This window comes from Alteromonas sp. S005, assembly GCF_036864475.1.
Taxonomy (GTDB): Bacteria; Pseudomonadota; Gammaproteobacteria; order Enterobacterales; family Alteromonadaceae; genus Alteromonas.
The window spans coordinates 115,344-173,014 of the sequence record NZ_JAZETN010000004.1; the positions used below are offsets into that span (position 1 = coordinate 115,344).

Annotated in this window: 50 protein-coding genes (2 of these 50 cut by a window edge); 27 read left to right on the forward strand and 23 right to left on the reverse strand. The window is 45.4% G+C overall.

Features of this window, described 5'->3' with window-relative positions; all coding sequences use genetic code 11:
- From V7R55_RS07200 to V7R55_RS07215, 4 genes are all read right to left on the reverse strand, one after another.
- Positions 1-1,089, reverse strand: the 5' portion of a protein-coding gene (locus V7R55_RS07200; RefSeq protein ID WP_334058633.1) for a sodium/sugar symporter. 474 nt of this gene lie to the left of the window's left edge; 1,089 of the gene's 1,563 nt are visible here — the first part of the coding sequence; the start codon lies at positions 1,087-1,089; its stop codon lies beyond the left edge, outside the window.
- A gap of 357 nt (positions 1,090-1,446) precedes the next feature.
- A complete protein-coding gene (galK, locus tag V7R55_RS07205; protein WP_334058634.1) occupies positions 1,447-2,586 on the reverse strand; it encodes a galactokinase in 1,140 nt (379 codons plus the stop codon).
- The gene (locus V7R55_RS07210) at positions 2,579-3,634 is read right to left on the reverse strand and encodes a UDP-glucose--hexose-1-phosphate uridylyltransferase (RefSeq protein WP_334058635.1); all 1,056 of its coding nucleotides are present in this window, start codon (positions 3,632-3,634) and stop codon (positions 2,579-2,581) included. Before V7R55_RS07210 ends, galK begins: the two co-directional genes overlap by 8 nt.
- A 192-nt stretch (positions 3,635-3,826) precedes the next feature.
- Positions 3,827-4,849 carry an aldose epimerase family protein gene (locus tag V7R55_RS07215; RefSeq protein WP_334058637.1) on the reverse strand — a complete coding sequence of 341 codons (1,023 nt, stop codon included), beginning with the start codon at positions 4,847-4,849 and terminating at the stop codon, positions 3,827-3,829.
- Between the two features lie 309 nt (positions 4,850-5,158).
- On the opposite strand from V7R55_RS07215, the gene V7R55_RS07220 reads away from it, so the two are divergent.
- Positions 5,159-6,160, forward strand: coding sequence for a LacI family DNA-binding transcriptional regulator (locus tag V7R55_RS07220; protein ID WP_334058638.1), 1,002 nt, complete (start codon positions 5,159-5,161; stop codon positions 6,158-6,160).
- A gap of 433 nt (positions 6,161-6,593) precedes the next feature.
- Here V7R55_RS07220 and V7R55_RS07225 read toward each other — a convergent pair whose 3' ends face one another.
- Positions 6,594-7,457: an alpha/beta hydrolase gene (locus V7R55_RS07225; RefSeq protein ID WP_334058640.1), complete on the reverse strand. Its 864-nt coding sequence runs from the start codon at positions 7,455-7,457 to the stop codon at positions 6,594-6,596.
- A gap of 211 nt (positions 7,458-7,668) precedes the next feature.
- Between V7R55_RS07225 and V7R55_RS07230 the strand changes: the two genes are divergently transcribed.
- Complete coding sequence (locus tag V7R55_RS07230; RefSeq protein WP_334058642.1) at positions 7,669-8,277, forward strand: hypothetical protein; 609 nt, start codon at positions 7,669-7,671, stop codon at positions 8,275-8,277.
- A 23-nt stretch (positions 8,278-8,300) separates the two neighbouring features.
- Here the strand turns inward: V7R55_RS07230 and V7R55_RS07235 are convergent, their stop codons facing one another.
- The gene (locus V7R55_RS07235) at positions 8,301-8,885 is read right to left on the reverse strand and encodes an HAD family hydrolase (RefSeq protein ID WP_334058644.1); all 585 of its coding nucleotides are present in this window, start codon (positions 8,883-8,885) and stop codon (positions 8,301-8,303) included.
- 66 nt (positions 8,886-8,951) lie between these two features.
- Positions 8,952-10,289, reverse strand: coding sequence for an MFS transporter (locus V7R55_RS07240; RefSeq protein WP_334058646.1), 1,338 nt, complete (start codon positions 10,287-10,289; stop codon positions 8,952-8,954).
- Positions 10,290-10,633: 344 nt separating this feature from the next.
- Here V7R55_RS07240 and uvrA point away from each other — a divergent pair, with 344 nt between their 5' ends.
- Positions 10,634-13,465: an excinuclease ABC subunit UvrA gene (gene uvrA, locus V7R55_RS07245; RefSeq protein WP_334058648.1), complete on the forward strand. Its 2,832-nt coding sequence runs from the start codon at positions 10,634-10,636 to the stop codon at positions 13,463-13,465.
- 202 nt (positions 13,466-13,667) lie between these two features.
- Positions 13,668-13,835 (forward strand): hypothetical protein, encoded by a 168-nt coding sequence (locus V7R55_RS07250; protein ID WP_025256952.1) that lies wholly within the window; start codon positions 13,668-13,670, stop codon positions 13,833-13,835.
- A 77-nt stretch (positions 13,836-13,912) separates the two neighbouring features.
- Here V7R55_RS07250 and V7R55_RS07255 read toward each other — a convergent pair whose 3' ends face one another.
- Positions 13,913-15,415, reverse strand: coding sequence for an Hsp70 family protein (locus tag V7R55_RS07255; RefSeq protein ID WP_334058650.1), 1,503 nt, complete (start codon positions 15,413-15,415; stop codon positions 13,913-13,915).
- Between the two features lie 186 nt (positions 15,416-15,601).
- On the opposite strand from V7R55_RS07255, the gene V7R55_RS07260 reads away from it, so the two are divergent.
- Together V7R55_RS07260 and V7R55_RS07265 are read left to right on the forward strand one after the other, a co-directional pair.
- Complete coding sequence (locus V7R55_RS07260) at positions 15,602-16,021, forward strand: acyl-CoA thioesterase (RefSeq protein ID WP_334058652.1); 420 nt, start codon at positions 15,602-15,604, stop codon at positions 16,019-16,021.
- 22 nt (positions 16,022-16,043) lie between these two features.
- Complete coding sequence (locus V7R55_RS07265) at positions 16,044-16,742, forward strand: 2OG-Fe(II) oxygenase (RefSeq protein WP_334058654.1); 699 nt, start codon at positions 16,044-16,046, stop codon at positions 16,740-16,742.
- An 18-nt stretch (positions 16,743-16,760) separates the two neighbouring features.
- Here the strand turns inward: V7R55_RS07265 and V7R55_RS07270 are convergent, their stop codons facing one another.
- The 3 genes from V7R55_RS07270 to V7R55_RS07280 form a co-directional block, all read right to left on the reverse strand.
- Positions 16,761-17,258, reverse strand: a complete 498-nt coding sequence (locus tag V7R55_RS07270) for a DUF3299 domain-containing protein (RefSeq protein ID WP_334058655.1) — start codon at positions 17,256-17,258, stop codon at positions 16,761-16,763.
- A 140-nt stretch (positions 17,259-17,398) separates the two neighbouring features.
- Complete coding sequence (gene ppa / locus V7R55_RS07275) at positions 17,399-17,929, reverse strand: inorganic diphosphatase (protein ID WP_071968025.1); 531 nt, start codon at positions 17,927-17,929, stop codon at positions 17,399-17,401.
- Positions 17,930-18,092: 163 nt separating this feature from the next.
- Complete coding sequence (locus V7R55_RS07280) at positions 18,093-19,067, reverse strand: class 1 fructose-bisphosphatase (protein ID WP_334058660.1); 975 nt, start codon at positions 19,065-19,067, stop codon at positions 18,093-18,095.
- A 309-nt stretch (positions 19,068-19,376) separates the two neighbouring features.
- Between V7R55_RS07280 and mpl the strand changes: the two genes are divergently transcribed.
- From mpl to V7R55_RS07295, 3 genes are all read left to right on the forward strand, one after another.
- Positions 19,377-20,735 (forward strand): UDP-N-acetylmuramate:L-alanyl-gamma-D-glutamyl-meso-diaminopimelate ligase, encoded by a 1,359-nt coding sequence (gene mpl / locus V7R55_RS07285; protein WP_334058662.1) that lies wholly within the window; start codon positions 19,377-19,379, stop codon positions 20,733-20,735.
- Between the two features lie 65 nt (positions 20,736-20,800).
- Positions 20,801-21,433: a flavin prenyltransferase UbiX gene (locus tag V7R55_RS07290; protein ID WP_014975357.1), complete on the forward strand. Its 633-nt coding sequence runs from the start codon at positions 20,801-20,803 to the stop codon at positions 21,431-21,433.
- A gap of 2 nt (positions 21,434-21,435) precedes the next feature.
- Positions 21,436-22,245: a S1/P1 nuclease gene (locus tag V7R55_RS07295; protein WP_334058664.1), complete on the forward strand. Its 810-nt coding sequence runs from the start codon at positions 21,436-21,438 to the stop codon at positions 22,243-22,245.
- 161 nt (positions 22,246-22,406) lie between these two features.
- On the opposite strand, the gene rraA is transcribed toward V7R55_RS07295, so the two are convergent.
- On the reverse strand, positions 22,407-22,892 hold the full coding sequence (rraA, locus tag V7R55_RS07300; RefSeq protein WP_179982013.1) for a ribonuclease E activity regulator RraA: 486 nt from the start codon (positions 22,890-22,892) through the stop codon (positions 22,407-22,409).
- A gap of 368 nt (positions 22,893-23,260) precedes the next feature.
- On the opposite strand from rraA, the gene V7R55_RS07305 reads away from it, so the two are divergent.
- The 8 genes from V7R55_RS07305 to V7R55_RS07340 are packed head-to-tail and all read left to right on the forward strand — an operon-like array spanning position 23,261 to position 29,586.
- Positions 23,261-23,773, forward strand: a complete 513-nt coding sequence (locus V7R55_RS07305) for a phosphatase PAP2 family protein (protein ID WP_179982012.1) — start codon at positions 23,261-23,263, stop codon at positions 23,771-23,773.
- Between the two features lies 1 nt (position 23,774).
- A complete protein-coding gene (locus V7R55_RS07310) occupies positions 23,775-24,842 on the forward strand; it encodes an MJ1255/VC2487 family glycosyltransferase (RefSeq protein WP_334058665.1) in 1,068 nt (355 codons plus the stop codon).
- Positions 24,843-24,893: 51 nt separating this feature from the next.
- Positions 24,894-25,091, forward strand: a complete 198-nt coding sequence (gene lptM, locus V7R55_RS07315; protein ID WP_334058666.1) for an LPS translocon maturation chaperone LptM — start codon at positions 24,894-24,896, stop codon at positions 25,089-25,091.
- Positions 25,091-26,341 carry a diaminopimelate decarboxylase gene (gene lysA / locus V7R55_RS07320; RefSeq protein ID WP_334058667.1) on the forward strand — a complete coding sequence of 417 codons (1,251 nt, stop codon included), beginning with the start codon at positions 25,091-25,093 and terminating at the stop codon, positions 26,339-26,341. Before lptM ends, lysA begins: the two co-directional genes overlap by 1 nt.
- A gap of 35 nt (positions 26,342-26,376) precedes the next feature.
- The gene (gene dapF, locus V7R55_RS07325) at positions 26,377-27,207 is read left to right on the forward strand and encodes a diaminopimelate epimerase (protein WP_334058668.1); all 831 of its coding nucleotides are present in this window, start codon (positions 26,377-26,379) and stop codon (positions 27,205-27,207) included.
- Complete coding sequence (locus tag V7R55_RS07330; protein WP_334058669.1) at positions 27,204-27,899, forward strand: DUF484 family protein; 696 nt, start codon at positions 27,204-27,206, stop codon at positions 27,897-27,899. Before dapF ends, V7R55_RS07330 begins: the two co-directional genes overlap by 4 nt.
- A 5-nt stretch (positions 27,900-27,904) precedes the next feature.
- Entirely contained in the window at positions 27,905-28,825 is a 921-nt protein-coding gene (gene xerC / locus V7R55_RS07335) for a tyrosine recombinase XerC (RefSeq protein WP_334058670.1), read from the forward strand.
- Between the two features lie 20 nt (positions 28,826-28,845).
- Positions 28,846-29,586, forward strand: a complete 741-nt coding sequence (locus V7R55_RS07340; protein ID WP_334058672.1) for an HAD-IA family hydrolase — start codon at positions 28,846-28,848, stop codon at positions 29,584-29,586.
- Between the two features lie 37 nt (positions 29,587-29,623).
- Here V7R55_RS07340 and cysE read toward each other — a convergent pair whose 3' ends face one another.
- Complete coding sequence (cysE, locus tag V7R55_RS07345) at positions 29,624-30,421, reverse strand: serine O-acetyltransferase (RefSeq protein WP_334058674.1); 798 nt, start codon at positions 30,419-30,421, stop codon at positions 29,624-29,626.
- Positions 30,422-30,919: 498 nt separating this feature from the next.
- Between cysE and uvrD the strand changes: the two genes are divergently transcribed.
- Both uvrD and V7R55_RS07355 read left to right on the forward strand, forming a co-directional pair.
- Entirely contained in the window at positions 30,920-33,091 is a 2,172-nt protein-coding gene (gene uvrD / locus V7R55_RS07350; protein WP_334058676.1) for a DNA helicase II, read from the forward strand.
- A gap of 42 nt (positions 33,092-33,133) precedes the next feature.
- Complete coding sequence (locus tag V7R55_RS07355) at positions 33,134-34,411, forward strand: GGDEF domain-containing response regulator (protein ID WP_334058677.1); 1,278 nt, start codon at positions 33,134-33,136, stop codon at positions 34,409-34,411.
- A gap of 65 nt (positions 34,412-34,476) precedes the next feature.
- Here the strand turns inward: V7R55_RS07355 and rarD are convergent, their stop codons facing one another.
- From rarD to V7R55_RS07370, 3 genes are all read right to left on the reverse strand, one after another.
- Positions 34,477-35,403: an EamA family transporter RarD gene (gene rarD / locus V7R55_RS07360; protein WP_334058679.1), complete on the reverse strand. Its 927-nt coding sequence runs from the start codon at positions 35,401-35,403 to the stop codon at positions 34,477-34,479.
- Positions 35,404-35,539: 136 nt separating this feature from the next.
- Complete coding sequence (locus V7R55_RS07365; RefSeq protein WP_334058680.1) at positions 35,540-36,877, reverse strand: magnesium transporter; 1,338 nt, start codon at positions 36,875-36,877, stop codon at positions 35,540-35,542.
- Positions 36,878-36,962: 85 nt separating this feature from the next.
- A complete protein-coding gene (locus V7R55_RS07370) occupies positions 36,963-37,463 on the reverse strand; it encodes a thioesterase family protein (protein ID WP_334058682.1) in 501 nt (166 codons plus the stop codon).
- Between the two features lie 268 nt (positions 37,464-37,731).
- Here V7R55_RS07370 and recQ point away from each other — a divergent pair, with 268 nt between their 5' ends.
- Complete coding sequence (gene recQ / locus V7R55_RS07375) at positions 37,732-39,573, forward strand: DNA helicase RecQ (RefSeq protein ID WP_334058684.1); 1,842 nt, start codon at positions 37,732-37,734, stop codon at positions 39,571-39,573.
- A gap of 75 nt (positions 39,574-39,648) precedes the next feature.
- Here the strand turns inward: recQ and V7R55_RS07380 are convergent, their stop codons facing one another.
- Positions 39,649-40,317: a glutathione S-transferase gene (locus tag V7R55_RS07380; RefSeq protein ID WP_334058686.1), complete on the reverse strand. Its 669-nt coding sequence runs from the start codon at positions 40,315-40,317 to the stop codon at positions 39,649-39,651.
- A 105-nt stretch (positions 40,318-40,422) separates the two neighbouring features.
- Between V7R55_RS07380 and V7R55_RS07385 the strand changes: the two genes are divergently transcribed.
- The 4 genes from V7R55_RS07385 to V7R55_RS07400 all read left to right on the forward strand — a co-directional run bounded on the left by V7R55_RS07385 (position 40,423) and on the right by V7R55_RS07400 (position 46,165).
- The gene (locus V7R55_RS07385; protein WP_334058688.1) at positions 40,423-40,740 is read left to right on the forward strand and encodes a hypothetical protein; all 318 of its coding nucleotides are present in this window, start codon (positions 40,423-40,425) and stop codon (positions 40,738-40,740) included.
- A 198-nt stretch (positions 40,741-40,938) separates the two neighbouring features.
- On the forward strand, positions 40,939-43,728 hold the full coding sequence (locus tag V7R55_RS07390; protein ID WP_438823585.1) for an EAL domain-containing protein: 2,790 nt from the start codon (positions 40,939-40,941) through the stop codon (positions 43,726-43,728).
- 132 nt (positions 43,729-43,860) lie between these two features.
- Positions 43,861-44,475, forward strand: coding sequence for a GTP cyclohydrolase II (gene ribA, locus V7R55_RS07395; protein ID WP_334058690.1), 615 nt, complete (start codon positions 43,861-43,863; stop codon positions 44,473-44,475).
- A 241-nt stretch (positions 44,476-44,716) separates the two neighbouring features.
- Positions 44,717-46,165 (forward strand): DUF3300 domain-containing protein, encoded by a 1,449-nt coding sequence (locus V7R55_RS07400; protein ID WP_334058692.1) that lies wholly within the window; start codon positions 44,717-44,719, stop codon positions 46,163-46,165.
- 109 nt (positions 46,166-46,274) lie between these two features.
- Here the strand turns inward: V7R55_RS07400 and V7R55_RS07405 are convergent, their stop codons facing one another.
- Positions 46,275-47,156: an ATP-grasp domain-containing protein gene (locus V7R55_RS07405; RefSeq protein WP_334058694.1), complete on the reverse strand. Its 882-nt coding sequence runs from the start codon at positions 47,154-47,156 to the stop codon at positions 46,275-46,277.
- Positions 47,157-47,328: 172 nt separating this feature from the next.
- Between V7R55_RS07405 and V7R55_RS07410 the strand changes: the two genes are divergently transcribed.
- The 3 genes from V7R55_RS07410 to V7R55_RS07420 all read left to right on the forward strand — a co-directional run bounded on the left by V7R55_RS07410 (position 47,329) and on the right by V7R55_RS07420 (position 50,229).
- Positions 47,329-48,810 (forward strand): methyl-accepting chemotaxis protein, encoded by a 1,482-nt coding sequence (locus tag V7R55_RS07410; protein ID WP_334058695.1) that lies wholly within the window; start codon positions 47,329-47,331, stop codon positions 48,808-48,810.
- A gap of 38 nt (positions 48,811-48,848) precedes the next feature.
- Positions 48,849-49,367, forward strand: a complete 519-nt coding sequence (locus V7R55_RS07415) for a DUF6436 domain-containing protein (RefSeq protein ID WP_334058697.1) — start codon at positions 48,849-48,851, stop codon at positions 49,365-49,367.
- Between the two features lie 121 nt (positions 49,368-49,488).
- Complete coding sequence (locus V7R55_RS07420) at positions 49,489-50,229, forward strand: glutaredoxin (protein WP_334058699.1); 741 nt, start codon at positions 49,489-49,491, stop codon at positions 50,227-50,229.
- A gap of 35 nt (positions 50,230-50,264) precedes the next feature.
- Here V7R55_RS07420 and V7R55_RS07425 read toward each other — a convergent pair whose 3' ends face one another.
- From V7R55_RS07425 to V7R55_RS07445, 5 genes are all read right to left on the reverse strand, one after another.
- Entirely contained in the window at positions 50,265-51,245 is a 981-nt protein-coding gene (locus V7R55_RS07425; protein WP_334058701.1) for a histone deacetylase family protein, read from the reverse strand.
- Positions 51,235-53,082 (reverse strand): GNAT family N-acetyltransferase, encoded by a 1,848-nt coding sequence (locus V7R55_RS07430; RefSeq protein ID WP_334058703.1) that lies wholly within the window; start codon positions 53,080-53,082, stop codon positions 51,235-51,237. Before V7R55_RS07430 ends, V7R55_RS07425 begins: the two co-directional genes overlap by 11 nt.
- 133 nt (positions 53,083-53,215) lie before the next feature.
- Positions 53,216-53,713 (reverse strand): YqiA/YcfP family alpha/beta fold hydrolase, encoded by a 498-nt coding sequence (locus tag V7R55_RS07435; protein ID WP_334058705.1) that lies wholly within the window; start codon positions 53,711-53,713, stop codon positions 53,216-53,218.
- Between the two features lie 58 nt (positions 53,714-53,771).
- A complete protein-coding gene (locus V7R55_RS07440; RefSeq protein WP_334058707.1) occupies positions 53,772-56,870 on the reverse strand; it encodes an efflux RND transporter permease subunit in 3,099 nt (1,032 codons plus the stop codon).
- Between the two features lie 21 nt (positions 56,871-56,891).
- Positions 56,892-57,671 carry the 3' portion of an efflux RND transporter periplasmic adaptor subunit gene (locus tag V7R55_RS07445; protein WP_334058709.1) on the reverse strand. The gene runs 366 nt beyond the window's last position, so the window shows 780 of its 1,146 coding nt (coding positions 367-1,146); the start codon falls outside the window, past its right edge — the gene reads right to left on this strand; its stop codon occupies positions 56,892-56,894.

The following is a 57,671-nucleotide window of genomic DNA, read 5'->3' on the forward strand; positions in this document are numbered from 1 at the left end:
CTTGTCTTTATAAAGGTCCATGGTAAAGATAGTAGACACACTGTTCGTCATTGAAGCAAGTGATGAGACAATTGCTGCCACAAGTGCGGCGAAGATAATACCTTTAAGTCCAACAGGCATTAGCGTCATCAAGCTTGGGTAAGCTTGGTCAGGCTTAGCTAGATCAGGCACAATTAGTACCGCAGCAATGCCAGGCAATACAACAATTAAAGGCATAAGTAACTTAAGGAATGCCGCAAACGCAATACCTTTTTGGGCTTCTTGCACACTCTTTGCTGCCAACGTACGCTGAATAATGTACTGGTTAAAGCCCCAGTACGACAAGTTCATTATCCACATACCACCAACCAGTACAGAAATACCTGGCAAGTCCATATAATGCGGGTTGTCTTTTGACAAGATCATGTCGAATTTTTCAGGCAGCTTATTGGTTAAATCGACAAAGCCCTGAATAACACCGTTTCCATCGCTGATTAAGTTTAACGCGGTATACGACAGGAACAGTCCACCAATGACTAACAGCACCACTTGAATAATGTCGGTTAACGCTACGGCTTTCAGGCCGCCATAAAGTGAGTAGGCTAGCGAGAAAAGACCTAAAAACATCATGCCGTAAACCATATCTACACCGGCAATCGTATTGATGGCCAAAGCACCCAACCACAGCACTGCAGTAAGGTTTACAAATACATAAACGCCCAACCAGAATATTGCCATTACTTTGCGCACGCGATGATCGTATCGCTGTTCTAAGAATTGAGGCATGGTATAGATTTTATGCTTTAAAAAGATAGGTAAAAAGAATTTGCCCACAATAAGTAGTGTAATGGCGGCCATCCACTCATACGAAGCTATGGCAAGCCCTAACTGATAGCCTGACCCTGACATGCCGATGATTTGTTCGGCAGAGATATTGGCGGCGATGAGTGATGCGCCAATCGCCCACCACGGCAAGCTTGAGCCTGCTAAAAAATAATCGTTTGTGTCTTTCTGGTGCCCCTGCTTCTCGCGAGAAACCCACCATGCTATTGTGACTAGCGCGACGACGTATATCACGAATAATGTGATATCTATTGATGCTAATTTCATAATTTTTCCCAAAGTTTTTATTTTGGGTGCGGCGATTATTATGCAGGGTACACAGGTGAAAAATTGTTTTTATTATTTTATTGGTTTTTGCCACACCAGTGTCACGTATTAAAACGCGTTTCGCATTCTACGATAAACCGTTCACCGGTCAGAAAACCACCGATAAACGCATCGTGTTATTGCGGGTAGTATTAGTACCACACTTTGTTGATTTTTTTTAACAAGAAATGTGCACTTTTGTAAAAAAAGCCGCTTCTTGTGGAAGCGGCTTAAGGGACACAAACAATTTTAGGGAGTAGAATTGTTTAGAAAAGGGAGCGATATGTATTTAAAACCTTTGTTCCTAATGGTGTATTCCTAAGCGAATGCACCTTGTGTTGCAGTGCACACGTAGATATCTGCATGGTAGCCAGTTTCGTCAAAGTATTTGTCTGCTACTACTTGCTTCACAGCATCAACTTGGTCTGTAGGGGCAAGCGCTACAACACAACCGCCAAAACCACCGCCCGTCATACGAACGCCACCAGATTTACCAAGCACTTCACCGATAATCTCAACCAAGAAATCAATTGGACGTACGGTAATTTCGAAATCGTCGCGCATAGAAACGTGAGACTCAGCCATAGCTTCACTTACCGTCTCAATATCACCAGACTTTAAAGCCTGGCTTGCTGCTAAAGTACGCGCGTTTTCAGTAATAATATGCTTTGCTCGGCGATAAACCACTTCAGGCATGTGCGCTTTGGCTTCTTCTAGCATCTCCATTGTAGCTTCGCGCAACGATGAAACACCCAGTAGCGATGCACCTTGCTCGCACTGCTGACGACGCAAATTATACTCGCTATCTACCAAACCACGTTTTACATTCGAATTGATAATCACTATTTGGTGAGAATCTGGAAGCGGTGAGTGCTCGATGGCTAATGACTGGCAATCAAGCAGCATTGCCATACCTTCGTTGCCCATGGCTGAAATTAATTGATCCATGATTCCACATGAACAGCCCACGAAAGTGTTTTCTGCTTTTTGACCTAATAGTGCAGCCTGTACACCGTCTAATGGCAACTCATATAACGCGCTCAAGGCTTTCAGTATTGCCACTTCAAAAGACGCAGAAGAGCTTAAACCAGCGCCTTGCGGTACATTACCTGTTACCAGCAAATTTGCTCCACCAAAGCCTGGCATAGCCTCTTTTAATACTTTCACTACGCCGCGAACATAGTTTGCCCAACCTTGTTCCTCGTCGTAATTAATGTCTGACAATGAGAACTGATTCTGCTGATCTTCATAGTCCATTGCAGTAACCAAAATGTCACTATCATCGCGCTTAGTTGCCGCAACCCAAGTTCCAAAGTTGATTGCAGCCGGAAAGACGAACCCTTCGTTATAATCGGTGTGTTCACCAATGATGTTCACTCGGCCTGGGGCGTGTGCTATCAGCGTTGGCTCGTTGCCGTAATGCGCTTCAAATTTAGAAGAAAGTACTTGGTTATCCATTAGTATTCTCACGTTGCTTGTAGTGCACCGAAGGCAGTGCTTTTAATCTGTCTGCCGCCTGTTCAGGGGTCAAATCTCGTTGTGCTTCGGCCATCATTTCATATCCAACCATAAACTTACGAACACTCGCTGAGCGCAATAGTGGCGGGAAGAAATGAGCATGGAGCGTCCACTCAGGGTGGTCTTCATTATCAAATGGTGCACTGTGCCAACCCATTGAATATGGAAAAGACGTCTCAAATAAATTGTCGTATTTCGCCGTTATCTCACCAATGATTTTGGCAAGTGAAAGAGATTGCGAATCAGATAGCTCGTGCAAAGATTGAACATCAAAACGTGGCAGTAATAGGGTTTCAAATGGCCATGCAGCCCAATATGGAACCACAACCACCCAATCATCGTTTTGGCATACAACGCGCTCTTGCTTAATAACTTCTTGCTCAGCGTAATCTAACAGCATAGGTGCGTTGTTTTCACCAAAGTACTGCTTTAACTGTACTAATTTTTTTGCTGGGTCTGTGGGAATGTGCTGCTGCGCCCATACCTGACCATGTGGATGAGGGTTAGAACATCCCATCATTGAGCCTTTGTTTTCAAAAACCTGTACCCAACGATAGCTTTCACCCAGCTCAGCGGTTTGTTCTTTCCACGTGTTAACCACATCTACCCGTTCTTCGTCAGTAAGCTCAGGAAGTGTTTTACTGTGATCAGGTGAGAAACAAATAACGCGACTACAGCCTTGCTCTGTTTCAAATTGGAACAGACCTTTTTTCTCACTGGCTTGCTCAGTGTCTTGCTTGAGCGCAGCGAAATCGTTTTGAAAAACGAATGTGCCTTTGTAGTCTGGATTAACCTCGCCGTTCACACGCGTGTTAGATGGGCACAGATAACAAGTAGGATCGTAAGATGGCTTTTGTTCGTTATTCGGTTCTTCAGAAGCACCCTGCCAAGGACGCTTGGCTCGGTGTGGCGATACTAGCACCCACTCGCCCAATAACGGGTTATAACGGCGATGCGGATCATTGGTTGGGTCGAAAGGGGTTCCCATAATCACTCTCTCTGAATAGACTGGTTAAGCTCTAGCATAGCGCCTTTCACATAACGCTTTTGCATAACACTTAAGGGTTAAACGTTTACCCTAGCAATAATATAGCAAGCAATGCTGTTTATCAATTAACTAACAAAGAAAATTAATTGTTAAATTAATAACAATTAATTTTCTTTTAGCCGTTCGGAGAATTTACTCAGCGCTGAACTTATATCGAATCGTTTCTTCATAAGTTTCACCCGGCTTTACAAAACAATTCGGAAACGAAGGTTTATTAGGTGAATCAGGGAAGTATTGGGGCTCTAAACACAGAGCACCTAATTGCTCATCTTTTTGCAGGCTCCCCGTATAAAACTGCAGTCCGGGAAGACTAGTGTATAGTTCCATCGTAATGCCTGTATCAGTTGCTTTAACCGTAGCTTGTGGGCCATTCTCTGTAGCCGCTTGAAGCACATAGTTGTGATCGTAGCCACCCACTTTATCAAACAACGAATGTGACTTATCTTGTTCAGCCCTTTCTTCTATTTTAGTAAATGAAGTGAAATCAAAAGGTGTATCAGCAACATCAACCAAAGCACCAGTTGGTAACAGCGTACTATCTGCATCTGTCACCTTTTCTGCATTGATATACAGCAGTGTACTACCCACCTTCTCATGGTTGCTTAGTGTAAAATAGGCATGTTGAGTGAAACTAAGGGGTGTTTCTTTATCTGTTGTTGCTTTGATGACAAGGGACAACTCGTTGAACTGATTAAGCGTATAGCAGGCCTCGACATTAATATTTCCAGGGAAGCCACCCTCCCCGTCTGGGCTAGACAACGTGAATGTTACACTGGCGCTGTCGGTGAATTCTTGTGTGCTAGCTTGCCATAATTTTTTGTGAAAGCCGGCATAGCCCCCGTGCAGATTATGCTCTCCACCATTTTTATCTAACGTGTACTGTTGGCCGTTTAAAGTAAATGTACCATGCCCTATTCTATTAGCGTAGCGCCCTACAATTGCACCGCGGTAGCTAAGGTCATCAATATAGCCCTGCAACGTATCAAAATCTTGGACACAGTTTATCAATTCGCCCTTTGCATTTGGAAAATAAAGTTCTTTGATAATTCCGCCGTAGTTGAGCAAGGTAACTGACATACCGCTGTCATTACTTAAAGTAAAAGCGTTAACGATTTCGCCGTCTACTTCACCAAATGTAGATACATTTATTTTCATAACAATTTTTTTACCTTTTTGGATGCTCGATTAATTAGACTCGGGCAATTTAACGCGCTCGCTCGTATGGTTTAGTAACAATAGAGCACTTACAAAAGCTAAAAGGTTATACGTTTTCCATTACTTTTGACAGTAGTTTGGCCAAGAACTATATATGATAAACCCAGTCGATACTTTTGCCTGTTGCTTAAGTTATACCGCTGTACCTAGAACAGAGAGAATTTTACCTTTTTATGTAAATATAATGTACGCTATAGCAGTCGGACCCCGAGGTCTTCAATGCATTAAAAAAACAAAGTTAAAGAGAAAATGGCAACAATAAAAGATATAGCCCAAGCCGCTGGTGTTTCGTTAGCCACAGTATCTAGGGTTATTAATAATGGCCCAAAAGTAGGCAACGATACTCGACAGCGCGTTAAAAAAATCATGGAAGAAATGGGATACCGTCCCAACGCAAACGCACGGGCCCTTGTAACCAAACGCAGTGCCTCATTGGGAGTCGTTATTGCCGAACTCCACGACCCATTTTTCGCTATGTTGGCGCATGGCGTTGAATCAATTACTCGCAAAAATAACGTTCAAATACTTCTAAGTGCAGGGTCGATTGAAAAGGAGACGGAGCTTCGCGCCATCGAAACTCTGTTGGAACACCGTGTTGAAGCTATGGTCGTTCACAGCAAAGCCCTTGATGATGAAACATTGATTGGCTTTGCTAACCAAATTCCGGGCTTTGTTTTAATCAATCGTTATATACCAGAAATAGCGAATCGTTGCGTATGGCTAGATAACGTGACCGGCGGCCGCCTTATGGCCGAATATGCTATTAATCAGGGACATGAGCATGTAGCCGTAATTAGTAGTCAGTATCGTATTGACGACCCTAATCAGCGCCTTGAAGGAATAAGGAACGCTATAGATACGGCACAACTAAGCTTACCCGAGAGCATGATTGAGTATTCCACACCAGATCAGGAAGGTGGTGAGCTAGCTATGCAAAACCTGCTAGCCACTGGCGCTAAATTTACTGCTGTCTTAGCCTATAACGATGCTATGGCATCTGGGGCGATGACTATGCTGCAGGACCACGGTATTTCCGTACCTGAGCAAGTATCTGTTATGGGGTATGATGATGTGCTGCTTGCGAAGTACTGTCGCCCTAAATTAACCACTCTGCGTTACCCTGTAGAAATGATGGCGGCAAAAGCCGCTGAACTTGCATTGAAATACGCGTCGGGAAGTACACCAGAAGATGGCTTAACCTTTAAATATACTCCTACGGTAGTAAAACGCGATTCAGTAGTAAGAGTGTAGTCTTCGCTTATCTAATACCAATGTGCATAGAAAAAAGCTTACGAAAATTAAAAGTAAAAAATACCCGCCTGTTGGCGGGTATTTTATTTAATCAGTAGTAAGCCAGTTTGATGAGTGATTAATCGCAATTTGATGCATTACCGTGCAACTGTATTCTAAAAATTTTATTACGCGATACTATTGACAAAAATACCCGCCTGATCGTTTCACCCTAGACTTTTATCCCCAATTCGAAAAACTGCCTGATCTTGCGCATATTTACGATCAAAAAACATTAAGATCAGCATGGAGTGCTCTACAACGCTTGATTTAACTGATATTTCGTGATCCAACCAGACCGTTAGAATAAGATCGTGATCTGCCGGTATATATGGCTATTAACAGACTTACCAACAAGGTTTTCCACTATTTATCCACAGCCAATAAAACTCGCTTATTGAGTAAATCTCGCTAAAAATTGTTTGTACTGTTCAATGGCATAGTCACTTTTAAGCGTTGCATTGTGCGTAGCCCCGGGTACAACCGAAATATATTTTTCGCTACTTGATGCATCTTCTAGTAATTGTTGACTGATTGGATAAGGGGTTATCTTATCTTCCTCTCCCACAAGTAGCCAAAGAGGACCATCATAGTGACGCAAAATAGGTGCGATTTGCATACTATGAACCTCGTCGTGAAGCTTCATGTTGGTAAATGAATTAGAAAAGCCTGGTACCATGTTGGCGATAAGGTCAGATATGTTATTAAAAGCCCCGTCTAAAACCAGAGCATCAATCTTTCTATTGGCAGCAACATAACTTGCGAAATAACTACCTATACCTCGGCCATGTACAATGGTGGGAAGTGACGCATCAAACGCATTTTCGACGTAATCAAACTGGGTTAACGCGTCTTGCTTTATAGCGTTAATACTCAAATTTTTTGCCTTATCACTGGCCCCTACCCCCTGATAATCGAGCCATAAAATATTAGCGGGCAGCTTACCTAGCCTGTGAATAATGCTGTTATTTTCACTTAGCGCCATACGATTGTCTGCGAAGAAAACAATATTAACGACAGGGTCCGCGTATGAAACCGCAACGCCTCTTAATGTTAATCCTTGGTCATTTTTGACTTCAACACGGGTGATGCCCGCTGAGGCTTTATCTTTTTGAATAGCAGCGTGCAGATTTGTAGTATTCAGAGGTTGTTGTTGCGTATCTTGATAGAAGAATGCTGTAGGAGATACGTTAATTGCACACCCTAATAGTGAAACAGTCACAATTACACTAATTACTGCGTTTTTAAAGGTTATCATTTAGGAACTGTCCGTGTTGATTTGTAATAGAGAAGTTTATATTTAACTTACGAATGCTTGAAAGTCTCATCACTGCACAAACTTTATGCTTTGATATGCTAAACCAGCTGTAACAGTTTGCAACAGTTGTTGAGTTTCTTCGCACTACAAACTTTCTTATACTTGAGTCTATATTATTGACATAATCTATATATAAGAAAAAATTAAAATAATGAAAAATAGAATGTTTTTCTCTCTCCATGTTAGGCAATCAGCAAAAATATTTTTTGCCTTCTGCGCTCTACCTTTGCTTGTTGCTTGTGAGTCGACACCACCTGAATTCGACTCTTCGTTAATACCCGAGTCACAAAAGGCCGATTATCGACTGACAATGTCTAAAGCGAAGGCTTGCCCCGTAAACTTAGCGGAGCTTATTGATTCTCGAGCTAGCAAAGACTTATTAGTGGGGAGCAGTAACGTAACCGAAGACGCACTTTATGCGCTGCTACAGCAAAGCTTAGAGGAAATGAACGTGAGTCCTGATATTGAGGCGAGTAATAGTGTGAAAGTCGTGCTTAATCGCGCTTTTGTCAAAAGCTTGGGAACTAACATAGTTGCCACTGTAGTGCTTAACGTCAAATTCAAGCCTGCTTACGCAGAGAAGTATTCACCCGTTACTGTTTTTAAAGGCAGAAGCATGAACGTCAACACGGGTGAGGAGCAGAGCAACCAAATCGCCATTGATGCGATGAAAACTGCCATTGAAGATGCCACCAAACGTATAAAATCGTCACTTTTACATAACTGTGGCGACGCGTTAAGTGAACTAGAGGCAGTCTAATATATTGCGGTAATCACAATGCTTTAGTAGATGAGCCGCGTGTTATCGACCATAAAGCAAGCCATGCCGCCGTCAAGGGCCGCTTTTCTACCCATGTCGGTATCTTCAAACACCACACAATGCTGTGGTGCAACACCCATCAACTCTGCGGCACGCACAAAAGTCTCAGGGTGAGGTTTACCTTTAGTTACGTCATCAGAGGTAACCAGCGCTGATAATTGCTCTAATAACCCATGCTCATTTAGCACCCATTTCGCGTGCTGCCTGTCTGAGCCCGTACCCACAGCAATGGGCATGCTTCCCTTATAGTGATTAAACACATCCAGGGTATCTTGGATAAGTTTTGGCACATGATCTAGTCCTTCAAAGGCCTGTTTTTTATATAAGGCGACCTCTGCTGGTTCATGACTTTTACCATACTTGGCATTCATAAGATGCACGGTTTCGAAGGTAGGAACTCCACCGAGACTATGTTGATAATCTCGGTCGAAGGGATAGCCAAACGCATCGCAAGTCAGCTGCCAGGCATCAATATGCGCGCCCATTGAATCAACCAGGGTGCCATCCATGTCAAAAATAATGGCTTTATAACTGCTTAGGTCGATCATGGTGCTCCCTTCCTTTCAAAATTACTATGGTGTTAACCTATCTTGGTATGTAACGTAATGGCATCTCTATGCCGACAGCACATCTCGCGCTTTTACTGCGTCAAATTCACGGTCTACCTTAAGATACACTGCATTATTTTGACCGTTTAGTGTTACTTCTAGCACACCTGGCACTAACATTAATTCTGACTCGATTGTGGAGGCTTTTGAATTATCAAACTCTGCGTTCATCATCACACGCTTTACCCGGCTCACTTCCTTCACGCCATAAATAATGAAGAGCCATAGCAGTGTACTAGCCGCACCAATTCCGTAAGCAATTTCTTGTGACCATATGTCAGTCACTAAACCTGAAATTACACCGCCTAGAAACGCACCGAAAAACTGAAAACTGGCGTAAAGCCCCATAGCCGTTCCTTTTTGCCCCGCAGGTGCAATGCTCGACACCAATGCAGGGAAATTCGCTTCTAAATAATTAAAGCCAGTGAAGAACAGAACTACAGCTGCGGTAACCCACCACCAGCTTTGGTCTTCCAAGCTAAGCGCTAAAAACGCGCCGCCCATCAGCACTACACCGATTACAAGAAGTGATTTTGGCGTGCGGCCTCTCGCCGCTCCCATCATAATAATTAGACCAACAATCGACGCTCCAAGCACGGGCAAGTAAACCGTCCAGTGGCTTTCTAACGACATGTCAAAGTTCAAAAGCGTGACAGGCAATTGAACAAACAACAGGGTAATTAGCATGTGCAGAATCATTACGCTGACATTTAAACGCCATAACTGAGAAGAAAAAATTAAGCGCTTCAGCTGGTTTTTTTGTGGAAGTGTATCGCCGCTGCTAAGCTGCACGCCATTTGGCACTACCCATTTAACCAGCGGCATGCAAAGAATGGCCAGAATACCAGTAATACCAAACACACCGGCAAGTCCGTAGCTGTTTGCAATAAGAGGCCCTAGAATAACAGCTAAGTAGAATGAAAAGCCAATAGCTATGCCTATGATAGCTAACACTTTAGCCCTTTGACTTTCACGGCTTACATCGGTAGCTAGCGCCATTATCGCACCTGCAATCGCGCCTGCACCTTGAAGAATACGCCCAACAATCATCATAGCCATGCTATCGGCATTGGCTGCCACAAAGCTTCCTAAAGCAAATACAGCAAGACCTAGCAAAATAACGGGTTTACGCCCCCATTTGTCAGACATCATGCCCATAGGAATTTGCAGCGCAGCCTGGGTTAAGCCATATCCACCCACAGCAAGCCCTACCAACAGCGGCGAGTAATCCGGGTAGTCCATTGCGGCTACAGCCAACACGGGCATAACCATGAACAACCCCATCATGCGTAATACGTAAACGGAGGCGAGTGCAAGCGCGGCGCGTAATTCCAAAGCGTTCAAAGCGTCTGTTTCCCTCAATAAATAAAATCAAAAAAACATAAAAGCGCGCAGAGAACACTTGTTTCTGCAGCATCACGAATAAGGTCGCGAAGTGTAGCATAATACAGTTGGTATTTTCTTCTGCTCGCGAGGTAGATTTAGCCCTCTCGCGCTACCCTTTTTCTTAATAGGGGTTTAAAAGTGGGGATAAAATCACCACTTTGCAATGTCGTTAAGCGAGAACTAATCGTAAGCTTATGACCGTGAGGTGATCTGCTTGCTCCGCTTACAGTATAACTTGAATGTCATATCACTTTACTTGACACCTATGGCATACTGATTCTTTTTCTCTCATTTAGGCTTCAATGGATAAAATCGAAATTCGCGGTGCTCGCACCCACAACTTGAAAAACATCGATTTAACACTGCCACGAGACAAACTGGTGGTGATAACCGGCCTTTCTGGCTCGGGTAAATCGTCTCTTGCATTCGACACGCTTTATGCGGAAGGTCAACGTCGTTACGTAGAGTCTCTGTCTGCCTACGCGCGTCAGTTTCTTTCCATGATGGAAAAACCCGATGTTGATCATATTGAGGGTTTATCACCTGCAATATCCATTGAACAAAAATCGACGTCGCATAACCCACGTTCCACCGTGGGTACTATCACTGAGATTTACGACTACTTACGTTTGATGTTTGCACGCGTTGGCACACCCCGTTGCCCGGAGCACGATGTGCCGCTAGATGCGCAAACGGTTAGTCAAATGGTCGACAAAGTATTAGCGATGCCGGAAGGCAGTAAGTTAATGCTGCTAGCGCCTATTGTTAAAGACCGTAAAGGCGAGCACGTTAAGACGCTGCAAAATCTCTCTGCTCAGGGCTTTATCCGCGCTCGTATCGACGGCGAGGTATGTGACTTGTCCGACCCACCGCCACTGGATTTGCATAAGAAGCACACCATTGAAGTTGTGGTGGACCGCTTTAAAGTGCGTGACGATATGGCACTGCGTTTATCAGAATCATTTGAGACAGCGCTGAGCCTAGCTGGTGGTAACGCTGTTGTAGCTGATATGGACGATAAAGACGCGGAAGAAATCGTGTTTTCAGCCAACTTTGCTTGTCCTCACTGTGGCTACAGCATTAGTGAACTTGAACCACGCCTGTTTTCATTCAACAACCCAGCCGGTGCCTGCCCAACTTGTGACGGGCTAGGTACAAGACAGTTTTTTGATCCTGCACGCGTTGTGGGTAATACCGAATTGAGCCTATCTGGCGGAGCGATTCGCGGTTGGGACAAGCGCAGCTACTACTATTTCCAGATGTTGCAGGCAGTAGCAGAACATTACAAATTTAGCCTTACTGTGCCGTTTGAAGAACTCGATGACAAACACAAAGACATCGTGCTCTACGGATCCAAAGGGAAATCGCTGTCTTTCAAATATATTAATGAGCGCGGCGATGTTATGGAGCGCAAACATCCATTTGAGGGCATTATTCCTAATATGGAGCGCCGCTATCGTGAAACCGAGTCGAACTCAGTTCGTGAAGAGCTAGCAAAATATTTAAGCCAACAGCATTGCAGTAGTTGTAACGGCACCCGTTTGCGGGTTGAAGCGCGTAACGTATTTATTCAAGATACTAACTTACCTGCTATTGCAGAAATGTCGATTGCAGATGCGTTTGGCTTCTTTGAGTCACTTAATCTGGAAGGCCAGCGAGCGCAAATAGCTGAAAAGATTTTAAAAGAAATTATGGACCGCTTAAGCTTTTTGGTGAATGTGGGCCTTAACTATCTTTCTATGTCACGCAGCGCCGACACCCTATCCGGTGGTGAAGCCCAGCGTATTCGACTAGCAAGTCAAATTGGCGCAGGTCTTGTTGGCGTAATGTACGTGCTCGATGAACCGTCCATCGGCCTTCATCAGCGAGATAATGAGCGATTACTTGGCACACTTACGCGCTTGCGCGACCTAGGTAATACGGTACTAGTTGTTGAGCACGACGAGGATGCCATACGCGAAGCCGATTACATTGTGGATATAGGCCCGGGGGCTGGTGTGCACGGTGGTGAAATTATTGCCGAAGGTTCGCTGGAAGACATTAAAAACAGTGAAGACTCACTTACCGGAAAATACTTATCTGGTAAGGAAAAAATAGATATACCTGCTAACCGCACGCCAGTTAAAGACGATAAGTGGTTAGAGCTTTTAGGTGCTACTGGTAACAATTTGCAATCGGTAGATTTACGTATTCCAACGGGTGTGATGACCTGCGTGACGGGTGTGTCTGGCTCGGGTAAATCAACGCTTATTAACGACACTTTCTATAAAATTGCGCAGCGCGAGCTGAACAAGGCAACCACGTCTGAACCGGCTCCGCATAAGTCGATGACGGGGTTAGACCAGCTCGACAAAGTAGTAGACATTGACCAAAGCCCTATCGGCAGAACCCCGCGTTCTAACCCAGCAACTTATGCGGGTATTTTCACTCCTATCCGTGAAATGTTCGCAGGCACGCAAGAGTCACGTTCACGGGGCTATAAGCCTGGCCGCTTTAGCTTTAACGTGAAAGGCGGACGCTGTGAAGCATGCCAGGGCGATGGTGTAATTAAAGTAGAAATGCACTTTTTGCCAGACGTGTACGTGCCTTGTGATGTATGTCAGGGCAAACGCTATAACCGTGAAACCCTAGAGATAAAATATAAAGATAAGAACATCCATGAAGTGTTAGAAATGACCGTGGAAGATGCACGTCAGTTCTTCGATGCTATACCTGCAATCTCACGAAAATTGCAGACACTGATGGATGTGGGTTTGTCTTATATCCGACTTGGTCAAGCGGCCACCACGTTATCTGGTGGTGAAGCGCAACGTGTAAAATTGGCGAAAGAGTTGTCAAAAAGAGACACTGGGCAGACACTTTATATCTTGGATGAGCCGACTACAGGTTTGCACTTCCACGATATTAAGCAGTTGTTAGCCGTCCTTCACAGACTGCGCGATCATGGTAATACCGTTGTGGTTATTGAGCATAACCTAGATGTAATTAAAACCGCAGATTGGATTGTCGACCTTGGACCGGAGGGCGGATCTGGAGGTGGCCAGATTATTGCAGAAGGAACTCCTGAGCATGTGGCACAACAAGAAGTTTCACATACTGGACGTTTTCTGAAACCCATGCTCACACAAGCTTGAGCCGGTGATGATGTAAATTCCTAGGCGTCAAGCGCACAACTTCTTCTTACTAACTGCTGTGTAATTTACACGGCAGTTTGTAAAAAGTGCGCGTTGACGTTTATTTACTTGTTTTTTACGCTGGTCAGAGCTTGTTTTGGCAAATCATACGTTACGATGATTTATGTGAATTTTGCAGTAAGAATTGCTGGAGCGAAACCCAATGACTCAAACGCCACCACTAGCCTTAGTTAAGACTTGGTACCACTTACTTTCATCATCTGAAGATAACGATGTGAAAGCGCGCGCACAAGAAATGCTGTTAAATGCTTTCGAGTCGCCAGAGGCTATCGCAGTTTATTTGAAAGAACACAATATTCTTAAGCACTAATTAAAAAAGCCTTAGCGTAGTCTATGTTACTGCGCTAAGGCTTAGTGTTTTTAACACCTGCAATAAATTAGAAAAGATTAAGCGTGCTTAGCTGCTTGAATCGCTAGTCCTTCGCACACCGAGTTGAATGCGTCGTTTTCTAACCGAGGCAACCCCGTAAGTAGTTTTTCATAGAGTGCATCAACCACGATAGGCGATAAACTCATCCCCCCGGTTATCATCACCACTTCTGGTTTTTCACTGCTGTTTTCCAAACATTCCACGACTAACGCTTTCACTTTATCTAGCCAAGGTTTTAACGCCTTTTTAAGTGACTCTTGTGAAATCTCTACGTCAAAGTCATCTTCAATGTAATGCAGCGGCAGCGTAATGTTTTGCTTGCTCGACAGTAGTTCTTTGGCCAATCGCGCTGAATTTACGACTCGAGCAGACAACTTGTTTTCTTGCACAATAAGCAAACGTTCTAACTGGGCGGGCTCTTTAATTACCGACATGGTTTGTGAAATATCTAAGCCGTAATCATCAGAGAAAAAGCGAGTAAGCGCTGGAATGTTATCAACTGCGCACATGTCTGAAAAATAGGTAGGCGGAACAGGAAGCCCGTTAATCATTTTAAGGCCCATACCCATTTCTGGCGCTATGCCTTTAAGAACTAAGCTTTTATCACAGTCCATGCCGCCTAAACGTCTGCCTGTAACCGCTAGCACATCATCTTTGCGGTCAAGCTGGTTGGAACGCTCAGGAGAAAGCTTAATACAGCAAATATCCGTGGTTCCCCCACCAATATCAACAATTAGCGTGGTAGTGTCTTTTGGCAAGGTTTGCTCAATTTTGTACGCCGCGGCAATAGGTTCATCTAAGAAATTAACCCCTGTAAAGCCTGCGTTAGTCGCCGCTTCAGTCATAATTTGAATGGCTTGGGCATTGCCCTCTTCACCGCGGGTGCCATGAAACTTAACAGGGCGGCCGACAACCGCATTGTTTACCACCTTGCCCAACTGCTGCTCGGCACACTGTTTAAAGTACGCTAATTGCTTAGCTATGATACCAATGAACGCCTGTTTTTGGTCGCCGTCTAGTGATGCGCCTAAAAAGTTCTTAGGCGAATAGATAAGTCGGCCTTTGTCCGGCATCTTAAGGAAGCGTCTAAACCCTTCTTCACCAAACGCAAACTTGCCGTGCTCTACTAAGCGTAGCAAAGGAATTTCATCTAGCGACATAGCGTGCATTAACTGCTGAATCGCTTTGCGTTGAAGGGCTGGTTTGTTATGCAGATCACCACGAAGCGAGTCGATTCGGCTGCTATACATTGCCTGCTCTTTCGGGTCTTTTGCCGAGTAATAGCCGTCTTTAGCTTTGTCTATTTGTTCGCTGATCACTCGCTGCAACTGCGCAACTTTCGCCTCTACCATAGCATCAGGAGGCGGCGGCAGTTCATCTTCAAAGTAAATGAACACCGAAGAACGAATTTTATTGCCCTTTTTATCTAGCGGGTCAAGTTTGATGTGCTGATGGGCCGTTCCATCAAAATACACAACCTCAGAATTTGATGTACCGTAGTCAATCCCAATCGCAGTCATAGTATGTTCGCTCAAAAAGTTAGATGCGGATTGTAATGCAAAAGAAGCTAACGGCACACCCCCTGTAAGCTAATCGAAACACAACGATTTACCTTAAACACAATCGCTTACACAAGGGCTTACTGAAAACCCCTGCCCATAATGCTAGAGTAGGAATTAAACTTATAACAATGCCTACAAATAATTATGAGTAATACAGCACCACTTATCACTTCTTTTGACGTACGTTTTTGCGAAACCGATGCCTTACAACATGTTAGTAATACGGCACTAGTTGCGTGGTTTGAAGCGGCCAGAGAGCCTATTTTCAGAATGTTTACGCCTGAGCTAGACTTACAAAACTGGCCACTAATCTTAGCCAGCTACAAGGTCGACTTTTTAGCTCAAATTTTTTATGGAAAACCAGTAACGGTTAAAACTTACATTAGTCGGCTGGGAAACAGTGCATTCGACGTGTTTCAGGAGCTTTGGCAAGACGGCAAGCTATGCTCAACTGGCGTAACGACCATGGTACATTTTGACTATAAAACGCAGCGTTCTGCGCCTATTCCAGATAATGTGAAGTCGGAACTACAGTCACATTTTAAAGAACTACCCACTAAGTAATAAAGCGCAGCAAGAGGTATCCATGAGCGATTTAATTGAAGTTATTGACGATGTACTACCACCTGAGCTGTGCTCGCAGCTTATGGCGCGCTTTGAAAGCAGCCCAAACTTGAGCCAAGGTCGCACTGGCGGTGGTGTAGATCTAGATAAAAAACGCAGTATGGATGTGTCCATAAGCCGCAACCCAGAATTTAAAGACTTATTCCAACAAGTGATGCAGCACACCGGAAAACAGCTGGTTGCCTACATTGAAAAATACTATTTTGCGCTTGTTGGGCCTATTGGCTTAACCGTACGTCACCCCAAAACTGGCGAACCGGTGAAGGTAACTGGGGAAAACTTTGAAGAAGTGGGTAAGCCAAATCTAGCCAACCTAGTTAACTATCTATTCCGCGTAGGCGATGTTAATGCACAGCGCTATACCGCAGGCAACGGCGGCTACCCTTACTGGCACTCAGAAGTGTATCCACAGCTTCAACATAACGATGCACTGCACCGCGTGTTGCTGTTTATGTACTACTTAAACGATGTGGACGAAGGCGGCGAAACAGAATTTTATTATCAAAACCGTGCGGTTAAGCCCCAAGCAGGCAGAATGGTGATTGCGCCGGCCTACTTTACTCACACGCACCGCGGCCAAATTCCAAAAAGTAACGACAAGTACATTTTAACGTCATGGCTTCTGTTTAACCGCGCTGAACAAATTTATACGCAGGGCTAGCCTACAAAGGCTAGCTTTTTAGAACCCTTCTACGGCTTCGCCTTTCAAGCGATAACCTACAGACGCAATATCGCCTTTCCAACCGTCAGTCGACAGTTCGCCGGTTACCCAAATCGCGTCGTAAATATTATCTATTCGCACACCTTCTTCAAATTTCACGTACACAATTTGATTAGATGGTGGTGGTGGCACGTGAATACAGGCGCCAAAATACGGAACAAGTAAGAACTCGGTTGTAAGCTCAGCCGTACCTTCTAGCGGCACAACAAACCCCGGTATTTTCACACGCTTTCCATCAAAGGTATCGACCACTGGTGCATCAGGCTGAAGCTGACTCATCTCACCATTGTGTTGAACTGAAGGAGGCGCAAGCTCATTAAACCCCTCGGGCACCAGATCTTCCCAGTATACTTCTACAGGATCTTGAACCGACGCTTCATCTGCAATAGCGTCGAAAGTTAGTACCATCATTAGTACAGCAAATAATGAGGTTACGGATAATTTTAGGTAGGTCATACTGCTCTCTATCGTTGACTATTCTGTTCGCTCGTTTGAATCGGCTTTTGCTTTTCGTATTCAATTTAATTTTTTAGCCACATACAAAAAGGGCTGGTATTGCACCAGCCCTTTGTATCATTAATTTGAAGCAGCGTGAATTATTCTGCCTCGAAACGCTCGATGCTTGAGGTAATTTCAGCTTTTGCAGCAGCTGCATCTGACCAACCGTCAATTTTCACCCACTTACCTGGCTCTAGATCTTTATAATGCTCAAAGAAGTGCTCAATTTGCTTAAGAAGAAGCGGAGGTACATCGGCAATTTCGTGCACGTCGCGATAAATCGTAGAAAGCTTGTCTACTGGTACTGCTAGTACTTTTGCGTCTTTACCCGACTCGTCAGTCATGTTCAGTACACCTACAGGGCGACATTTGATAACTGAGCCAGAAAGTAGTGGGAACGGCGTCATAACAAGAACGTCCACTGGGTCACCGTCTTCAGATAAGGTATTGTTCACGTAGCCGTAGTTAGTTGGGTAATGCATGCAAGTCGCCATGAAGCGATCAACAAACATTGCGCCTGTGTCTTTATCTACTTCGTATTTCACTGGGTCAGCGTGTGCTGGAATCTCAATGATTACGTTCACTTCATCTGGTACATTTTTACCAGCAGAAATAGCACTCAAGCTCATTCTTAGGTCCTTTCAATATTGGATTAAAAATTTGGTCGTAAGTATACGGTGACAGCAGCAAAATAAAAACGCTTTACGACCCATGTCGTACTAATCTCTTTATTTTTCGCTAAATTTTGCTGCTTTTTAATAAAAAATGACCCCGAAGGGCCATTTTTCTCTACTACGCTTTGTCGTTGTAGCTTAAGCACATTTCAACTTCGTCTTTCGAACCGATAATGCAAGGTACGCGTTGGTGAATTTCTTCAGGCATAACTTCTAGAATTCGGCCTGCACCCGTTTCCGCTTTACCACCAGCTTGTTCCATCAAAAATGCCATTGGGTTTGCCTCGTAAAGCAAACGCAATTTACCTGGTTTTGACGGATCTCTGTTATCGAATGGATACATAAAGATACCACCACGACAAAGTAAACGGTGAATATCACCCACCATTGCCGCTACCCAGCGCATGTTAAAGTTTTTACCGCGAGGGCCTTCTTTACCCGCTAACAAATCGGCAATATATGCTTGCATCGCCGGTTCCCAATGACGCTGGTTCGACGCGTTAATAGAGAACTCAGAGGTTTCTTCAGGCACCTTAATATTCGGGTGAGTAAGTAGGAAGCCGCCGTGAGTTTTATCAAGGGTATAGATGTGCGTGCCGCGACCTGTAGTTAGCGCCAACATAGTAGAAGGGCCGTACAGTACATAGCCTGCAGCAACCATTTGTGTGCCTGGCTGCAGAAAAGCAGATGGGTCATCTGGCTTCATCCACTGCGGTGCATGAGTAATAGAGAAAATAGTACCAATTAGGCTGTTTATTTCGGTATTTGACGAGCCGTCTAGCGGGTCGAAGCTTACTAGGTAGTTACCTTCCGGATTGCACGGTACTACATCGTCTTCTTCTTCAGACGAGATGGCTTTAACGTAGCCAGATTCCCTTAGCGTGTCTTTTAAAATGTGGTTAGAGATAACGTCGAGCTTTTTCTGCGTTTCGCCCTGTACGTTTTCTGAAAGAGTCGAACCTAGCACGCCAGCAAGTGCGCCTTGACTCACGCGGAAAGAAATTTCTTTACAGCCCGCTAGCAGTGTACGAATGAGTAGTATTAACTCAAGCGGTGCACCGTCTTGTTGCAATTGGGAATTTAAACGTTTCATTGAATGTAAGCCTTTTTTTATGTGTAGGGTGTTGTACTTGCAGTCGCTCAGCTTTCCTTACCGGCGTTTATCTGAAGCACACACAGGTTTTAAGCCTGTGGTTAGATTGTAACCGTGTTCTTAGTTAAGTGGAACACACCTTCAAAAAGTCACTCACACACCATACCAGTTTGAAAGCTACGAATATTCAAATATTTCCTTTAAATAAGTGCTGGCGACCACTGTTAATCGATGAAAATTGAATTATCTATAGGTCGTAGGGTTCTGATACAGTACGCCAATAACATAATAAATCACCGAGAATGCGCTATGCATGTACATATTTTAGGCATTTGTGGAAGTTTTATGGGTGGCATCGCCGCCATTGCTAAATCACTAGGCCACAAGGTTACAGGCTCAGATAAAAACGTTTATCCTCCCATGAGCACTCAGCTTGAAGCGCTTGGCATCGAGCTTACGGAAGGCTATTGCGAAAGCCAATTTGATCCAGCACCAGATATGGTAGTAATTGGTAACGCCATGTCCCGCGGCAACCCGGCTGTGGAGTACGTGCTAAACCGCAATTTACCTTATACCAGCGGCCCGCAATGGCTACTCGACAACTTACTCAAAGATCGTTGGGTGATTGGTCTATCTGGTACCCACGGTAAAACAACAACCAGCAGTATGGTGGCGTGGATTCTTGAACACGCTGGTCTTAATCCTGGTTATTTAATTGGCGGCGTTCCAGAGAACTTTGGTGTATCGGCTCGAGTAGGTGAAAGCCCCTTTTTTGTCATAGAAGCCGACGAATACGACAGCGCATTTTTCGATAAACGTTCCAAGTTTGTGCACTATCGTCCAAAAACTTTGGTTATCAATAACCTTGAATTTGATCATGCCGATATCTTTTCAGATCTGGCAGCTATACAAACCCAGTTTCACCATCTGGTCCGCATGGTGCCAGAAAATGGGCTTATTCTTACGCCAAATAGCACGCCAGCCATCGAGGATATGTTAAAGAAAGGTTGTTGGTCGTCGCGTCAGTCGCTAGGTAAAGAATGGCATGCTGAGCTGCTAAAGAAAGACGGTAGTGAATTTAACGTACTACATAACGGCGTTATAGCTGGAACCGTAACGTGGGCGCTGGTTGGTCAGCACAATGTAGACAACGCACTAATGGCCATAGCTGCAGCACATCATGCGGGCGTTACCTTACCTGATGCCGTAGAAGCCTTATCCTTTTTTAAGAATGTTAAACGCCGCATGGAAGTTAAGGGCGAAGTTAACAACATCACCCTTTATGACGACTTTGCACACCACCCTACTGCAATAGCCACTACGCTTGATGGACTGCGCAAAAAGGTGGGTAATGCACGTATTCTAGCTGTGCTAGAGCCGCGCTCAAACACCATGAAAATGGGCGTGCATAAAGATACACTTGCAAATTCTTGGCAGAAAGCCGATGAAGTGTATCTTTATGAACCTGAAGGCATGGACTGGTCATTAGTCGATTCTGTGGCGCACAGCAATGCGCCCACTCACTGCTTTAAAGATGTAGAGAAGATCGTTCAACGCGTTTGCAACGTAGCACAACCGGGCGATCATATTCTTGTAATGAGTAACGGCGGTTTCGAAGGTATTCACAGCCGTATCCTTGACGCTTTAAATATGAAGTCCAAACTTTAAAAAATTAAAACGACGTTATATTCGATTGGCAAGCCTTTAGGTTTGTTATCAACAGAGGCTAAACCATGAAACACGATAAGCAAGTGACACTTGCTATTACAGGTGCATCTGGCGCACCTTACGCCCTAACACTGCTGAAATCGCTGGTTAATGCAGACTATCAAGTTTACGTACTTATTTCTTCGGCTGCCAAAGTGGTATTTGCCACAGAAGAAAACGTAAAAATACCGGGCCGTCCCGAAGACGCAGCGGCGTTTTTTACCGAGCACTGCAATGCTAAACCCGACCAAATAAAAGTGTTTGGAAAAGAAGAGTGGTTTTCACCAGTAGCTTCAGGCTCGGCTGCCCCAGCAAAAATGGTGGTATGTCCATGCTCTACAGGCACATTATCGGCTATTAGTATTGGCGCAAGCGACAATCTCATTGAGCGAGCAGCTGATGTGGTATTAAAGGAACGGGGCCAACTTATTTTAGTGCCACGTGAAATGCCGCTCTCTTCTATTCACCTTGAAAATATGCTCAAGCTTTCTCAAATGGGTGCTACTATTATGCCCGCAGCGCCAGGCTTTTATCACAATCCAAAAACTATCGACGACTTGGTCGATTTTGTTGTGGCGCGCATACTAGACCATTTAGGTATTGAACAGTCTCTCGTCGCCAGATGGGGCTATCAGTCTTCTAAACATTCTGAGGATTAATTATGTTAGCGTTTGCAAACAGGATTTGCGCAGTAGCGCTTAGCACAATATTTACGTTGTGCATTGCATCACCCGCCTTCGGCTGGGGTCAAACAGGCCATAGAGTAACGGGTGCTATTGCCCAGCAGTATCTAAGCCCCCTTTCACATGCGGCACTTATGGAGTTGCTACCACATGGCTCATTGGCTGAAGCTTCTACCCATGCTGATGAAATGCGTTCTAACCCCAGCGAATTTTGGCAAAAAACAGCTAGCCCATGGCACTATGTATCTGTGCCCAAGGGTAAAACCTACGAAGAGGTCGGTGCACCAAAGCAAGGTGATGCGGTTACCGCGTTAAAGCAATTTACCGAAACTTTAAAAAGCGACACAGCCAGCATTGAAGAGAAGCGCTTAGCCCTTCAGTTCATCGTGCATATCATTGGCGACTTGCATCAGCCACTGCACGCTGGTAACGGCACTGACCGCGGTGGAAACGATGTAAAAGTACGCTTTTTCTGGCAAGATTCTAATTTGCACCGCGTGTGGGATTCGCAAATGCTAGATCAGCGCGACCTGTCCTATTCTGAGTGGACTAAGTGGCTTACACAAACCATTAGCTCAGAAGACATTCGCAGTTGGGCGACAACAGACCCTATGGTATGGATTGAAGAAAGTACCGCTATTCGAGATACCATCTACCCAGATAATGCCAACAACATGAGTTACGACTACCTGTACAATCATTTACCTACAGCGAAAAAGCGTTTGCAGATGGCTGGTATTCGCATCGCAATGTATCTGAATCAGGTATTTGAAGAAGCGAACAAGTAGGTTTTAACTAACACCATCGTCAATTCCAAGTTGTATTAAGACTGATCAATTAGACTTATTGGTATTAGCGGAAACGCTGCAAGCATTAAAAACAAAAACGGAGGCAATACGCCTCCGTTTTTTAATTCTCAAAGCAGGTAGCTTCTGCTTACTGTTTAGCTTTAATCTAAATCTAGCGGCTCAGGAGAAAGAATAACGCCGGTGCTATCTGCATAAAGGTGGTCTTCAGGTAAAAACGTTACGCCACCAAAGTTAACCGGCACGTCAACTTCGCCAATGCTTTCACACTCGGCATTTACTGGAATTGCGGCAACGGCTAATACGCCAATATCAAGTTCAGCAAGACTATCGACTTCGCGAACGCTACCGTAAATTACAACGCCTTCCCAATCGTTATCAATAGCGACTTGAGCAGATGATGCATCAAATAGCGCTCGACGGCTTGAACCCCCGCCATCTATTAGCAGTACTTTACCCGCACCCGGCTGAGCAAGCACACGGTCAATAAGACCTCGGTCTTCAAAGCATTTAACGGTGGTAATCTCCCCACCAAAAGAATAACGGCCACCAAAGCTTGCGAAAATCGGATCTACTACGTCTACGCTGTCAGCAAACAAGTCGCATAATTCAGATGTGTTGTATTCCATTATTTTGCCTTACTAAAATTGAGAAGCGTTGAAGCTCTATGCTCGTTAAACCTAGCATAGCATTAATTAAGGTGATGCAAACGGTTGATTTAGCGCGTTTCATCAAATTTTTATGTTTTGTTAAAAAAGCAATGATTAAGCGCAGATGAGCATTAATTGAGCACGTATTTTGCTTCATGCATTTAGCTAAAATTGTTCTGCTAAAAAGTTTTGTTTAATAACCACTTTCCCCGTATATGCAAAGGGTGCATGGCAAAAAATAAAAATCGCGTTAAATGTCAAAAAAGTTTCTTTTTTCCGTCACCCACTAGTCATAGACACACTTTAGCCTGTGCATTAATTAACCGATAGAGGACAAGGCGATGTTGATGAAATCCTTGACCAAGTACGACACTGACTTATTTTATCGCCTCTACAAACTGACGCAAAAAAGAGACTGTAGAAGTATCGTCTGGCTGTCGAAAACAGGTGACGGTTACCTATACTTTGTTATCGGTATGCTGCTTTGGGCATTTGAGCCAGAGCACGGTGAGCTTTTCCTTTACACAGCGCTGATGGCATATGCGCTGGAGTTACCCATCTATGTGCTGCTTAAGAAAATGTTCAAGCGCCCTCGCCCTTGCGATTTTCTAATGAATTTAACAGCACATGTCACGCCTTCTGATAAGTTTTCTCTACCTTCAGGCCACACCGCTGCTGCAACACTCATGGCGTGTATAGTTGCGCACTATTACCCGCCTTTCGCTCTGCTGGCCTACTGCTGGGCCGCACTTATTGGGCTATCGCGCGTGCTACTCGGTGTACATTATCCCTCCGACGTGGTCGCAGGCTCTCTACTAGGCGTAACTATTGCAACTCTAAGTATTTCAATTCTGGGGTAGTATGAAATTATTGTATGGTGTGCAAGGCACCGGTAACGGACATATTGCTCGAGCACGAATTATGGCAGCGGCATTGGCTGAACGAGACGATGTAAGCGTTGACTTTGTTTTTACCGGTCGTGCCCCCGAAAAATATTTTGATATGGAAGTGTTCGGAGATTACCGAACATACAAAGGGCTTAGCTTTATTACTAAAAGCGGGCGCGTAGACAAATGGTCTACCGTTAAAGACGCCAACCTTCGTCAGCTCAATAAAGATATAAAAGCATTCGATACCAGCGGTTACGATTTGCTGGTTAACGACTTCGAACCCGTAACGGCCTGGGCTGCAAAGAAACAGGGGTTACCTTCTATTTCTATAAGCCACCAGGCGGCGTTCACGTACAATGTGCCTAAAAGTGGCAATACCATTTTCGATAGTTTTATAATGAAGCTATTCGCGCCTACCGATCTCCAACTAGGTGTGCACTGGTATCATTTTAATCAGCCTATCATTCCGCCTTTCGTTGCAGAAAAGCCTTTGATAACGTCGGGTAACGGTCACGTTTTAGTTTATTTACCGTTTGAAGATGTAGAAGATATCCAACAAATGCTTGAACCGCTAAGCGATCAAGTATTCGAATGCTTCCATCCAAATATTGAAGAAGCGAAAGAGGCGGGCCATATTCATTGGCACCCGACCTCAAAAAAGCACTTTCAAAAGGCGTTACAGCATTCTAGTGGTGTCATTGCAAACGGTGGTTTTGAGCTATCGAGCGAAGCACTCCAGCTGGGCAAAAAGCTGTTAATTAAACCGTTACACGGTCAGTTTGAGCAGCTATCCAATGTGTTAACCCTTAACAAATTAGATTTATGCCAGACCCTGTTTCAGCTTGATACCGATATTGTGGAAGAGTGGCTCGACGAGCCTGAAAACGAAGCCATTGCCTTTCCAGATAACCCGAACATCCTAATTGACTGGCTTAAAAATAAAGACTTTTCTGATACAAAAAGCCTGTGCGATACGCTTTGGAAAAACGTTCAATACGGCGATAAAACACAAGAACGTTTATTGGCTCTTGCAATTTAACACCGCAATGCGATGATAACGGCATTTGTCGTATTCTTTGCGGGATTTTTCGTGCTTAAAAAGTCAGTTGTTTTCTTGCTAACACTCACAGCATTGTGTGGCTGTGGTTATAAAGGGGCGCTTTATATTCCTGACGCGCCTGCACAAAACACCTCTACTGAACCAACGTCTTCTGAAAGTGCAGAAGCCGCTGATTCATCTAGCGCCAATACCCCCTCCCCCGCAACTACTTCTGGAGAGCTGAACTAGTGGATTTTTTCGCCTACAGCCAAGGTCAGCTGCACGCTGAACAAGTAGCTGTTTCTGATATTGCAGCCCAGCACGGAACGCCGGTTTATATTTATTCACGCGCTACGTTAGAGCGCCATTGGCATGCCTTTAACGATGCTATCGGTGAACATCCTCACCTTGTATGTTATGCGGTAAAAGCTAACTCAAACATTGGTGTATTAAGTGTTTTAGCGAAGTTAGGATCAGGCTTTGACATCGTTTCAGCGGGTGAATTGGCGCGTGTTATTGAAGCCGGTGGTGACACAAGCAAAGTGGTATTTTCAGGCGTAGGCAAAAAGCACGACGAGATTCGCTATGCCTTGGAACAAGGCATTATGTGCTTTAACGTAGAGTCAGAGCCAGAGCTTCATCGCATTAACCAAGTGGCCAGTGAAATGGGCGTACAAGCCCCTATTTCGCTTCGCATAAACCCTGATGTGGATGCTAAAACTCACCCTTACATCTCTACGGGATTGAAGGCCAACAAATTTGGTATTGCTCGTGAACGCGCACTTGCTACCTATGAACTAGCTGCATCGCTACCACATTTAAATGTGGTTGGCATGGACTGTCACATAGGCTCACAACTTACTGAAATTGGCCCATTTGTAGATGCATTAGAGCGCTTACTTCTGCTTATTGATGAATTAGCCGAGCGCAACATTATTATTGAGCACTTAGATGTAGGTGGTGGTCTTGGCGTGACTTATAACGACGAGCAACCGCCTCATCCAAAAGCCTACGCACAAGCCATGGCTGAAAAAATGGTAGGCCGTGAAAACTTAAAGCTTATCCTTGAACCTGGTCGTGCTATTGCAGCTAACGCGGGTATTTTGGTCACTGAAGTTGAATTTATCAAAGAAGGTGAAGAAAAGAGTTTCGCTATCGTCGATGCTGCCATGAACGACTTACTGCGCCCTGCCCTTTACTCTGCGTGGCAAAATATTATTCCTGTGAAAGAAGAAAGCACGGCAGCGCTTCGAACCTATGACGTTGTAGGGCCGGTGTGCGAAACCGGTGATTTCATTGGAAAAGATCGCGAATTAGCCATTGAGCCTACCGACTTACTTGCTGTACGCAGCGCCGGTGCCTATGGTTTTGTGATGGCCTCAAACTACAACAGCCGCTGTCGACCAGCGGAGATTATGGTAGACGGCGATAAAGCAATTGTGGTTCGCGAACGAGAAAAACAAAAAGATCTCTGGCAAGGTGAGTACAAACTTCCGTAAACTAGAGACAAACTAACAAGATAGATGCGCGTTTAATGCAGGTTCAATTTTCTAAAATGCACGGCTTGGGTAACGATTTCATGGTTATTGATAACGTTACTCAAAACGTCTTTTTCTCCAAAGAAAAAATTCAGCAATTAGCTAACCGAAACTTCGGTATTGGCTTCGACCAGCTGTTGATGGTAGAACCGCCATACGACCCTGAACAAGATTTCCACTATCGTATCTTCAATGCAGACGGCTCAGAGGTAGAACAATGCGGCAATGGCGCGCGCTGTTTCGCCCGCTTTGTTAAGCAAAAAGGCCTAATTAACCGCAACAAGATAGTGGTAAGCACCAAAGCAGGTAAGATGGTGCTTTATCTAGAAAAAGATGGTCAGGTTACCGTGAATATGGGCAAACCTGAGTTTGAACCTGCGAACATTCCGCTTACGGCCAACAAGCAAGAGAACACGTATATTTTACGTGTTGGCGAACGCACCTTGTTTATTGGATCAGCGTCGATGGGCAACCCTCATTGCGTTATGGAAGTAGACGATGTGAATACGGCCAACGTAGCCGAAATTGGCCCACTTGTTGAAAAGCACGAGCGCTTTCCCGAGGGCGTAAACGCGGGCTTTATGCAGATAATTAACGAGTCGCATATCAAACTTCGCGTATTTGAGCGTGGTTCAGGTGAAACCTTAGCCTGCGGTAGCGGTGCATGTGCAGCAGTTGCAATTGGTCAAATACAGGGTAAATTAAGTAAAGACGTACGGGTAGATTTGCCCGGAGGCAGTTTACGTATACGCTGGCCAGGCCCAGATAGCGTTTTAAAAATGACAGGGCCTGCCGAACACGTATATGACGGACATATAAATTTATGAGCGAAGTATCAGGGCAATCTAACGCCACGCAATTAATTGAGCCATTTAACGACACAACGGAATTGTCGAGTGCTGATGTGCGCGCGTTCTTATTACAAAACCCTGAGTTCTTTGCCGAGCATGCCGACATTCTCGAAAAAATTAAGCTTCCCCACGAACACAAAGGCAGTGTTTCACTTGTAGAAATTCAGAGTGATCAGCTTAGACAAAAGGTCAGACAGCTTAATTACAAACTAAATCAGTTAGTCACTATCGCGAAACAAAACGAGAAAATTTATCGCGTTTATACCGATTTAAACGTACAGCTACTGCGCTGTGAAAGTGTCGCCGAAGTGCAGTTTACCTTAGAAGATGTACTGCAAGAGCGTTTGCAGTTGTCCTCAGCAGTAATCAAAAGCTTTAAAGGCCCTCACGCTATTCCTGAGCTGCAACAGCGCCTCTTCACGGAAAAGCGCTTTAAAAATACTAACTTCTTCTTTGGTCGTTTGTCACAACACGAACGTCAACTTCTTTTCGGCGAAAGCCCTGCAGAATCTGTGGCGTTAATGCTGCTTGGCGATAACCGCGAATTAGGTATTTTGGGCATTAGCAGCAGCGACGCCAGCCACTTTACGCCAGATATGGATACCCTCTTGCTACAACAGCTTCAGCAAGTACTAAATATCATCTTGCCTGAAATGATGGGATATTAAGTGCTGTGTCTACGGACGCCTTAATCAGCGAACCGTGTCAGCAATGGCTCGATAAATTTCTACTTCATTTGCAGGTAGAGCGCGGTTTATCCCTTCACACCATCAAAAATTACCGGCGCCAGTTAACCGAAGTGGGAAAATTACTTGGGCTTTACGAATGGTCTGGGCTCACGCCAAGCGATATCAAGCGTGTAATGGCCGATGCGAAAATGTCAGGGCACAGTCCGCGTAGTATTGCGCTTAGACTATCGGCACTAAGAACATTCTGCCAATACCTTATCGAACATCAGCAGCTATTCAGTAACCCCGTAGAAGGCATTCAAGCACCGAAACAAGGAAAGTCATTACCAAAGCAGCTAAGCGTAGACGAGATGCAGCAGTTACTCAATGCCTCGCCTCGAAGCAGTGACGATGATGAAGGCATGCAGTTAAGAGATGTAGCCATGTTTGAGCTGCTTTATGGATGCGGGCTGCGCTTAAGCGAACTTACCGGGCTTAATTTAGCCGACTGTTTAAAAGACGGTACGGTGAAGGTCATGGGTAAAGGGAGCAAACAGCGAATATTGCCATTGGGTCGACATGCACAAAAAGCGCTAAATGCATGGTTAAAAGTACGCCCTGCTTATGCGTCGCCTTACGAAAGTGCAGTATTTGTCAGTAAGCGTAAAACTCGAATATCAAATAGGCAGGTTGCTAACCGCTTGGATAAAATGGCAAAAGAGCAATCTCTGTCGCAAAAAGTAAGCCCCCACAAACTGCGCCATTCTTTCGCTACTCACGTATTAGAATCTAGTGGCGATTTGCGTGCGGTACAAGAACTGTTAGGTCACGCTAACTTATCGACAACACAAGTGTATACCCACCTCGACTTCCAGCATCTCGCCAACGTATATGATGCCGCCCATCCGCGGGCGCACAAGAAATAAAGCTAACCTAAGGTTTCATCATGCAGTTTTTCAGGTCTATTAACAAAGTTGAGGCTATGACCTTCGACCTTGACGACACCCTTTATAACAACGACCCTATTATTCGTCAGGCCGAAGAAGCGCTTCAAGCGCATATTGCTGAGCACCACAAGTTAGCCTCCGCGTTGTCGGCTAACGACTGGCTAGCACTTAAGCGTGCTGCAATAAAAAAAGACCGGCGCTTAGCCTCTGACATGGGTCAGCTTAGACGTGTAGTGCTTACTGCCGCATTGTCTAATACGACTCCTGAAAAGTTAACAACAGACCTGACCAGTAATGGTGAGCTAAGTGATGCAGTAGAGGCATGCTTCAACTGCTTTTACGATGCAAGAAGTAACTTTGAGCTTACGGACGAGGTGCACGAAGCGTTAAAAGCCGTTAGCAGTAAGCTGCCGCTTATTGGCATTACTAACGGTAACGTTAACGCAGAAAAAATAGGGATTGATAGCTATTTTGAAACCATTCTCCATGCCAGCACATCACGCCCCATGAAACCAGCCCGCGATATGTTTGATGAAGCGGCAGCACTATTACACATTGCACCGAAACACATTCTTCATGTAGGCGATAATATTATTAAGGATGTACAAGGAGCGGTTAACGCTGGTTATCAAGCCGCATGGTTTGCCTGTAACAGACCCATGAAATTAGCCAACGAGCCTGTGAGCATACTGCCTCACGTAGTACTAGATAACCTCAACGAGTTAACCCACTTCTTATAAATAAAGGGGTCAGAGTCAGGACTTTGCCCCCGCAATTTTAGTTATCTTCTAGTACGTTTTGGCGCATGGATTCGCAGGGGCTTTGACAAACCGGTCTCCCAACCACTTTGGCTGGAACGCCCACCACGGTAACGTGAGCTGGTACGCTATTAAGTACAACGCTGCCGGCGCCGACTTTTGAGCCTTCGCCGATTTCGATATTTCCTAGGATCTTGGCACCTGCGCCAATTAACACACCTTGGCGAATTTTGGGGTGACGATCGCCTGACTCATTACCCGTACCGCCTAGCGTTACGCTCTGCAAAATAGACACATTATCTTCTACTACCGCAGTCTCACCCACCACAATACCGGTAGCGTGATCGAACATAACACCTTTGCCAATTCGCGCAGCTGGGTGGATGTCTACACCAAAACTTGATGAATTACGGCTTTGCAAAAATAAGGCTAACTGGTGGCGTCCGTGAACCCAAAGGTAGTGCGCCATCCGGTGTACCTGCACGGCGTGGAAACCTTTAAAGTGAAGCAAGGGAGTAAGGTAGTCATTCACTGCGGCATCCCGCGCATTTATCGCGATAATATCGGCGATGGCTGCCTCGCTAATGCTTGGCTCTAATAAGTAAGCTTCATCGAACACCTCACGTATAGCAAGCGCAGGCATCACGTCATCAGCCATTTTGTTTGACAAAATGAAGCTTAGCGACGACTCGAAATTATGGTGCGCAAGAACACTGGCATGCACATAGCTAGATAGCAAAGGTTCGTTGTCAGCAACAATTTGCGCTTCTTGTTTTAGCGTCGACCAGAAATCGATGGGCGTTGAAAGTGCGGTCATGAGCATGTCCCGTTAGTGTGCTGTCTGTGTGCCAATATACGTCGTAAAAAATTGGGGCCGTGTGCTTTTTCAGCTTGCCTAAAGTGGCTTAACTCTTTTGCTAACTCTCGCCTTGTATGAAAGTGCAGAGGCAAACAAATGAAAGAACAGAAAGTTTACCCGAGTTTGGCGTGATGCAATACCGATGTGATACCTGCCAAGCGCATAATTCGATCAATTTATCGTATTAATTCGTTATAGCTAATAACTGTATCTTTTATTTGCGTACCTATGAGCCTTACGTCGGTCACACTAGGCTCTGTCACTACTTAATTAGAACGGTTAAAGCGCCCGTTTCTTTCATTGAGAGGTGTGCATAACCGCACACCTTAAATAGGCAAAAAACCGCGCTTTTATTTAACGAAAAGGGCGAAAAACTGGACTGTATAAATTAACAGTCAGATGGCATAATAGGCCGCTGCTAAATGTATAACATTATCAACTAACAGGTACCGCACTATGGATGTATCTCGACTGCTAGACGAGCTTAACGATAAACAGCGTGAAGCAGTAGCAGCCCCATTATCAAATGCTCTAGTATTGGCTGGCGCAGGTAGTGGTAAAACCCGCGTATTAGTACATCGCATTGCGTGGTTGATGGAAGTCGAAAACATCGCACCTTATTCTATTTTAGCGGTTACCTTTACCAATAAAGCAGCGAAAGAAATGCGCGGCCGTATTGAATCTTTAATGGGTCGCAGCCTACACAATATGTGGATTGGTACCTTTCACGGGCTTGCACATCGTTTGTTGCGCGCGCACCACGCTGAAGCAAATTTGCCTGAAAATTTTCAGATTATCGATTCTGACGATCAGTACCGTTTGATTCGCCGCATTTTAAAAGCCATGAATTTAGATGAAAAGCATTGGGCCCCTCGTCAAATCCAGTGGTACATAAATGGCAATAAAGACGAAGGCCTGCGCCCACAGCACATCGAGACTCACGGCGATCATATCCAAAAAACCATGCGTGAAGTCTACGCTGCATATCAAGACGCCTGCGATCGTTCAGGCTTGGTAGATTTTGCCGAGCTATTGCTGCGCGCTCACGAGTTATGGGCAAAGAACCCTGAAGTGTTGGCCCACTATCAGCGCCGTTTCCGTGCTGTGTTAGTTGACGAGTTCCAAGATACCAACAATATCCAATATGCATGGCTTCGCATGCTTTGTAGCGGCGACAATAACAACATTATGATTGTTGGCGACGACGATCAGTCTATTTACGGTTGGCGCGGTGCAAACGTAGATAATATTCAGCATTTTCTTAAAGACTTTAATGAACCTACCACTATTCGTCTTGAGCAGAATTACCGTTCTACTGGGAACATTCTGAAAGCAGCGAATACGGTTATCGACAACAACACGGGCCGTTTAGGGAAAGAGCTGTGGACAGAAGATGCCCAGGGCGAACTTATTTCTGTCTATGCCGGTTTTAACGAACTCGACGAAGCCCGCTTCATTGTTTCAAAAATTAAAGACTGGCTAAATCAAGGCAACGCCCTTAGCGACACCGCTATTCTTTACAGAAACAACGCCCAGTCTCGAGTACTGGAAGAAGCCCTGCTACATGAAGGGTTGGCCTATCGCATCTACGGTGGTTTGCGCTTCTTCGAACGCCAAGAAATTAAAGATGCCCTTGGCTATATGCGCATGGTAAGCCACCCGCACGACGATGCTGCTTTCGAGCGTGTGGTAAACACTCCAAGTCGCGGTATTGGAGAGAAAACCCTTTCACAAGTGCGCGACACTGCACGTATGCATAACTGTTCTATGTGGCAAGCCAGCCAGCTGCTTATCAACGAAGGTGGCTTTAAAGGCCGTGCATTAAACGCTATGCAAAGCTTTGTTTTGCTTATTACCGAGCTAGAGCAAGCCACGCTAGACGAGCCTCTTGACCAGCAGGCCGATAAAGCCATTCGCCAGTCAGGCCTGTACGCCATGTACCAAGCAGAACGCGGAGAAAAGGCCCAGGCTCGACTGGAAAACTTGGAAGAGCTGGTCAGTGCTTGTAAGACTTTTATCGTACCTGAAGAAGCGGAAGAAATGTCGCCGCTGGCCGCGTTTTTGGCCCACGCTTCCCTTGAAGCAGGGGAAACCCAAGCAGATAAAGACCAAGATGCTGTGCAAATGATGACTATCCACACTGCAAAAGGCCTTGAATTTCCACTAGTGTTCCTAGCTGGCGTAGAAGAAGGTATGTTCCCTAGCCAGATGACCAACGACGAACCAGGCAGGATGGAAGAGGAACGCAGACTTTGTTATGTTGGTATGACTCGCGCTATGCAAAAGTTGTATATCACTTACGCAGAAAGTCGTCGATTATATGGTCAAGATAAGTATCATACGGCTTCGCGCTTTATTCGCGAGATGCCAGCAGATTGTGTGGAAGAAGTCAGACTAAAATCCACTATATCGCGGCCTGTACACAATCGCTTTAGCCAAGCTACCTCGCACGCCAGTTTTGAAGAAACAGGCTTTAGTTTAGGTGAGCGCGTAGTGCATCGTAAATTCGGGGCAGGTATTGTGCTTAACTACGAAGGCAGTGGTGAGCATGGTCGAGTTCAAGTAAACTTCGATGAATTTGGCAGTAAATGGCTGGTACTTGCTTACGCAAAACTGGAGAAGGCGTAGCGTTATTAATTGGCAAGGTAGCCTAACTCTGAGTTGGAATGTATGCAGCAACACGTGCTGATCATCGAAAATGGTGAAGGCAACCTTGAACTTATTGCGAAGTTAGTACGCCGTTCTAGCCTTACGCCCGTGGGCGCTACGTCGCTCACCGAAGGAAAGGCACGCTTTGCACAAGAAATGCCTGAAAGTTTCTTGTGCGCCATTGTTGCTTACTCATTACCCGATGCGCCTAAAGGGGAAGCCATCGACTTTGCCGTCGGATCTTTCATTCCTACCATTGCAACAACAGAAAACCTAGATAATGCTATTCGCGACAAGGTTCTTGAACGAGATGTTGTCGATTACATTCCCAAAGAAAATTCGCAAAACTACGACTATCTTAACCGCTTGATAAGCCGCCTAGAAAAAAACAAATCTACCGGCGTTGTAGTGGTGAGTACCAATCGTGTTTTACGCTCAAAAACGGTTTCATTACTTCAGCGTCATAATTTTATTGCCTTTGAATGTTTAACAGCTACCGACGCAATGCAGTGCCTTTCTGAACACAAAAATGTACGTCTTGTCATCACTGATGATACGCTGCCCGATATGACGGGAACACATTTTGTCGCTAGCTTAAGAAAAGCATTTTCTAAAGAACAGCTTGCCATAATGGGCGTTGCTGGAGGTAAAGGTATGCTAATGTCTGCACACTTTATCAAAAGCGGCGCTAATGACTTCTTGCGCGTACCGTACTGCCATGAAGAGTTTTTGTGTCGCGTAATGCAAAACGTCGAATATATAGAAAGTGTTGAAGAAATTCGCCGCGTGGCAAATACGGATTATTTAACGGGCCTTCCCAACAGACGCCACTTCTTTTACATGGTAACGGTACAGCATCAAAATTTATCTGATGATCATGCCTTGGCACTTATCGACCTCGACTTCTTTAAGTCAATTAACGATACCCATGGCCATGACGCCGGTGACATTGTGCTAAAGGCCATGGCGGCACTCATTGAGTTTTACTTCCCTGATGAAATTATTTCGCGCTTTGGTGGTGAAGAGTTTTGTATTTACATGCCTTCAACGCCGCTTAATGAAGCCTGTGAACGCTTAGAAGATTTTAGAAAAGTGGTAGAAGCTGAAGTTATCCAGCTTCCCAAAACCGATATAAAAGTGACCTGCAGTATTGGAGTTAGTGGCGTTCATACTCAAAGCGTGGATAAGCTACTAAGCCTTGCAGACAAGCAACTGTATGCTGCCAAAAATAGTGGGCGTAACCAAGTGAAGTGCGACCCTGTGGATACACCTCGTCGAGAGCAGGGATCCTTACCTTAGCTTCATGAGCTATTTCTTTAAACCCTACCTTTAAATGGCTTGCAGGCGCCGCGTGTTTTGCTGGCTTATTCCATACTCTCTTTTATTATTTGTTTTTGCGCTTTTCGTTGGCTGCGGTAATTAACCAACGAGTCGGCACTAAACAAGATAAGTGCAAGCCACACAAAGCCGAAAGTAACCAAGCGCGATTCTTCAAGGGGTTCGCCGTACAGGTAAACTGCCAATATAAACATAAGCGTTGGGCCAATGTACTGAAAGAAGCCCAGCGTTGAATACATAATGCGTCGCGCTGCAGCAGTAAAGCAAAGCAGGGGCGCAGTGGTAACAATACCTGCCGCTAGAATAAGGGTGTTTAAGGTAGCGTCATTATTAAATAAGTTACTGTATTCAGAACCAAAGAATACCCAGTAGACGATAGCTAATGGCGATAACATTAAGGTTTCAATGAATAGACCTGGTAGCGAGTCTACTGCCACTTGCTTACGTAATAAGCCATACACGCTGAAGCTTCCGGCGAGTACTAAGGCAATCCAGGGCACGTGACCGTATGAGAAAATAAGAATTGCCACGCCAATAACTGCGAGCCCAACCGCTACGCGCTGCAGATTGCGTAACCTTTCGCCTAAGAAAAGACGACCTAAGAAAACGTTGATAAGGGGGTTAATATAATAACCCAGGCTCGCATCAAGAATATGATCGTTATTGATCGCCCAGATGAACAAAAGCCAGTTTGCTCCCAGCAGCAGCCCGGCTACAAACAAAATCTGCATAACCCGCCTATTGCGAAAGGCAGCACCTACTTTTGGCCATTGTTTTAACGCAGCAATTAATCCAACTAAAAGCACAACGGACCAGATTACCCTGTGCATAAGTATTTCAGCAGCGGGTAACACCATCAACTGCTTGAAGTAGACAGGTGCAACACCCCACATACTGTATGCGGCAATCGCGCAAATAACGCCGACTTGGGCGGCACTGGCTTGCTTAGACAAGGCTGGCTCCAACGAGATTCAGGGTAAGAAGGCGCGTATTGTTTATCAGGTTAGATAAATTCACAACCCTTAACGCTTTCCAATGCGGCAAAGGGCGTAAACTGCGCGAAATTTTCAGCATAACCTCGTAAACGGACTACAGAAGAAAGAGCGTTCCCAAGCCCAAAAACGCCACAAAACCAACAATGTCGGTAACAGTAGTCAGGATGACCGAGCCAGACAGTGCAGGGTCTATTTTTAGCTTATCCAAAATAACAGGCACAAACACTCCAGCTACGGCTGCAGCTACAATATTAAACAGTATGGCTAAACAAATCACTAAACCAAGCATAGCGTCAGTGAACCAGAAATATGCCACAACACCTATTACCAGCGCCCATATAACGCCATTCACCCCGCCTACTTTCAACTCTTTTACCATGAGCGCCCTTAAGTTGGCAGGAGTCACCTGCCCTAGCGCAAGCCCCCTTACAATCAGGGTAAGCGTTTGGCTACCTGCAATGCCGCCCATACTTGCCACCACGGGCATTAACACCGCAAGGGCAACAACTTGCTGCAGCGTGCCTTCAAACAGCCCAATAAACCAAGATGCCATAAACGCGGTAAGCAAATTAATACCAAGCCAGAGTGCGCGGTTTTTGGCACTCTTTGCCACCGGCGAGAATAAATCTTCGTCTTCATCCATACCGGCCGAGGCCATCACTTGGCGTTCGTAAAACTCATTGACCAATTCACTCGCTGAGGTCACATCTAAACGACCAAGTAGTTTATTGTTTTCATCAACCACCGGCAGTGACGCCAATCCTGAGCGCTGTACAAGAAGCGATGCATTCATGGTGTCGTCTTCTCCCTGAATAGTGGTCACGTTTTCTTCAGATAAGTCAAATAGCGAAACGTGGTCTTGCGCATTAAACAGGTGACTTATTTTAACCAAGGCAGAAAACTGACCGGAACGGTTCACCAGAAAAATACTATCGCAGTGCTGAGGTATCTCCCGCCTTAACAAACGCAAACCCTCGCGTACTTTGGCGTTCGACGGCAGCACTAACTGTTCGTGGTTCACCCAGTGCCCTATTTGATTGTCGGGAAATTGCGTGGCTTCTCTGAAGTACTTTCGCTCTTTGGAATCCAGTGACTCATACGCCATATCGACGAGGCGTTTTGGCAATGAATCCAGTAGCTCTAGTAAGTCTTCAGCGTCAATATCAGCAAAGATAGACGTCCATTCATTATGAGGCGTATTGTCGATTAGGATTTCCCGAGGATCGCTACGCATCTCAACGAGCACATCAAGCTTACGGTCGCGAGAGATACCGTCCCACACGGCTAGACGTTCTTCGACGGGCAGTGACTCTAGCAGCGATGCAATATAGACCTCGTCTTGCCCGCTTAAAGCAGCAAGTAAGGTGGCGGGGTCGTCAGCCATGCTTTCGGTGACAATCTCTTCTATCAAATCCGGTAATGGCTCTGCCATGCTACACCTCCTATTTTACCGCTAACTTCCTTTACACGCATAAGCACTGACGTTAAGAGATGGTGCATACCCATAGATAAGAATGCTACCCCAACATGTAAGTACCTGTGCCGAAAGCTATATGGTCGCCTTTTTCGTTGTGTAATTCCATTCTGCAAACCACTAATTTACTGCCCTTGCGTATAATCACCGCTGTTGCAATAAAGCGTTCGCCTCGTCCTGGCCGCAAGTAGTCAACACGCATATCAACTGTACCCATGGTGGGCAATCTAATCTGCAGGTCTTCAAGGTGCGCTTCTGTGGTTTTCTTGATGGTCTCTATAATTGAAACTAAACCACCGATGGTGTCTAGCATAGTCGCTGTTACGCCACCGTGAAGAATTTTTTGCATTGGATTGCCGGTAAGCGTAGGTTGCCAATTAAGATGCAACGAAATCTGCGTATCTAGACCAGTACCTTGTGTAACAAACTCCAAGCCCAGCAACTGGTTAAACGGCATATTATCACGAAAAAGTGCAATAACATGATCGATCATAGTTTGATGGTCTAGCTTTTTATTTACCGTAGGCTTTTCATTATCAGGCATTGTGTAATCCACTTACTGTAATAGTATCGATAACAGTACTACTGAACATAACCAGCAAGGAAATTCATCCAACCAATAATATCTCATTAAAATAGATTATTTGGCTCAACGCCGTAGTTAATTTGTTGCCGTCCCTCCAGACAGGATGTACAAAAAACACACAAACAAAGTTATTTAACCTTGATTAACCAAGTCTTCACTGCATTTTAGTCTAGTTTTTTTAATTGCCCCGTGAAGCCGAGCCCAAAAACGCGTAAAATCCTGCGCCATGACAACTGCAATAGCGCCATCAGAATTAACGCCTAAAACCCAGCACGCAAAAACGCCTGAAACCGTCTTAAAAGAGGTATTTGGTTACGATGCTTTTCGCGATGGGCAAGGCGAAGTCATTCACCAAGTATGTGAAGGAAAAGACGCACTTGTTCTGCTACCAACAGGTGGCGGTAAATCGCTGTGCTATCAAATTCCCGCGCTGGTGCGAAGCGGCACCGCTATTGTTGTCTCGCCGCTTATTTCTTTAATGCAAGATCAGGTAGAGCAGCTAAAAGCATTGGGTGTGAACGCCGCCTATCTTAATTCAACGCTCGAAGCCGACGAACAAGCGCGCATAAACGATGCACTCCAATCTGGTAAACTGGATTTGCTGTACGTGTCACCTGAGCGTCTAATGCAGTACTATTTTCAGCAGTCGCTAGCTCACGCCGACATTGCCTTATTTGCCATTGATGAAGCGCACTGCGTTTCCCACTGGGGTCACGATTTTAGGCAGGATTACCGCGCCTTGGGGCAAATAAAGTCTCGTTTCCCCACTATTCCTGTTATCGGTCTAACGGCCACGGCAGATTCAGCAACGCAAGCGGACATACTGACCCAACTTAACCTAAACGACCCGCTTGTTTACAAAGGAAGCTTCGACAGACCCAATATTCGCTACCGCGTAATGAGTAAGTACAAGGCTTTCGACCAAGTTGTAGCTTACGTAAAGCAGCAAGAAGGCAGCGGTATTATTTACTGCAATAGTCGCGCAAAAGTCGACGACCTTCACGCTAAACTATTCAGACAAGGCTTTCGCTGTGCGGCTTATCACGCCGGTATGGATAACGACGAACGAGAGCTTGTACAACGTCAGTTCCTTAACGACAAAATCGACATTGTGGTTGCCACTGTTGCCTTTGGTATGGGAATCAACAAGTCGAATGTGAGGTATGTAGTTCATCACGATGTACCGCGCAGTGTTGAAAGTTATTACCAGGAAACCGGGCGCGCCGGGCGAGATGGCTTGGAATCTGAAGCCTTATTGCTATTTGACGAAAAAGACGCGGCCCGCGTAAAGCAATGGATAGAGCAAGGCGAAATAGCCGAGCGAAATCAAATAGAGCTGCAGAAGTTTGCTGCTATGGAGGCCTTTTCCGAGGCGCAGACCTGCCGCAGGCAAGTACTGCTGAACTATTTTTCGCAGTTTAGTGACAGCGCTTGTGGCAACTGTGATATCTGTCTAGACCCGCCCAAAATGATTGACGGTTTGGTGATAGCCCAAAAAGTACTGTCGTGCGTACTGAGGCTTTCACAACAAGCGTCTAGCCAGTACGTAATTGACGTATTGCGAGGTAAGCAGTTAAGGCGCCTCCAAGAGGCGGGCCACCATCAGCTTTCTACCTATGGTATAGGTAAGGATAAATCGGACAGCTACTGGCATAACATTATCAACCAGCTTGTACATAAAGGGCTTATTCGCGTGGATATTACCGCTCACGCTGCATTGAGGTTGACCGAAGCCGCACGGCCCGTGCTGAAAGGCGACGTTGCCGTTCAGCTTGCCTCACCACGACTTGAATTTAAGCCAGATAAGAAAAAGGCGAAGCAAGCACCGGCTAACTACGACAGAACCCTGTTTACGCGTCTTAAGCACCTGCGCAAAGTATTAGCAGAAGAAAATGAAGTGCCGCCCTATGTAGTATTCAGCGACGCTACTTTGGTTGACATGGCGTGCAAGCTGCCTACTACACGCAACACCTTGCTAGAGGTCAGTGGTGTGGGCCAAACTAAGCTGGAACGCTACGGTGAGGCCTTTATTCAGCTCATCGACGATTATATAAATCGCGACCACTAGAGGCTGTTAAGCCAGCTATAGGATTTTCTTCCCGCCGGCCCCAGGGCATGATATCAACTCAGTGAGCAACACACACTAAGCGTAAGCGTACTCGCCGCCTTTTTCTGATGCAGCTTTGTAAGCTTCTCTGGCATGAACACGCTTAACGTAGCCTTGAATAGCGGTAAAGTCTTTAGCGCGGCCGCTGGCCACCAGCGATTCAAGAGGAAATATCATTTGAACATCAGCGCCACTAGGCGCATCACCTGCAAACCAAGTATTTTTCGCTAAATAAGACTCTACGTAGCGCAAGCTTTGGGCTAGGTTAGGGCCATAGTAGGCATTGAGAATGCCGTCTATTAACTTGTTAGTGATAGGCTTGATGAAAAAGGGCTTTGAACCTTTTTGCCGTGCTTTTTCTAACACTAAGTTAGCGACTAACGGCGGCATTAATGAGCCTTCAGCGAAATGCAGCCAAAACCAATATTGTTGTAGTGCCTCGGGGTCTTGGGGCACAGCAAATGCATCAGTCGCATGATGGCGAACGAGATATTCCACAATAGCGCCAGATTCTGCAATTTCACCATGCGGCGTAGTAAGCACGGGTGAGCGTCCCAGTGGATGAACCGCTCGCAGCGAGTCAGGCGCCAGATTCGTAGTGCTGTCTCGTTGATAGAATTCAATTTTATACTCTACGTCTAGCTCTTCTAAAAGCCACAAAATTCGCTGTGAGCGAGAGTTATTTAAATGGTGAAGTGTTAGCATACTCCGTCCTTAATACGCTTAGTTTAACGCTATTGTTTTTGTGTTGTACTATATACACTTTTTAACGCAAGCGGGTTTACTACTGCCAATAAATTGATAAATTCTATGCAAAACCTCACCAAAGAAGACATCCTACAACATGCCCTTTTTAACGAAGGCAGCGTAGAAATTCGCACAGCGCTACCCGCTACCCCACTTAAAACTCAACAGTGGGTGGAACAGTTTTGTGCTTTGTTTAATTTCAAACTTTCAGAGACCGATTGGGGAGCTGACCGGTTTCAGGCAGTCATAACTGCAAGCGCAAGCGACACTGATTTGCAGTGTATGCTTTGTATAGAATGGCTCTGTGAAGCAATATGGCTGGAGCCTATAGGTAGACAGCAGTCGCCATCGGCAATTTTTAACTACCTTTTGCAAGCATAACACTTAAGTTATCACTGTACTTTGGGTTTGGCTTTTCGTTACAACTAGTATTATCCTAAGAAAAGCACCCGAGTGATAAGAGGGCTTAAAAACATATCTTTCGCCTTTATAAACATCCTCTTACTTAGTGGTACAAGGAATTAACGAGTGGTAACAGCCCGCCTATTTAAGTACGTATCAGCATTGCTCATCAGCTGGATGTTGCTAAGCGTAAACGTTTTGGCTAGCAGTCAGCTTACCGTTAACGAGTCCTTTGAACGGGAGGTCATAAATCTTCATGCGCGATTGTCTGTTGCTCCTGTTAGCGCCACATATTTTGATATTTTAAAGGGAAACACAAAGAACACTTCGGTCAATGCCTCTTTTTCAGATGAACGTATATGGTATTCCACCGAACTCGTTCATACAGGCTACAGTCCTATACCACTAGTACTTAATGTTGACCGCCTAAACGTTGACGATTTGCAGATATTTCTACTTGATAGTAGTGAACGAATTATTAACTCCTATCGCTATCAAGCAGGAAAAGGCGACTATTCTTTAAGGCAGCCTCTTCCTAATATAAGGCTAGCATTTACCCTTCAGCCCTATCAGGACGCTCGCTTACTGATTGCGGTAAAAGACAGAGGGTTAAAGTACTTTCCAATCACCTTGTGGGAAAGAGATCTACTCGCACAGCACGACACCAATATGCTCACTTTGCTTGGCGCAGTAACGGGCATCATGGCGCTGATTGCGCTCTATTTCCTGTTTTCCTACCTGTATCAGCGCATTGCTACCCGCTTTTGGCTTGCCATGTCGTCCCTCGTTCTTTTAGCCTTGTTATTTATCACTGCTGGCGGGTTAGCTATTTGGCCAAGCCTAACTAACGCCAGCGAGCATTTCTATGCCGTCTGTTTTTGCATGCTGTTATTATGCATTGCCAAAGTAACGCACGACCTATTCACCCGAACGCCTTTTTTTTTGCGGTCCCTGAGCTATCTTGTTCCCGTTGTAGCTACCGTCTACTGTTTTACGGTTACCACTTATAACACGTCTATCACACTTCTGCTGTTAACCGCAGGTATGGGGCTTTATCACGTTTTACTGGCAATAGCGTTTAAAGAAAAAGGGAGCCGTGCAGTAAGTATCACCTACATTCTTGCTTGGCTTTCCTTTTTTGCATTCTATGCTTTAGTGACATTAAACCTATTCAGTAATTTGGTTTATACCCTAAACGTTGCTATCGGTATGCTTTTCTTCCTCACTCTCGGTTTTCTATGTTTTGGCTTTGCGGTCATCGCTAAAGAAAACGTGTTAAATCAACGCCAACTTTCAACACAGGCAGAAACTATATCAAGCTTGAATCATTTCTATGATTTATTCAGACATTCAGCAGAAGGTCATTACACCTCAACATGGGATGGAAAGCTTATTTCAGTCAACCCAGCCATGTGTAAAGTATTCGGCTATGAAAGTGAAGAAGAGTTGCTTAATGAAGCCGGCAGCACAAAAGTTTTCTACGCGAATGTTGAAGATAGGCAGGTTTTACTCGGTGAAATATCACAAAACGGCCATGTTACCGGTAGGGAAATTAGAGGTAGGCGACGTGACGGAAGCGAGTTTTGGTTTTCTCTATCCTGTCAAATTCGAGAAAATGACGAAGGCGACTTTCTCTATGGCTCTATCGTAGATATCACCGAAAAGAAGCAGTCAGACTTAAGCCTGCAGTATTTAGCTACCCATGACTCGCTGACGGGCGTATACAACCGGCGACAGTTTGAATCTGTATTCAAAGATAAAGTCGTCAACGCAAGCGACACACCATTGTGTTTGCTGTTTTTAGATCTCGACAGGTTTAAAGTAGTCAACGATACCTGTGGCCATAAAGCTGGTGATGTACTTATTAAAGACATTGCCCGCTTGATTGAGAACACTTTACTTTCAGACGCGCAGCTAGGTCGCCTTGGCGGCGATGAATTTGGCGTTATTTATTCAAACATTGATACCGACGCCGTTTACTTAAATGCAGTAAGGATCCTCAACGCCGTGCAGGCTTATCGCTTTATGTGGGATAACCGCATTTTTAACTTAGGCGTAAGCATAGGTATGGTGGTATGCGACGATAACGATGTCGACCCGGGTCAGTATCTGAGCATGGCCGATGCCGCATGTTACTTCGCTAAAGAGCAAGGCAGAAATCAGGTCCACAGATACGATAGAGATGACGAAAGTATGCAGCGCTACCAGCGCGAGCTTGATTGGGTATCTTCTATTAACAACGCATTGGAAGAGAGTCGCTTCGAGCTTTTTTATCAATCGCTAAGGCCTTTAAGTAAAACTAGTGATGGGCACTATTACGAAATACTTCTTCGCCTAAGAGAAAAAGACGGGAAACTTGTCGAGCCCGCCAATTTTTTACCCACGGCTGAGCGATTTGAAATGAACGTCAGTGTTGATAAATGGGTAGTCACGAATACGTTCAAGTGGCTCTCTGAAAACCCTGAGCACCTCGCAGAATTGAAACGATGCAGCATCAATCTTAACTGCCACTCACTAGCAGATAGAGATTTTACCTTGTTCATTCTAAATGCGTTTGAAACCTTCAATATCCCTTACAACAAAATATGTTTTGAGGTTATTGAGTCGGTAGCCATTATTAAAATGGAAGTCACACTTGCCTTCATGCGCACCTTCAACCGCCTTGGGTGTTCTTTTGCCCTCGACGACTTCGGCAGTGGCTTCTCCTCGTACAACTACCTTAAAAGCTTACCCGTCAGTCAGGTAAAAATTGACGGTATGTTTATTAAAGATATGCTTAACGACAGCGTAGATACGGCTATGGTTGCTTCTATCAACGATGTAGCGAAAGCTATGGGTATGCAAACTGTCGGCGAATTTGTTGAAGATGAAGGCACCATGGCACAGCTAGGCAAAATGGGCGTTGATTACGCCCAGGGCTTCGGTGTTGCTAAACCCGCGCCTCTACGGGAATTTAAGCCCCTCTGATAACTATCCCTGATACACCCTTTACGAAAAAAGTGATAGCACAAGCGTCAACTCGCGTATAATAAAATGGTAGACTTGCAAAAATAGAAGTCATCCCCACTTATTGCCTACTGTCCAAAGCGTAGAAGTAACATGAGTAGCAAACAGCCTAAATACGAATATGTCAGCACCGCAAAGTTACCCACAAGAATGGGTGATTTTAAAATACACGGCTTTGTTGAAGCCAGTGGTCAGGAGCACGTCGCCCTTTCTTACGGAGAGTGGAAAGAAGATGACGTAGTGCCTATTCGTATTCATTCAGAATGCTTAACCGGTGATTCTTTATTTAGTACCCGCTGCGACTGTGGTTTTCAGTTAGAAAAAGCCATGCAAAATATTGTAGATAACGGTCACGGTGTACTGCTTTACTTGCGCCAAGAAGGCCGAGGTATTGGTCTTTTAAACAAAATTCGCGCTTATAACCTTCAAGATAGCGGCATGGATACCGTAGAAGCTAACGAACACCTTGGTTTCGACGCGGACCTTAGAAGTTACGACATTTGCAAGCTAATGTTAGACACACTCAATGTTAAACACGTTGAACTAATGACAAACAATCCTAAGAAGCTTGCAGCACTAAAAGCACTGGGTATTGATGTTGTAGCAAGAAAGCCAATAGATCACGGTATCACCAAAGACAACAAACACTACCTAAAGACAAAGACGGAAAAGCTCGGTCACGCTTTTGATCCGCACGTACTTAAATAAGCTAGGGACTTTAGCAAAGCCGATATAAGCTAACATTTTTTATTTTTTTGAAAGCGCCCACCGAAACGTGGGCGTTTTCCATTCAGCTTCGGTTAATTATCGTTCAAGCAAAATGCATTCAGACTTACCACATTGCGTGTATAAAGCAGCGGCTTTCAGCATAGCAATTCAATACCAGTCCTCGTAGAAAATGCCCTTCTGAGAGGGCAATTATCTAAGCGGATTGGTATAAGGAGAATGTATGAAAAACATAACCTTATCGATAGTTATAGCACTGTCCAGTGCGCAGGCGCTGCCCGCACTGGCACAGTCAAATGCAAGCCTTGCTCAGGTTTCATCTTCAGCTCAGCAATATTCTGATGCCGAATTAGATAGTGCACTTGCGCCCATTGCCCTTTACCCCGATACACTGCTTACCCATATTCTCATTGCTTCTACCTACCCTTTAGATGTAGTTGCAGCCGACCGTTGGCGCCAAAGTAATAAGCATTTAACGCCAGATCAGGTAGAGAATGTGCTGGATGGCGTTTCTTGGGACCCGAGCGTAAAAGCCCTCGCGCCATTCACCGAGCTACTTAATACCTTGGCCAGCGATCTTGAGTGGTTACAGCAGCTTGGCGACAATGTACTTATTGATCAAAGTCGAGTGTTAGATCGTGTTCAGGTACTTAGGCAGCATGCCCATAACACAGGTAACTTGGTAACTAACGACTACATTGAAGTTGAAAGAGAACGAGAAAGCAGTCGAGAAATTATTTACATAGAGCCGCGCCAGCGAGAAGTGGTATATGTGCCATATTACGACCCACATGTTGTCTACGGTAACTGGTGGCACCCAATCTCGCCTATTCGCTGGAGACACCATGTAAGCTATCATCACCATAGCAATGTATATTGGTCTCCCAGTGTTCGCCTTTCTACCTTCTTTTTCTTTGGCAGCGTGCATTGGCACAACCGCCATGTGGTCATCCATCGCGAGCCAGTGCGCAGGTATTATCACGGCAGCCCGAGAAAACGCGTAATAAGCCGTGACTATCGCCGCTGGGAGCATAACACGGTGCATCGCCGGGCACGTTACTCTAACCGCGTGGTTCACAGTGCGCCTGCGCGCTATGAGCATACAGGTGTAACGCGTGTAAAACATGTGTCTAATAAACATATTAGAACGGCCAACCGCACAGCGTATAACGACAATAAGCGCTCAGTTAGCTCTGTGGCACGTACCCATAATGCTAAACAAACAAAGCGGACGATTGAGCCTAAACAAGTAACCCCGCTTAGAGAAATTCGCCAGCCGAATAAACAGAGCTCTGTAAAGCGAAAACAGTCGATAGAGCATGCACTGAAACGAACTCAAGCGGTGGCTAAAAGGGAAAAGCCAACGCGTGACAATGCACTTAAAGCGTTGAAACGTGACAAGCCAGCCAGAATAGCGCCTTCGCCACAGTCTAAGAGGTATGCAAACAACCATGGTGCGGTGCAAGGCTCAGTGAAGCAAAAAGTTAACCGTCAACGGGTTGAAAGAACAAGCCCACAACACCGTTCCATTGCCCGTGAAAGCAGTAAGCCTAAACGTATTGAGCGAGCGGACAGTAATAGGTCGGTAAAACAGTCTCAGCGAGAAACGTCACAAAGGCAGATGTCTCGGGTAGAACGCAGCGTTTCAAAAGGGAATGGTTTTAAGCACTGATTTTATGGGTTAACTTTAAACACTCGCCTTTCAGTAAACACGGACAAGGACGGTTAGTTCAATAGCGGCTTGCAGATTAAGCGTTTGCACGCCGCTTTTTTTATTTTGTTCACTGCGCTAACTCGTGATACCTCACTAAAGCTTCTACAAAGCGAAGTGGAGACTGGGGGTTAAGGTTGAAATACAATGAAGGTTCAATAAGCTCAAGCTCCATTATCGCCCAGTGATTACTCTGTCTCACCAAATCAACCCGCGCATACAATGCATCACACGGCATAGCTGCCAGTGCTTTTTCAGCGATAGCCAGTTGTTCACCGTCTACGGCAATAGAGTGTAAACTTCCGCCATGCTCTTCTTGCACACGAAAGTCGCCTTTTTGTGGCACCTTCTTAATAGCATGGCTGAACTCCCCACCGAAATAAAACAGCGAGTATTCACCTTCATCAACAACACTACTTAAGAACGGTTGGATCATGAAATCCCGCTGTTGAAATGTATCGAAAAGTACTCTCTGATTTACATGCCCCTCACGCCAGTCGGCGGCAGAAAGCTTGAAAGTATCATCAGCGTTAGCACTAAGCGTGGGTTTAATCACCACAGTGTCACAGCCAAATTGCGCAAACGCTTCCTCTATAACATTGTTATTGAACTCGCTTCCCCACATTGTTTCGACAATAGGAACCCCTTTGCCCTGCAAGTCTTTAAGGTAGTGCTTTTCAATATTCCACTTCATCAAAGATATCGGGTTTAACAACACCGCACTCGACGCCTCAATGTCTTCTAAACAAGCTAAAAATTCTTCAGCGTGCTGCTGATAATCCCATGTGCTGCGAACAATAACATAGTCAAACTTATTCCAATTTGGTGAGGCGCTATGCCAGGAGACCGTTTTTACAGCCCACCCGCGTTGTTCGAAAAACGGTATTAATAATTCATCATAGACGAAAAAATCTTCAAGATTATCGGTCGATAAAAAAGCGATAGCAGGCATAACAAAATCCTTAGCTTGTACGAGCCTTGACGCATTAACTCTATGTAATAAATGAGATATCTATACCAAAGTTAAATAGCGTAGAAACCACGATTTACGTAGACTAGCGAGAAATTAGCACACCCACCTTTTTTAACCTACACTTATTGCAAAATAACCATCGGAGATTGGCATGCAGTACCCTTGGCTCCTTGAAGGTCATAAAATTTTTCGCGTTGTAATTGCTGTTCAATTACTCATTGCTTTCGCTATTGGTGTGTTTACAGGTGAAGTTTTACCTGCGTTTATTTTTGGTGTCCCAATTGCAGCTTTACCGCTCGTGCTCAGTCTTCAAAACCCCTACTCGGCTATAAGTCGTCACGCAATGGCAATAGGTGTTCAGCTCCTTACTGCACTGCATATTCACCAGTCTTTTGGATTAATTGAAGTCCACTTTGAAATTTTTGTACTTCTTGCCTTTCTTTCTTATTTCAGAGATTGGAAAGTAGTGGCCACGGGTACCGCCGTTGTTGCTGTCCATCACATTTCATTCTTCTTTTTACAGTCTGGCGGAGCGCCGTTGATGATTTTTGAGGAAGGTCACGTAACTTTCCCTATCCTGCTTATGCATGCTGCTTTTGCATTGTCTGAAGGTGGTGTGTTGATGTACATGGCAAAGCAAGCCCACCAGGAAGGTGCAGGCGCCGCCGAACTACGCCTAGCCATTGAAACCATGCAGCAGTCTGATGGCAAGCTTGATTTGTCCGTTGAGCTAAATCGTGACAATAAAATAGTAAAGCCTTTCGCTGAACTTATTGACCAAGTGAAATCCCTTATTGAGCTTGCTTCTAATTTAACAGACGAGGTTGTTAGAGGCTGTGGCAAAATGGAACTCGCTGCGAATAACATGTTCGAAATTAGCAAAAATACTGACCAAGAAATTGCTATGGTTTCGGCATCGTCAGAAGAAATCGCACAAACCATGCAGCTTTCAACAGAGCAAACGACCCTTGCGAGCGACAAAGCATCGGCAGCGCAAAATGCGTCTCAGTCTACGCGGGACTCTATCTCGAAATCTAGTCATACCATCGACTCACTTCGCAATACGTTGAATGAAGCAGCGCAAACTAACACCGCATTAAATGAACAATGCTCTCACATTTCCGATGCCATGCGCTCAATTACCGCTGTCGCTGAACAAACTAACCTATTGGCACTCAACGCTGCCATTGAATCTGCCCGTGCTGGTGAACACGGTCGCGGCTTCGCCGTAGTAGCCGACGAAGTACGCACCCTTGCAATTCGCTCAAAAGAAAGTGCAGACCAAATTACCAGTATTACCGAACAACTCGTTGCGCAAACGGCGAGCTCGGTTGATCAAATGCAAACCTGTATACAGCTGGTCGATGAAGCTGTTGTTTCAAGTGAAAACGCCACCTCGGCTATGACAGAAATTATGCAGCAAATTCGTGAAGCCAGCGAAAGTATGACTGAAATAGCCACCTCTGCTGTAGAACAGGAAACCGCATCATCTTCCATTGCGCAAAGTACCGCGCGTTTGAGTGAGTTTACTTCTGAAGAGCTTGCTACCGCTGAATCCCTTGCAGGTGAACTTGAAGTCTTGTCACAAATATCTCAACGCATGCGCGGCGCTATTGAACGCTTTAAACTTTAGGCGCAAAGCCTGAAGCATGATTAAAGACGTTTTGCTGTATGCATAAAAAAGGGAGCTGGCTACTACTTGTGTTATGGGCGGTAGGTTTACTCACCGCCTTGTTAGTATATGGGCAGCGTCAACTATCAGAATTCGACCCTAACGGCGAGCTACTGCACCGCACTACTGCGCCAGACTTTGACGCATCCCTTGTAGCCTTACTAAAAAAGCAGGATATCCAACCAGGATCTATCATCCATGTGGGAACGCAGTCTCGCTGTTATTGCGACACGCTTACAACGCCACACCAGTCTCAACTTCACTTAAAACTGGGAGATGATTTTCACCAAGTCAGGCTGGATGTGGAAGATGTACCTGAACTAGCGGCTATGCTTGAGGCCGTGCCTGCACTTATCGTGTTAGATAAACAAGAGCAACTTCGCTATTTAGGCCCTTACGCCACAGGTTATGGATGCTTTACTGGCAAAAACCTCGTCCAACAAGTGGTAAGCTACACCACGCAACTTCCCTATTCCGGTGCAGTTATCAATACTGATGCTACGGGTTGTTTCTGCTAAAACGCTGGCACAAATTATGTATTCTTCTTTGTATATTGCAATATTACTTTAGGCAGAGCAAAAAACAGGCAAATTTTGCACACTCATTGCTCTGACGTGAAAGCTTTACAAGGAGCCCACTATGTCTAAGCGCGCTACTCTATACCGAATGGTTACCCCAGAGCATATTTGCCCCTTTGGACTCAAATCAAAAGACCTGCTCGAGAGAAAAGGCTACAAGGTTGATGATCATCATTTGTCTAATCGCAGTGAAACCGACGCATTCAAAGAAAAGTACGATGTGAAAACAACCCCGCAGACGTTCATAGGCGATAAGCGTATTGGCGGTTATGACGACTTGCGAGATTACTTTGATTTAAAGCAAGAAAGCGAATTTGGGTCGCGCTACACGCCTATAATCGTAATTTTTTCTTTAGCAGCACTCATGGTATTCGCGCTTATGCTGAAAGGCGGCCTACCAACGGGGTTAGAGCCTTTTATATTGAATTTCATTGGAGTGGCTATGGTGATACTTGCCCTTCAAAAGCTGCAAGACTTAGTGGCTTTTTCAAACCAGTTTATCACCTATGACCTATTAGCAATGAAGCAGGTACGATACGCGTATATTTATCCTTTCGCGGAGGCATTTGCCGGGCTTGGCATGCTTGCAGGGTTTCCTGCACTATTGGTTTCACCTGTTTCCATTTTTATCGGCGCTATTGGTGCAGTTTCAGTTATCAAGGCGGTTTATATCGATAAGCGCGAACTTAAATGTGCCTGTGTTGGCGGAAATTCAGACCTCCCCCTTGGCTTTATTTCACTGACAGAAAACGTTGCTATGCTAGGTGCGGGTCTTTATATGCTTGCAAGGTGGCTAGCCTAGTCTGAAAGATTGTTGAGGCTAGATAACCCTTCGTCCTATTGTGCTTCTTCGATAGGACGACTCATGCCTTTCAGGTGAGACACTACGCTGCGGCCTAATGCGCTTAAGTCATACCCCCCTTCTAGCATACTTACAATACGACCTTCGCAACACGTATCTGCAACGGCGCGTAGCTGTTGGCTTATCCAAAAGTAATCATCTTCTACTAGGCGCAGATGGGCCATTGGGTCTTCAGCGTGAGCATCAAAGCCTGCAGAGATAAAAATCAGTTCAGGCTGAAAGTTGCGTAATGCGTCAAACCAGTATTGCACTTTTTCTCTAAAAACCTCTCCGGTCGCACCGGCCTCAAGGGGTACTGACAGAATATTACTTGCAGAAACCGGCGAGCCACTGTGCGGATAGAAGGGGTGCTGAAAACTGCTACACAGCATAATGCGCTGGTCGCCGGCTACAATTTGCTCCGTACCATTTCCGTGGTGCACGTCAAAGTCGATAATGGCAACCCGTTTTAACTCATAGTTTTGAAGCGCGTAGCGCGCAGCTATAACAATGTTATTAAAAATACAAAAACCCATAGCACTGTCGTACGTCGCGTGGTGCCCAGGTGGCCGAGTGGCACAAAAGGCTTGCCGGTCATTGCCTTCCATTACCCAATCGACAGCATTACATCCTGCTCCCGCAGACTCTAGCGCAGCGTTTAAGCTGTGGCGCATTAAACCTGTGTCTTCATCTAACCACGCCACGCTGTCTTTATTTTCTGAATACAGTGTTTTTTCGTGGTCGTTGAAGATAGATTGAGCTGCATGCTCAAATACACTTTTTACATAGTATGGGTCGTGCGCTAGTTTCAGATAGGCTTCAGCAATGGGAGTGGCGTCAGCATGCTCACAAACCATATCGAGCCCTGAAGAAAGCAGTTGGTCGTCAATAGCAAATAAACGGTCTGGCGATTCGGGGTGTTCCTTGCCCAAATCGTGTTTGGTGCCGTGCTTGCCGCGAAATATTTTAATTGTCATGCAGTGATGCCACGTCTAGTACTAATTCTATATCACTGGGGTCGCCAGTAAATTTCCGTTTAAATTTAGCTTGTTCGAAAATAGTGATCATGGGGCTATTATCGCCTCGTACATAGGCCATCATTTTCGCAATGCCTCTTATTTTTGCTACCGTGATAAGCTCGTTCAACAAGCGGCTTGCCATACCTTTTCCCTGCTGAGTTTCACGAGTAACAAAAGCAGCTTCACAGGTATTGTCGTTTGGGTTGTAGTAAAAACGCCCCACGGCGTGAATAGTAATGCGTGAACCCTCTTGTCTGACAATACACAGTGCCGCATCAGAGCTTTGATCTACCGACACCAAGTTACACGACTTCTCGCGAGACATTTGTTTGGGGTCATAGTTGTAGCGCAATCTTAATGTTTCTTTTGTGTGAGAATAAAAGAATTCTTGTAGGCGCCTTTCGTCCGCCGGATTCAGCGGGCGCATGTAAAACGTCTCACCCTGGATATTAAGCTTTTTAAGCTGAATAGCTCCCAGCTCTGGGATATCTGTGGGGTACTTTTCTTGATAATGGGGCACCCAGTAATGCTGACGCACTTCTTCTAATAGTGCGGCACGGAATTTAGGGTGGGCCACGCGAATAAGCTCTAACGCACGTTCTCGAATACTCTTACCTTTAAGTGACGCTATACCGTATTCGGTTACCACATACTGTACATTACCGCGGGAAGTTACCACGCCTGCGCCTTCGCTTATACGCGGCGTAATACGTGAAATAGTTTCATTTTTTGCGGTAGAAGGAAGCGCAATAATGGCTTTACCGCCTTTACTAATAGACGCGCCAGTGACGAAATCAACCTGCCCACCTATGCCACTGTAAAAGTCATAGCCCAGTGAGTCGGCTACCACCTGCCCGGTTAGGTCCACTTCAAGGGCACTATTTATGGCAACCATATTATCGTTTTTGGCTATATTAGTCGGCTTGTTGACGTAGCTACTCGGGTAAAATTCAATATGCGGGTTGCTGTCGATTAAATCGTATAGCTGGCGGGTACCAATGGCAAAACTGGTAACAATTTTACCGGGGTGAAACGTCTTTTTCTTGTTGGTAATAGCGCCAGATTCCAACAGTTCGATAATACTGTCGGTAAGCATTTCGCTATGAATACCTAAATCTTTGTGATTACACAGGTATTTCAGCGTGGCGCTGGGTATTTTCCCAATACCAAATTGGAGCGTTGCGCCATCATCCACCAGCATAGATACATATTGGCCAATACGTTCTGCGACTGAGTCTATTGGCGGCGGCGTCACTTCGACTAGTGGCTCATCCGCTTCTATACACGCGGTTATTTCACTGATATGAATATAAGAGTGCCCTGAAGTTCTTGGCACCTGAGGGTTAATTTGGGCTATGACTTTTTTGCTTTGCCTAATTGCAGACATGGCAATATCTACAGCTGGACCTAGCGAGCAATACCCAAACTCATCTGGCGGGCTTACATTAACAAGGGCTGCATCGAGGGCCAGCGTGCCATCGCTAAACAAGCTTGAAATTTCAGAGAGGAATACGGGGGTATAGTCGGCTCGACCCTCATCAACAGCCTTTCGCATGGCTTCGCCACCGATAAAGAAAGTATTGGCTTTAAAGAGGTTTTTATACTCGTCTTTTACCCACCGCGTATCGCCTAAGGCCAGCATATGCACCAGTTCGATATCGCTGAAACCTTCGCTATTATCAATAAGGTGCTGAACCAGCGCGTGCGGTACTGCCGCATTTCCGCCAACAAAGACACGACAACCCGACTTTATCAGCGACGACCATTGCGGCGCTTGAGGTAAGTTAAATGCCATTTCCATCTGCCCTGTTTTAAGCAATACCCCATCATGCCATAAATACAGGTAATTTCATGTATTAACCCCTCGCAGCGTTATAAGCGATTAGTCTTAATAAAACGCAGCAGCCGTTGCGCTGGCGCTTAACGCGCTAGTAGCGGAATTTTTCTAACCAGTTTCTGAAAAAAGGTGAAATAACAGACTTACTGTTCGCAAGGCGGTGCCCATCATTAAGCAGCAACAGCTGCGCCTTTTGATGACGGGCGTACTTAAGGCTGTTCTCTATTGGCACGATATCGTCGTTCCAGCCGTGCACTAAGCTTACATAGCCGTCGTACGGGAAGCGTTGAACTTTATAGTTGGGTAAGTAAAGCGCCGGTGCCATCAAAAATACGCCTCTGGCAGAGATCTGACTGGCAGCGGCAAGTGATACATAGCCGCCCATACTCGAACCCACCAACACGACGTCATTACACTTTTCGGCGATGGTTTCTTTTAAGCGCTCAAGGCGGGCTTCGGGGCAGTCGAGATCTTGATAATCGATACTCTCAACACTAAAGCCCATATCGTTTGCTACATTCGAAAGCGTGGTTATCTTACTGCCCCATGGGCCACTTTCTTTACCGTGAGAAAAAACAACGGTGGTCATCACCAATATCCCTATATAAAAAATGAAAAGTTTTTCCCCACTCTAGCGCACTTGCTCGTTACTTGTCTTCCTTATGAAATAGTTTTTCTACCATTACGTAGAACATGGGAACGAAAAATATGGCCAAGAAGGTCGCTGCAAACATGCCACCCATTACCGCTATGCCAATAGCATTTTGGCTTGCAGCGCCTGCGCCACTAGCAAGTGCTAACGGCGTAACCCCTAAGATAAACGCCATAGACGTCATCAATATGGGACGGAAGCGCTGAGACGCGGCATTAGACACAGCCGTCATCAGGTCTTCGCCGTTTTCGTACTGTTCTTTGGCAAACTCTACGATAAGAATCGCGTTTTTCGCTGCTAAACCTACCGTAGTTAAAAATGCTACCTGCAAATACACATCATTCGGTAAATTAAAGATAAAGGCAGCGGTGACCGAGCCCAATATTCCTAGTGGAACCACTAGCATAACCGCAAAGGGTACCGACCAGCTTTCGTAAAGAGCTGCTAAGCATAAGAATACAACCAATATGGAAATGGCATACAGCATAGGCGCCTGAGACCCCGCTTCTTGCTCTTCAAAAGACAAGCCTGACCATTCAATTGCAAACCCAGGAGGCAGCTGTTCTACCAACTTCTTCATTTCAGCCATGGCTTCACCTGAAGAGATACCTTCAGCAGCGCTACCTTGTATATTTACCGACGATATACCGTTAAAGCGCTCTAACTTGGGTGAGCCGTATACCCACTCGGTTGTTGAGAAGGTGCTGAAAGCCACCATCTCACCGTCGCTATTGCGTACAAACCACTTATCTAGGTCTTCTGGTGTCATACGATGAGGAAGGTCTGCCTGCATGTATACCCGCTTAATACGCCCTTTGTCGATAAAGTCATTCACATAGCTTGAACCCCAAGCAATTTGTAGCGCGTTATTAATTTCACTTAAGTTCAAACCAAGGGCTGACGCCTTTTCGCTATCAATGTTAATTTTAAACTGGGGTACATCGCTTAAGCCGTTGGGGCGTACTCCCGCCAATTTCGGGTTTTGTGCAGCCATACCTAAAAGCTGGTTACGAGCATTCATAAGAGCTTTATGGCCGTTACCACCGCGGTCCACCAGCTGCATATCAAAGCCTGTTGCGTTACCTAACTCCATGATAGGTGGCGGTACAATAGGAAACGCAGACGCATCTTCAATTTGGCTAAATGCACCAAAAGCTCTACTCATTACAGCGAAGGCCGAGTTGTTTTCGTCACGCACACTCCAATCATTGAAGTTTAAGAACGCCATACCGGCATTTTGCGCTTGCCCCGCGAAGCTAAAGCCTACTACAGCAAACATACCGTTAACCGCTTCGCTCTCATCTTCAAGGACGTAATCTTCAACTTGCTTGATAGACTCAAGGGTTCGGCCCGCTGTAGCACCCGGAGGTGTGCTTACCAACACCATCATTCGACCTTGATCTTCGTCTGGCAGGAAGGCTCCTGGAAGTTGACTGAAGATAAACACCATCCCGCCAACAAGTAAGCCGTATACAACGAAGTAACGCTTAAAACGTTTCGCCATGTGGTTGGTCGTTTTTTGATAGCGGTCGCGCCCTTTGTTAAAGGTGCGATTAAACCAGCCGAAGAAACCTTTGTTTTTGTCGTTGTCTTCTGAATGCTGTTTCAACAGAGTGGCGCACAAAGAAGGCGAAAGCACGATAGCCACCAGCACAGAGAACGCCATAGCTGAAACGATAGTTACTGAAAACTGACGATAAATAGCCCCGGCTGATCCGCTAAAGAACGCCATAGGGATAAATACCGTTGATAGTACCGCGGCAATGCCCACAAGTGCGCCAGTGATTTGCGACATAGACTTCTTAGTCGCTTCAGCAGGCGGTAAGCCTTCTTCTTCCATAATGCGCTCAACGTTTTCTACAACAACGATAGCGTCATCAACAAGTAGACCGATAGCCAGCACCATGGCAAACATGGTCAACACGTTAATACTAAAACCAAAGGCCAGAAGCACCGAGAAAGTCCCAAGTAGTACAACAGGTACGGCGATGGTGGGAATAAGCGTCGCGCGCCAGTTTTGAAGAAACAGTAGCATCACTAAAAATACCAACACAACTGCTTCAATAAGCGTATGTACTACCGACTCTATAGAAAGCTCGATAAAAGGCGAACTGTCTACCGGGTAAACCACTTTCACTGTATCGGGCAGGTTTGAGCGCAGCTCTTCAACGCGAGCTTTTACTGCTTTGATAGTGTCTAGCGCGTTGGCACCAGACGCTAGGCTTATCGCCATGCCAGACGCAGGTTTGCGGTCATAACGAACAATAACATCGTAGCTTTGTGCACCCAGCTCTACTCGGGCCACGTCACGCACACGTACCTGCGACCCGTCTGTGTTCACACGTAGCACGATATTTTCAAAATCTTCTACGGTTTGAAGCCGGCTTTGCGCCTGAATAGTGGCGTTAATTTGCTGGTTTTCGATAGCAGGTAACCCACCTAGCTGGCCTGCTGAGACATCAGTATTTTGGACCTGAACTGCGGCCTGTACGTCAGTTGGCGTTAGGTTGTAGCTGTATAGCTTGTCTGGGTCTAGCCAAATACGCATAGAGCGCTGCGCACCAAAAACCCGTACGTTACCTACGCCGTTTACTCGAGAAATAGGGTCCTGAAAGTTTGAAACCAGCATGTCACTCAGATCATACTGCGTCATCGAATCGTCTTCAGAATAGAAGCCTACGGCTAGCGCAAATGCACTGTTTGCCTTGGTAACGGTAACCCCTTGCTGCTGAACCTGCGTTGGCAGTAAGGGTAATGCGCCCTGCACCTTATTTTGCGTTTGTACCTGGGCGATATCTGGGTCTGCACCCGGCTCAAACGTCAGCGTAATTGACATGCTGCTGTTAGAGCTACTTGCCGAAAAATAACGGAGATTATCAATGCCCGTTAAGCTTTGCTCAATGACCTGCGTTACCGAGTTTTCAACGGTTTCTGCAGAAGCTCCAGGATAAGTTGCCGAGATAGTGACCGATGGTGGCGCTACCTTAGGGTATTGTTCAATAGGGAGTGAGGTTATCGCCAACACACCCGCCATCATTGTGATAATTGCCAGCACCCATGCAAACACGGGCCTGTCTATGAAAAAACGAGCCATATTACTTAAATCCCTTGTTTGCTATCGTGAGCCACGTGATGATGGTTGCCATTCTGACGGGTTAACTTTCGCCCCAGGCTTTACCTTTTGATAACCAGTTATAATGACTTTTTCACCTTCATTTACGCCGCTTATCACCACGTACTGGTCACGATATATCTTGCCGATTTCTAAGGTTCGGCCCTCTACCTCATTGTTCTGGTTCACTACATAAACAGAAAGCGAACCGTCTGGCTGGCGGGTCGTTGCACGCTGGGGAACCAAAAGCGCATTTTCACGACCAGTAATGACATGGCCCTTTACAAACAAACCAGGAAGCAACACACCATCAGGGTTTGGCATTTCGGCGCGCAGGGTAACCGAGCCCGTAGACTCATCCACGGTCACTTCAGAAAACTTCACGCTGCCTGTCTGGTCGTAGCGCTTACCAGTGACTTCATCTACAGTCAGCTCAACATCCATTGAGCCTTGCTTACGCATAGACTGACGAAGTGTGATGATGGACGCACCCGATTCCTGCATATCAATATAAACGGGATCTAACTGAGTAATAGTGGCTAACTGCTGTGCTTGGTTGGTAGTAACCAGCGTACCTTCGGTAACGTATGAACGGCTAATTCGACCGCTTATGGGCGCGTATACCTTGGTGTAACCCATGTTTACCTTTGCAACATCAACTGCAGCTTCCGCCACGCTGATAGCCGCTTGTGCTTGGTCTTTTTGCGCAATAACGTCGTCGTACTCCTGCTTACTAACTGCATTTTGTGCGACAAGGTCGTCGTAACGTCGCGCCTTTGCTTC

Excerpts from the sequence above, each read along its gene's own strand:
- V7R55_RS07235 (WP_334058644.1), bottom strand. The coding sequence starts at position 8,885 with ATGATCGACCTAAGCAGTTATAAAGCCATTATTTTTGACATGGATGGC.
- V7R55_RS07225 (WP_334058640.1), bottom strand. The coding sequence starts at position 7,457 with ATGATAACCTTTAAAAACGCAGTAATTAGTGTAATTGTGACTGTTTCA.
- V7R55_RS07435 (WP_334058705.1), bottom strand. The coding sequence starts at position 53,713 with ATGACCACCGTTGTTTTTTCTCACGGTAAAGAAAGTGGCCCATGGGGC.
- V7R55_RS07415 (WP_334058697.1), top strand. The coding sequence starts at position 48,849 with ATGCATAAAAAAGGGAGCTGGCTACTACTTGTGTTATGGGCGGTAGGT.
- V7R55_RS07280 (WP_334058660.1), bottom strand. The coding sequence starts at position 19,067 with ATGAAACGTTTAAATTCCCAATTGCAACAAGACGGTGCACCGCTTGAG.
- V7R55_RS07270 (WP_334058655.1), bottom strand. The coding sequence starts at position 17,258 with ATGACCTACCTAAAATTATCCGTAACCTCATTATTTGCTGTACTAATG.
- V7R55_RS07405 (WP_334058694.1), bottom strand. The coding sequence starts at position 47,156 with ATGCCTGCTATCGCTTTTTTATCGACCGATAATCTTGAAGATTTTTTC.
- V7R55_RS07425 (WP_334058701.1), bottom strand. The coding sequence starts at position 51,245 with ATGACAATTAAAATATTTCGCGGCAAGCACGGCACCAAACACGATTTG.
- V7R55_RS07380 (WP_334058686.1), bottom strand. The coding sequence starts at position 40,317 with ATGCTAACACTTCACCATTTAAATAACTCTCGCTCACAGCGAATTTTG.
- V7R55_RS07340 (WP_334058672.1), top strand. The coding sequence starts at position 28,846 with ATGCAGTTTTTCAGGTCTATTAACAAAGTTGAGGCTATGACCTTCGAC.
- V7R55_RS07295 (WP_334058664.1), top strand. The coding sequence starts at position 21,436 with ATGTTAGCGTTTGCAAACAGGATTTGCGCAGTAGCGCTTAGCACAATA.
- V7R55_RS07305 (WP_179982012.1), top strand. The coding sequence starts at position 23,261 with ATGAAATCCTTGACCAAGTACGACACTGACTTATTTTATCGCCTCTAC.
- V7R55_RS07365 (WP_334058680.1), bottom strand. The coding sequence starts at position 36,877 with ATGGCAGAGCCATTACCGGATTTGATAGAAGAGATTGTCACCGAAAGC.
- dapF (WP_334058668.1), top strand. The coding sequence starts at position 26,377 with ATGCAGGTTCAATTTTCTAAAATGCACGGCTTGGGTAACGATTTCATG.
- V7R55_RS07330 (WP_334058669.1), top strand. The coding sequence starts at position 27,204 with ATGAGCGAAGTATCAGGGCAATCTAACGCCACGCAATTAATTGAGCCA.
- rraA (WP_179982013.1), bottom strand. The coding sequence starts at position 22,892 with ATGGAATACAACACATCTGAATTATGCGACTTGTTTGCTGACAGCGTA.
- uvrD (WP_334058676.1), top strand. The coding sequence starts at position 30,920 with ATGGATGTATCTCGACTGCTAGACGAGCTTAACGATAAACAGCGTGAA.
- V7R55_RS07310 (WP_334058665.1), top strand. The coding sequence starts at position 23,775 with ATGAAATTATTGTATGGTGTGCAAGGCACCGGTAACGGACATATTGCT.
- V7R55_RS07215 (WP_334058637.1), bottom strand. The coding sequence starts at position 4,849 with ATGAAAATAAATGTATCTACATTTGGTGAAGTAGACGGCGAAATCGTT.
- V7R55_RS07420 (WP_334058699.1), top strand. The coding sequence starts at position 49,489 with ATGTCTAAGCGCGCTACTCTATACCGAATGGTTACCCCAGAGCATATT.
- galK (WP_334058634.1), bottom strand. The coding sequence starts at position 2,586 with ATGGATAACCAAGTACTTTCTTCTAAATTTGAAGCGCATTACGGCAAC.
- recQ (WP_334058684.1), top strand. The coding sequence starts at position 37,732 with ATGACAACTGCAATAGCGCCATCAGAATTAACGCCTAAAACCCAGCAC.
- V7R55_RS07250 (WP_025256952.1), top strand. The coding sequence starts at position 13,668 with ATGACTCAAACGCCACCACTAGCCTTAGTTAAGACTTGGTACCACTTA.
- V7R55_RS07220 (WP_334058638.1), top strand. The coding sequence starts at position 5,159 with ATGGCAACAATAAAAGATATAGCCCAAGCCGCTGGTGTTTCGTTAGCC.
- mpl (WP_334058662.1), top strand. The coding sequence starts at position 19,377 with ATGCATGTACATATTTTAGGCATTTGTGGAAGTTTTATGGGTGGCATC.
- uvrA (WP_334058648.1), top strand. The coding sequence starts at position 10,634 with ATGGATAAAATCGAAATTCGCGGTGCTCGCACCCACAACTTGAAAAAC.
- V7R55_RS07400 (WP_334058692.1), top strand. The coding sequence starts at position 44,717 with ATGAAAAACATAACCTTATCGATAGTTATAGCACTGTCCAGTGCGCAG.
- V7R55_RS07230 (WP_334058642.1), top strand. The coding sequence starts at position 7,669 with ATGAAAAATAGAATGTTTTTCTCTCTCCATGTTAGGCAATCAGCAAAA.
- ppa (WP_071968025.1), bottom strand. The coding sequence starts at position 17,929 with ATGAGCTTGAGTGCTATTTCTGCTGGTAAAAATGTACCAGATGAAGTG.
- V7R55_RS07430 (WP_334058703.1), bottom strand. The coding sequence starts at position 53,082 with ATGGCATTTAACTTACCTCAAGCGCCGCAATGGTCGTCGCTGATAAAG.
- V7R55_RS07355 (WP_334058677.1), top strand. The coding sequence starts at position 33,134 with ATGCAGCAACACGTGCTGATCATCGAAAATGGTGAAGGCAACCTTGAA.
- V7R55_RS07255 (WP_334058650.1), bottom strand. The coding sequence starts at position 15,415 with ATGACTGCGATTGGGATTGACTACGGTACATCAAATTCTGAGGTTGTG.
- V7R55_RS07385 (WP_334058688.1), top strand. The coding sequence starts at position 40,423 with ATGCAAAACCTCACCAAAGAAGACATCCTACAACATGCCCTTTTTAAC.
- V7R55_RS07210 (WP_334058635.1), bottom strand. The coding sequence starts at position 3,634 with ATGGGAACCCCTTTCGACCCAACCAATGATCCGCATCGCCGTTATAAC.
- V7R55_RS07370 (WP_334058682.1), bottom strand. The coding sequence starts at position 37,463 with ATGCCTGATAATGAAAAGCCTACGGTAAATAAAAAGCTAGACCATCAA.
- V7R55_RS07265 (WP_334058654.1), top strand. The coding sequence starts at position 16,044 with ATGAGCGATTTAATTGAAGTTATTGACGATGTACTACCACCTGAGCTG.
- ribA (WP_334058690.1), top strand. The coding sequence starts at position 43,861 with ATGAGTAGCAAACAGCCTAAATACGAATATGTCAGCACCGCAAAGTTA.
- V7R55_RS07390 (WP_438823585.1), top strand. The coding sequence starts at position 40,939 with ATGTTGCTAAGCGTAAACGTTTTGGCTAGCAGTCAGCTTACCGTTAAC.
- V7R55_RS07290 (WP_014975357.1), top strand. The coding sequence starts at position 20,801 with ATGAAACACGATAAGCAAGTGACACTTGCTATTACAGGTGCATCTGGC.
- V7R55_RS07440 (WP_334058707.1), bottom strand. The coding sequence starts at position 56,870 with ATGGCTCGTTTTTTCATAGACAGGCCCGTGTTTGCATGGGTGCTGGCA.
- cysE (WP_334058674.1), bottom strand. The coding sequence starts at position 30,421 with ATGACCGCACTTTCAACGCCCATCGATTTCTGGTCGACGCTAAAACAA.
- V7R55_RS07260 (WP_334058652.1), top strand. The coding sequence starts at position 15,602 with ATGAGTAATACAGCACCACTTATCACTTCTTTTGACGTACGTTTTTGC.
- V7R55_RS07410 (WP_334058695.1), top strand. The coding sequence starts at position 47,329 with ATGCAGTACCCTTGGCTCCTTGAAGGTCATAAAATTTTTCGCGTTGTA.